Here is a 56779-nt window from a genome sequence, read left to right as displayed (position 1 = left end):
GCCGACCTCCGCGCTCGACGTCTCCGTGCAGGCCCGCGTGCTGGAGCTGCTGGCCCGGCTGCGCGCGGAGCGGGGCCTGACCTACCTGTTCATCTCGCACGACCTGGGCGTGGTGCGGCAGGTCGCCGACCACGTCGGCGTCCTGAGCGCCGGCCGGCTCGTGGAGACCGGACCCGTCGACCGCGTGTTCGACCATCCCGCCCACCCGTACACCGCGGAGCTGATCGCGGCGATCCCCGGTGCCCGCACCGCCGCGCACCCCGACCGGAAGGACCTGACATGACCGAGGTAGTGAGCAGGCCGGCAGCGGCCCCGCCCGAGGCCGACGCCGACGCCGCCGCGCGCGAGCACGCCGCGTGGCGGGCCGCCCGCGAGCGCGAGCTGCGCACGCCCCACGGCTGGCTGAGCCCGGCGGCGCTGCTGTGGCCCACGGCCACGCCGGCGCGCCTGCCGGGGCTGCCCGGCGAGTGGTGGGTCGCCGACCGGACGCTGTTCACGCGCCCGGCGGCGGGCGACACGGCCACGCTCGTGGGAGAGCACGTCGAGGCCGACGGTCCGACGTCGGTCGTCGTCGGCGAGGGCCGCGGCCGGGTCCTGGGCACGTTCCTGCCCCAGGGTCGCCCGGCCGGCGCCGAGCACGAGGTGGCGGTCGAGGTGGTGCTGCGCACCGGCCGGTACGGCGTCCGGCCCCGCGACCCGCAGGCCGCCACCCGCACGGGGTTCGACGGCGTCCCCGCGTTCGACCACGACCCCGCCTGGGTGCTGGACGTGCCCGTGCGCTGGTACGACGAGCCCGACGCGGTGACGGTGGGCGCGGCGCAGCCCCGCCTCGTGCACCACGTCGAGGTGTTCGGCGAGGTGGACGTCGCCCACGCCGGCACGGTCACCACGCTGGCGCTGACCGGCAGCCCCACGGAGCCGACCCTCCTGTTCACCGACGAGTCCGACGACGTCGCGCCGTGGCGGGTCCTGCACCTCCGCGTCCCGGGGACGACGGCGGACGACGCCGACGGCCCGGCTCCCGGCACGCTGCGCCTGGACCTGAACCGGGCGGTGAACCTGCCGTTCGCGTTCACGCGGTTCGGCACGTGCCCCGCGCCGCTGGCAGGCAACCACCTGCCGTTCGCGGTCACCGCGGGCGAGAAGGCACCCCGATGACGGCGCTCTCCGCGCGCCCGCTCCCTGCGTCGCTGGAGGTCCGCGACGTGCGCCTGTCCGACCCGCTCGTCGAGCCGCTGCTGGCGGGCCTGTCGGTCGAGTACCGCGCCCGCTACCACGACCTGCTGACCGAGGAGCAGCACCGGGCCGAGATGGCGCACTACGCCGCCGAGGAGTTCGCCCCGCCCGTGGGCGCCCTGGTGCTGCTCCTGGAGCACGGCGCGCCGGTCGCAGGAGGCGCGTTCCGCCGTCGGCTGGAGCCCGAGCTGGGGGAGACCGCGCGCCTGGCGCGTGCCGACGCCCGGGACGCGGACGGCGTCCCGGCCGTCCCCACGGCCGAGCTCAAGCGCATCTGGACCCACGAGGCCCACCGGCGCCGCGGCCTGGCCCGCCGCGTGCTGGCCGAGCTGGAGACCCGGGCCCGCGCCCTGGGCTACCCGCGGCTCTACCTGACCACGGGACCGCGGCAGCCGGAGGCGGCGGGGCTCTACCGGGCCACGGGTTACAGGCCGCTGTCGGCGGCCGCCGCGGGCGCGCCCGCCGACCCCGCCACCGAGCAGCCGTTCGGCCCGCTCCCCTTCGAGAAATGGCTGACGAGATGAGCGCCGACCTGGCCGAGGGCGAGTCCCGCCTCCTGTACCCGCCGCCCGGCCTGCCACCGGGCGGGGGCGGGCCCGCGCAGGCGGGACCGGCGGACGAGGACCTGCGCGTGGTCGCGGCCCGGCACCCGGGGCGCTGGGCCGCGACCGCCGGGGTCGGCGTGCTGCTGGCGATGGTGATCTCCTCCCTGGTCACCAACGACCGCTGGGAGTGGGACGTCGTGGCCCGCTACCTCACGTGGCCCTCGATCCTGGAGGGGGCGTGGGCCACCGTGCGGCTCACGGCGACGGCGTCGGTGGTGGGCTTCGCGCTCGGCACGGTGCTGGCCCTGATGCGGCTGTCGCGCTCGCCCCTGCTGCAGGCCGTCTCGTGGGCCTACACGTGGGTGTTCCGGTCGGTGCCGCTGCTGCTGCAGCTCCTGCTCTGGTACAACCTCGCCTACCTGTACCCGGTGCTGAGCCTGGGCATCCCCTTCGGGCCGGAGCTCCTGTTCTTCGACACGCTCGACCTGATCGACAAGTTCTGGGCCGCGATCCTGGGCCTCGGGCTGTCGCAGGCCGCGTACAGCGCGGAGATCGTGCGGGCCGGCATCCTCGGCGTCGACCAGGGCCAGCACGAGGCCGCGGCGTCCCTGGGCATCCCGCGCCACCGCCAGGTGCGCCGCATCATCCTGCCGCAGGCGATGCGGTCCATCGTGCCCACCGCGGTGAACGAGGTGATCGGCCTGCTCAAGGGCACCTCGATCGTGTACGTGCTGGCGTACGGCGAGCTGTTCTACATCGTCAGCGTCATCTACGGCCGCAACGGCCGCGTGGTACCGCTGCTCATCGTCGCCGCGATCTGGTACCTCGCGCTGACCACGCTCATCACGGTCGTCCAGTACTACGTGGAGCGGCACTACGCCAAGGGCGCCCTGCGCACCCTGCCGCCCACACCCGTCCAGCGGGTGCGGTGGGAGCTCCAGGTCGGCTGGTCGCGCCTGACCGGCGCCCCCGTGCCCGACGGCGTCCCGCCCGCCTTCGCGGCGCGCGTCCGGGTGGGGCGGTGGGTCGCGCCGCGCACCCCGTCCGCCGGGCAGGGAGGAGGTGCCGCATGACCGGCGGACTGCTGGAGATCCGGGGAGTGCACAAGTCGTTCGGCCTGCTGGAGGCCCTGCGCGGCGTGGACCTGACCGTCCGCCCGGGCGAGGTGGCCGCGATCATCGGCCCGTCCGGGTCGGGCAAGTCGACCCTGCTGCGCGCCATCAACCACCTGGAGAAGGTGGACCGCGGGTTCGTGTCCCTGGACGGCGAGCTCATCGGCTACGCCCGGCACGGCAACACCCTCCGGGAGCTCACCGAGCGCGAGATCCTGCGCCGGCGCACCCGGATCGGGTTCGTGTTCCAGAACTTCAACCTGTTCCCGCACCTCACCGTGCTGGAGAACATCGTCGAGGCGCCGGTCCACGCGCAGGGCCGGCCGCGCGCCGAGGCCGAGGCGGAGGCGCGCGAGCTGCTGGCCCGCGTCGGGCTCGCCGACCGGGCCGACGCCCGGCCCCGGCAGCTCTCCGGCGGGCAGCAGCAGCGGGTCGCCATCGCCCGCGCCCTGGCCCTGCGGCCCGCGGTCGTGCTCTTCGACGAGCCGACGTCGGCCCTGGACCCCGAGCTCGTCGGCGAGGTGCTCTGCGTGATCAAGGAGCTCGCCGGCACCGGCACCACGCTCGTCGTCGTCACCCACGAGGTGGGCTTCGCCCGCGAGATCGCGGACACCGTCGTCTTCATGGACGAGGGCGTCGTGGTCGAGCAGGGACCGCCCGCCGACGTCCTCGACCACCCCACCAGCGACCGCACCAAGGCCTTCCTGGAGAAGGTCCTGTGACGCCGCGCCCGATCCCGATCCCGACCCCGATCCCCGTCCCCACCCAGACCCCCGCCCCGGAAACCGCCCCGGAAACCGCCCCGGGAACCGCCCCGGGAACCGCCCCGAGAGGAACCACCGTGACCGTCTCCCGACGAGCCGTCCGCACCCGTCTGCTCGCCCTGGCCGCCGTGCCGCTGCTCGCCCTCACCGCTGCCTGCTCGGCCGCCAGCACCGAGCGCCCCGAGGCGGACGACGCCGCCGGCCTCGCCGGGAACGCGCCCGAGTCGGCCGGCCTGCAGGTCAGCACCAGTCCCGACCAGGACCGCGTCCGCACCACCGAGTCCGCCGAGGCCGTCGCGCTGCTGCCCGACGAGTGGGCCGACAAGGACGAGATCACCGTCGCCGTCAGCGCGAGCGGCTCCCCGCCCCTGGTCTTCCTCGCCGACGACGACAAGACGCCGATCGGCCACGAGACGGACATCGCGCAGCTCGTCGCCGACGCCCTCGGCAAGGACGTGAACCTGGAGGTGAAGGCCTGGGCCGACTGGCCGCTCGCCCTCCAGTCGGGCGACGTCGACGCCGTCATCTCCAACATCACCGTGACCGAGGAGCGCAAGGAGACCATCGACTTCTCCAGCTACCGCGTCGACGAGCTCGGCTGGCTCACGGCCGCCGACTCCGACCTGACGATCGAGAAGCGCGAGGACATCGCGGGCAAGGTCGTCGGCGTCGGCTCCGGGACCAACCAGGAGAAGATCCTGCTCGAGTGGGACCGCCTCAACCAGGAGGACGGCCTGGAGCCCATCCAGGGCCCCGAGTACTACGAGCAGCTCTCCGACGTGCTGCTCGCCCTCCAGTCGGGCCGCGTCGAGGCCTACGTCGGGCCGAACGCCGTGCTCGCCTACCAGGCCGCGGTGTCCCCGGAGGACTTCAAGGTGGTCGGCACCCTGAACGGCGGCTGGCCCGACACGGCCCAGATCGCCGTCGCCACCAAGAAGGGCGCGGGCGCCGCCGAGGCGGTCACGGCCGCCCTCAACCACACCATCGAGGACGGCTCCTACCAGCAGGTGCTGGAGCGCTGGGGTCTCGAGGCCGAGGCCGTGGACCGCGCCGAGACCAACCCGCCCGGCCTGCCCAAGACGGAGGAGTGAGCCGCATGACCGAACCGATCACCACCCGCACCACCCGCGTGCCCCTGTCCGTGCTCGACCTCGCCCTCGTCGCCGACGGCTCCACCGGCGTCGAGGCGATCCAGCGGGCCGTGGCGCTCGCGACCGACCTCGACGCCCTGGGCTACCACCGCGTCTGGTACGCCGAGCACCACCTCGCGCCGGGCGTCGCCTCGGCGTCCCCGGCGGTCCTCGCGGCCGCCGTCGCGGCCCGCACCTCGCGCATCCGCGTCGGCTCCGGGGCGGTGCTGCTGTCCACGACGTCGCCCCTGATCGCCGCCGAGCAGTTCGGCACCATCGCGGCCCTGCACCCCGGGCGGGTCGACCTGGGGCTGGGCCGCTCGTTCACGGTGCCGCCGTCGGCCCGCCCGGACGGCGACAGCACGCGGCCGGACGGCACGCGGCCGGACGGCGGCGTCGTGCCGCAGGCCCGGCCGCCGGCGCCCGCCGCACCCCGGCTCGTCGACGGGCTGTACGTGCCGCCCGCGCCGCCCAACGGGTTCAACGACCCCGCGCTGCGCGAGCGGATCCTCGCCCAGCAGGAGGTGATCGGCGTGCAGCGCAAGCCCGCCGACTTCCGCGAGGAGGTCGAGCTCGTGCTCGACGTCCGGCGCGGCACCTACCGGGACCGGAACGGCGGCGCCTACACGAGCCCGCCCGTCGAGGGGGCGCAGTTCGACCTGTGGCTCCTCGCGTCCAGCGGGGGCGAGAGCGCCCGGGTGGCGGGCGAACTCGGCCTGCCGCTGGCGGCCAACTTCCACGTCAGCCCGGCCACGGTGCTGGACACCGTGGCCGCCTACCGGGAGGCGTTCCGGCCCGGCGTGCTGGAGGAGCCCTACGTCATCGTGTCGGCCGACGTGCTCGTCGCGCAGACCCTCGAACGCGCCCGCGTGCTCGCCGAACCGTTCGCCGACTGGGTGCTGTCCATCCGGCGCGGCGAGCGCGGTGCCATCGCCTATCCGTCGCCGTCCGCCGCCACCGCCTGGACCGACCGGCCCGACGCCGAGCGCGCGCTGGTGGCCGACCGGGTCGACACGCGGATCGTGGGCGACCCGGAGACCGTCGTCGAACGCCTCGAGACGCTCGTGCGCGTCACCGGCGCCGACGAGCTGCTCGTGACCACCGCCACCCACGACCCCGCCGAGACGCGCCGCTCGTTCGAGCTGCTGGCCCACGCCTGGGGCGCCGCCGACCCGACCACCCCTGTCCCGACCACCGCCGCCCCGGACACCGGACGCGTGGCCAGCGGCGTCTGACGCCGTACCCGACCGAACGAAGGAGAACCCTCATGCCCGTCGAGTTCCTCGGCATCGCCGCGACCAGCGACGCCTCCGAGACCACCGCCCGCACCACCGCGCCCTTCGACCCGGACTACCTGGTCCGGATCGCCCGCGCCCATGCGGACAACGGCTGGACCCGCGTCCTGTTCGCCTACGGCTCCTCCGGCCCGGAGCCGGCGGCGCTCGCCACCCACGTGGCCGCCCACGTGCCCGACCTCGAGCTGCTGCTGGCGCACCGGCCCAACGTCTCCTACCCGACGTACGCCGCGAAGACGTTCGCGACCCTGGACCAGCTCTCGGGCGGGCGGCTGTCCGTGCACTTCATCTCGGGCGGCAACGACCACGAGCAGGGCCGCGAGGGCGACACCCTCACCAAGGACCAGCGGTACGCCCGCACCCGCGAGTACATCCAGATCGTGAAGCGGGCGTGGACCAGCGCGGAGCCGTTCGACCACCACGGCGAGTTCTACGACCTCGACGACTTCGTGCTCGACGTGAAGCCGGTCGAGGGCCACGTGCCCACCATCTCGTTCGGTGGCTCGTCCGAGGCCGCCTACCCGGTGGGCGCCGCGGAGGCCGACATCTACGCCGTCTGGGGCGAGCCGCTGGACCGTACCGCCGAGCAGATCGCCCGGGTGCACGCCGAGGCGGCCGCGGCGGGCCGGGCGACGCCGCCGCGCATCCACGCGGCGTTCCGGCCCATCATCGCGCCCACCGAGGAGCTGGCCTGGGAGAAGGCGCACCGCATCCTGGACCGGATCGAGGCGCGCAAGGCGGCCCAGGGCGGCGTGCTGAGCCGGCGGCACCCGATCGACAAGCCGGAGAACGCGGGGTCCCAGCGCCTGCTGGAGATCGCGGCCCAGGGCGAGCGGTTCGACACCGCGCTGTGGACCGCCACCGCGAGGGCGACCGGCGGCGCCGGGAACTCCAACGCGCTGGTCGGCACGCCGGAGCAGGTCGCGGAGGCGCTGCTGGCGTACTACGACCTGGGCGTGCGGGTCGTCTCGGCCCGCGGCTACGACCTGCTGGACGATGCCGTCGACTTCGGCCGGTACGTCATCCCGCTGGTCCAGGAGGGTGTGGCCGAGCGCGACCGGGCGGCGGCGGCCGCCGAGAGCACGGCGGCCTGATGCGCTTCCAGGTCCTGGACATCGCGTTCAACCCGCCCCACCCCGTCACGGGCATGGAGGTGCCGCCCGCCGACCGGCTGAACCGGATCGTGGACACCGCGGTGCTCGCCGAGGAGCTCGGCTTCGACTCCTTCGCGGTGGGGGAGCGGCACGCCGGCCCGGTGCTGTCCTCGGCCCCGACGGTGCTGCTCGGCGCGATCGCGGCCCGCACGTCCCGCATCCTGCTGTCCACGGGCGTCACGGTCCTGTCGCTGCACGACCCGATCCGGCTCGCCGAGGACCTCGCGACGGTCGACCAGCTCAGCCGAGGCCGGCTGGAGATCGTCATCGGCAAGGGCAACGAGGACCTCCAGTACCCGCTGCTCGGCCTGGACCTCGCCAAGCAGTACGAATACCTGCGGGAGAACTACGAGCTGCTGCGGCTGCTGCTGTCCACCGAGGACGTCACGTGGGAGGGCCGGCACCGGCACCGGCTGGAGCACGCGACCACCCTGCCGCGCCCGTTCGCGGGGCCGTTCCGCATCTGGCACGGCTCGGCGACGTCGCAGTTCGCCGTCGACCTGGCGGCCGAGCACGGCGACCCGATCGTCAGCGCGAACGCGCTCCAGCCGCGCGAGAACTACGCCGTCCTCATCGACCGGTACCGCGAGCGGTACGCGGCCGCGGGGCACGATCCGGCGTACGGGTTCGTCGGTGCCGGCTCGGGCGGCCTGTTCCTGGCCGACACCACCGAGGAGGCCGTCGAGCAGTACCGGCCCATCTACGAGGGCCAGGTGCGCCAGCAGGACGCGCGCCGGCACGCGCCGGGCGCCGTCGGCAAGGTGACCAGCTTCCGCACGCTGGACGACGCCGTCGAGCGTGGGCCGGCGCTGGTGGGCTCGCCCGAGCGCGTGGCCGAGAAGATCCTCGACTACCACGGCTCGTTCGGGCACGTGCTGCAGTCGGTGTCGGTGAACCACCTGCTGGAGCCGGCCCGGCAGGAGGACGTGCTGCGCCGGTTCGCCGCCGAGGTGGCCCCGCTGGTCAGGGCCGAGGTCACGACCGACCTGTGGGGCCCGCGCGACGAGCGGCGCGCGGCCGGCTTCACCGCGCCCGCCGTGCGCGCGGCGTCGGGCGTGCCGGCCGGTGGCGGGCGCGGTGTGCTTCGTTGACACTCCTGGAGGAGCGACGTAATTTCGTGCGCGGCGATCCCCGACCGATCGAATGTCCATTCGGCAGGTCGGTTATCGCGTGCCGCGACTTCACCCGCGGTGCGGGACAACCAGTGCGGCCCCCTGCTCGTCTTGTGCGGTGGGGGCCCTCGCCGGCACACGCCGGCACCCCGACCGGGAGGACATGACATGACCGAGGCCCTGCAGGCCGCCACGTCCGGCACGAACGTCGCCGAGGAGGCCGTTCGTGAGCACGCCGCCTGGCGTGCGGACCGGGAGCGTGAGCTGCGCGAGCCGTACGGCTGGCTGAGCCTGACGGCGCTGCTGTGGCCCACGGCGACGCCGTCGCGCCTGCCCGGGGTACCCGGCGAGTGGTGGGTCGCCGACGGCGTGCTGCGCACGCAGCCCGTCCCGGGGGAGGCCGCGGTGCTGGTGGGCGAGGACGTCGAGCCCGACGGCCCCACGGTGATCGGCGTGGGCGAGGGGCGCGGTCGCGTCGTGGGCACCTTCCTGCCCGAGGGACGCGCCGGCTCCGCCGGGCCGGACGACACGCCCGAGGTCGCCGTCGAGGTGATCGTGCGCACCGGCCGGTACGGCGTGCGGCTGCGCGACCCGCAGGCCGCCACGCGCGCCGCCTTCACGGGCGCCCCCGCGTTCGACCACGACCCCGCCTGGGTGCTCGACGTGCCCGTGCGCTGGTACGACGAGCCCGAGCCGGTCACGGTCGGGGCGGCCCGGCCCGGGCTGGTGCACCACGTCGAGGTGCTCGGCGAGGTCGACGTCGTGCACGGCGGCCGGTCGGCCACGCTCGCGCTGACCGGCACCCTCACGTCGCCCACCGTGCTGTTCAGCGACGAGGCCGACGGCGTCGCCCCGTGGCGGGTGGTCGAGGTCTCGACGCAGGACGGGTCGGCCCCGGCGCCATCGGGCACGCTGCGCCTGGACCTGAACCGGGCGGTGAACCTGCCGCACGCGTTCACGGACTTCGGCACCGGCCCCGCGCCGCTGGCGGGCAACCACCTGCCGTTCGCCGTCACCGCCGGGGAGAAGGCGCCGCGATGAGCGCGATTCTCTGCAAGCGGATCGACCGATGAGGCGACACGCCGGGACAATTCGCCCGAGTTTCCGCGATTCCACCGGGTGACCGCGCACATGACCATGGCAGGATGACGCCATGGCGCTCACGGGACAGGTCAAGGAGGAGCTCGCGCGGGTGCGGGTGGCGAAGACGTCGTGCCGTAAGGCAGAGGTCTCCGCGACGCTGCGGTTCTCGGGCGGGCTCCACATCATCTCCGGGCGGGTCGTGATCGAGGCTGAGCTCGACACCGAGGCGGCCGCGACCCGGCTGCGGCACGCCATCCACGACCTCTACGGGCACACGAGCGAGCTCATCGTGGTGCAGGCCGGCGGCCTGCGGAAGAGCTCGCGGTTCGTGGTGCGCGTGGTGCGCGAGGGCGAGTCGCTCGCCCGCCAGACCGGCCTGCTCGACGCCCGCGGCCGCCCGGTGCGCGGCCTGGCGCCCGAGGTCGTGTCCGCCGGCGTCCCGGAGGCGGAGGCCGTGTGGCGCGGCGCGTTCCTGGCGCACGGCTCGCTCACCGAGCCTGGCCGGTCCATGGCGCTCGAGGTGACCAGTCCCGGCCCGGAGGCCGCGCTCGCGCTCGTCGGCGCGGCACGCCGCCTGGGCGTGGCGGCCAAGTCCCGCGAGGTGCGCGGCATCGACCGCGTCGTGATCCGCGACGGCGACTCCATCGGCCGCATGCTGGAGCGGATCGGCGCGCCCGAGACGCTCAAGGTGTGGGAGGAGCGCCGCGAGCGCCGCGAGGTGCGCGGTACGGCGAACCGCCTGGCGAACTTCGACGACGCGAACCTGCGCCGGTCGGCGCGGGCGGCGGTGGCCGCGGGGGCGCGGGTGCAGCGGGCGTTCGAGATCCTGGGGGACGAGCTGCCGGAGCACCTGCGGCAGGCGGGTGAGCTGCGTCTGGCGCACAAGCAGGCGTCGCTGGAGGAGCTGGGCCGGCTGGCGGAGCCGCAGCTGTCGAAGGACGCGGTGGCGGGCCGGATCCGCCGCCTGTTGTCGACGGCGGACAAGCGCGCCCTGGAGCTGGGTATCCCGGACACCGAGGCGGGGCTGTCGGCGGACCTGCTCGATCTGTGATCTGTTTCCGTGGGATCTGTTTTTGTGGGAAAGGACAGAACCGGGAGTTCCAGGCTGTCCGGCTCGGGTCACGGTTCGGCACGGTTCGGGTATAGGCTCGAAATCGTCAGGTGACGACGCCGTGACCATCGCGTTTCCCCTTCGGGTCGTCGCGGGGTCGCGGCGCCCGGAAACACCCTGGCAACGCACTGACTGTCGGGCATCGACGGCAGTGGCGTCAGATCCAAGGAAACGTGTGCGCCGGGACGGCCGGCGCCCCTGAGGAGGGCATTGTGACCATCCGCGTCGGCATCAACGGCTTCGGCCGTATCGGCAGGAACTTCTACCGGGCTCTCGTGGAGTCGGGTGCGGACATCGAGGTCGTGGGCGTGAACGACCTCACCGACAACAAGACGCTCGCGCACCTGCTCAAGTACGACACGACGCTGGGCCGTTTCGGCAAGTCGGTCGACTTCGACGACGAGAACATCATCGTGGACGGCAAGAAGATCCGCGCGCTCGCCGAGCGCAACCCCGCCGACCTCCCCTGGGGCGAGCTGGGTGCGGACATCGTCATCGAGTCCACGGGCTTCTTCACGGACGCCACCAAGGCGAAGGCGCACATCGACGCCGGCGCCAAGAAGGTCATCATCTCGGCCCCGGCCAAGAACGAGGACGCGACCTTCGTCATGGGTGTCAACCACGAGCAGTACGACGCCGCGGCGCACCACATCATCTCGAACGCGTCGTGCACCACGAACTGCCTCGCCCCGCTGGCGAAGGCCCTGAACGACTCGATCGGCATCGAGCGTGGCCTCATGACCACGATCCACGCCTACACGGGTGACCAGAACCTGCAGGACGGCCCGCACAAGGACCTGCGTCGTGCCCGCGCGGCCGCGCAGAACATCGTGCCGACCACCACGGGTGCCGCCAAGGCCGTCGCCCTGGTGCTGCCGGAGCTCAAGGGCAAGCTGGACGGCTACGCCCTGCGCGTGCCGGTCATCACCGGCTCGGCCACGGACCTCACGTTCGAGGCGCCCCGCGACGTCACCGTCGAGGAGGTCAACGCCGCGGTCAAGGCCGCCGCCGAGGGCCCGCTCAAGGGCGTCCTGGAGTACGTGGACGACGAGATCGTGTCGTCGGACATCGTGACCAACCCGCACCAGAGCATCTACGACGCGAAGCTCACCAAGGTGATCGGCAACCAGGTCAAGGTCGTCTCCTGGTACGACAACGAGTGGGGCTACTCGAACAGCCTCGTCAACCTCACCGTGTTCGTCGGCGAGAAGCTCTGACCGCTTTCTCACCAGCGTGAACTCCGACGTCCGCGTGCGCATCGGCCAGCCGGCGCGCGCGGACGTCGTCATGTACGGAACCCCGACCGGCCTCTCCTGGCGGCCGGTCCCCGACCTGGAGTGCTCATGAAGACCATCGACTCCCTCGGCGACCTGCGCGGCAAGCGCGTCCTGGTCCGCTCCGACTTCAACGTGCCGCTGGACGGCACCAAGATCACGGACGACGGCCGCATCCGCGCCGCCCTCCCGACGCTGACGCGGCTGACCGACGCCGGTGCGCGCGTCGTCGTCCTGGCCCACCTGGGGCGCCCCAAGGGCACGCCGGACCCGCAGTACTCCCTGGCGCCCGTCGCCGCCCGTCTGGGCGAGCTGCTGGGCCAGGATGTCGCCCTCGCGCAGGACCTCGTGGGCGAGTCGGCGAAGGCCACGGTCGAGGCGCTGGCCGACGGCCAGGTCGCGCTCCTGGAGAACGTGCGGTTCGACGCGCGCGAGACCTCGAAGGTCGACGCAGAGCGCGCCGAGCTCGCCGGTGAGCTGGCGCAGCTGGCGGACGCGTTCGTCTCGGACGGCTTCGGTGTGGTGCACCGCAAGCAGGCCTCCGTGTACGACATCGCGCAGGTGCTGCCCGCCGCGGCGGGCGACCTGGTGCTGAACGAGGTCCGGTCGCTGTCGAGGGCGACCGGCGACCCGGAGCGTCCGTACGCCGTGGTGCTCGGCGGCTCGAAGGTGTCGGACAAGCTGGGCGTCATCGCGAACCTGCTGACCAAGGCGGACCGCCTGCTCATCGGCGGCGGCATGGTCTTCACGTTCCTCGCGGCCAAGGGTCAGTCGGTGGGCAACAGCCTGCTCGAGTCCGACCAGATCGAGACGGTCAAGGGCTACCTGGCCACGGCCGAGGAGAACGGCGTCGAGATCGTGCTGCCGGTCGACATCGTCGCGGCGGACTCGTTCGCCGCCGACGCGCCGCACCAGGTGGTCGCGGCCGACGCGATCCCGGACGGCACCATGGGCCTGGACATCGGCCCCGAGTCGGGCAAGCTGTTCGCGAGCAAGCTGGCGGACGCGCGGACCATCGCGTGGAACGGCCCCATGGGCGTGTTCGAGTTCGAGGCGTTCGCGGACGGCACCAAGGCCGTGGCGCAGGGCATCATCGATGCGACGGCCGCCGGCGGGTTCTCCATCGTGGGCGGCGGCGACTCCGCGGCCGCGGTGCGCGTGCTGGGCTTCGACGAGGCCGGGTTCAGCCACATCTCGACCGGTGGCGGCGCGAGCCTGGAGCTGCTGGAGGGCAAGGAGCTCCCCGGCCTCACGGTTCTTGCCGACTGAGTCCCGCCGTCCGACCTGACCTCCCTCTGAACAGAAAGAAGAAGCACGTGGCTACCACCCGCACGCCGCTGATGGCGGGCAACTGGAAGATGAACCTGGACCACCAGCAGGCGATCAGCACCGTCCAGAAGCTCTCCTGGACCCTGAAGGACGCCAAGCACGACTACGCGGCGGTGGAGGTGGCGGTCCTCCCGCCGTTCACCGACCTGCGCTCGGTGCAGACGCTCGTCGACGCCGACAAGCTGGAGATCGTCTACGGCGCCCAGGACCTGTCCCGGCACGAGTCCGGCGCCTACACGGGCGAGATCTCCGGCACGATGCTGAAGAAGCTGGGCTGCACCTACGTGGTGATCGGCCACTCGGAGCGCCGCGAGTACCACGCGGAGACCGACGACGTCGTGAACGCCAAGGTGCGTGCCGCGTTCGCGCACGGCCTGACCCCGATCCTGTGCGTCGGCGAGGGCCTGGAGGTCCGCAAGGCGGGCAACCAGGTCTCGCACACGCTCGCGCAGGTCGAGGCCGCCCTGGCCGACGTGGCGCCCGAGCAGGTCGCCTCCATCGTCATCGCCTACGAGCCCGTCTGGGCCATCGGCACCGGTGAGGTCGCCACGCCTGAGGACGCGCAGGAGGTCTGCGGCGCGATCCGCCGGGTGCTCGGCGAGCTGTGCGACCAGACGGTCGCCGAGGGTGTCCGCGTGCTGTACGGCGGCTCCGTGAAGTCGGGCAACGTCGCGCAGATCATGGCGCAGCCCGACGTCGACGGCGCGCTGGTGGGCGGTGCGAGCCTCGACCCCGAGGAGTTCGCGAAGATCGCCCGCTACCAGTCTCACGTCGTCGCCTGAGACCGGAGCGGAGCGGCGGTCTCGGGCGACAGAGGACAGAGTCTGAGATCTGATCGCTGTGCACATTCTCTGACGTGTCAGACCCACAGGTCACTCCCGTGACCTGTGGGTCTGACACGTAGGGCAGGAAGCACGTTTCCCGCCACCTGCCTGAGGTACCCTCACACGGGCGTGACGTTCCAGGTGCGACTCCCTTTCCGGGGCTTTCCAAGGCCTGATCAGGGGGTTCGCAATGTGAGGTACGTCTCGCTTATTCTTGACCGAATCCGCCGCCGGGGATCGCCCTGGCACATCTACAACCGAGGACGTGAACCGTGGACGCGCTCCGCATCATCCTGGAAGTCCTGCTGGTCCTGACCAGTGGCTTTCTCACCATGCTCATCCTGCTCCACAAGGGCAAGGGTGGCGGTCTGTCCGACATGTTCGGTGGCGGTATCTCGATGGGCGCCGGTTCGTCCGGCGTGGCCGAGCGGAACCTCAATCGCATCACAATCGCCTTCGCCCTCGTGTGGGCCGTGGTGATCGTCCTGCTCGGACTCATCCAGAAGGTCAGCTGACCCGGTCGCCAAGCGCCTAGCAGCTGACGGCCACACACAGAGGGGACGACAGACGTGGCATCAGGCGGTCATGCGATTCGGGGGAGCCGGGTAGGCGCCGGCCCCCTCGGGGAGACGGAGCGGGGCGACACCGCCCCGCGTATCCGAGTTTCTTACTGGTGTGCCAACGGGCACGAGACGGCACCGAGCTTCTCGGTGGGCGAGGACGTCGAGGCGCCCACGCAGTGGGACTGCCCGCGGTGCGGCTTCCCCGCGGGGATGGACCCGGTGAACCCGCCGGCCCCGGTGCGGAACGAGCCGTACAAGACGCACCTCGCCTACGTGAAGGAGCGCAGGTCCGACGAGGACGGCGCGGCCCTCCTGGAGGAGGCCCTGGAGGCACTGCGGGTCCGCCGTGGTGGCCGCGTAGCAGGCTAAGAGTTTTCGCGGCGAAGTAGTCGTGCAGAGAGGTGGCCACCCGGTTCGCGCCGGGTGGCCACCTCTCTTCGTCCGGCTACTCTCGTGTCCGACTACTTCTGCGTGCTGCCCGCGGACTCCAGGTCCAGCAGCCACAGCGTGCGTGCCTGCCCGACGGCGCCCACGGCGGGCACCTCCGTGACGGGGTCGCCGGCGAGGGCCGCCGCCACACGGTCCGCCTTCTCGGCGCCTGCCGCGACGACCCACACCTCGCGGGCGGAGCGGATCGCGTCGAACGTCAGCGAGACCCGCTCCGGCGGCGGCTTGGGCGAGCCGTGCACGCCCGTCGTCGTGCCCGGGGCGGCCAGGCCCTCGTGGCCGGGGAACAGGGACGCGACGTGCCCGTCCGGGCCCATCCCGAGCAGCAGGACGTCGAACGCCGGGACGCCGCCCGCCTCGCCCTGCGCGTGCTCGGCCAGCAGCGCCGCGTAGGCCGCCGCGCCCTCCTCGGGCGTGGCGACCGACGTCGGCCCCGGCATCGGGTGGACGTTGGCCTCGGGGAGCCCGTGCTCGGCGACCAGGTCGTCGAGCAGGGCCTCCCGCGCCTGCGTCTCGTTGCGGTCCGGGTCGCCGTCCGGCAGGAACCGCTCGTCACCCCACCACAGGTGCACGTTCGACCAGTCGATCGCCGGCACGAGCGGGCTCGCGGCCACGGCCGCGAGCGACGCGATGCCGACCGTGCCCCCGGTGAGCACGACGTGCACCGGGGAACGGACCGACTGCACGTCCAGGACGCGCGTCAGCAGGCGCGCGGCGGTCGCCTGCGCGAGCACCTCCTTGTCGGGGTGCACGACGACGAGCCGCACCCCGGACGCCTCGGCCATCAGGCCGCCGTCCGGGTGGTGACGTGCCCGAGACCCCGCGTGAGGACCTCCTCGAAGACCTCGTCCGGGTCGAGCCGGCGCAGCTCCTCGATCAGGGCCTCGTTGAGCGCGCGGATCGGCAGGGCGATCCGGCGTGCGGGCTTGCCCGGCTGGGTGATCGTGACGGTGCGACCGTCGGGGCGGTCGAGCACGATCGGGCCGCTCTTGCGCTCCAGCACCACGCGCGTGATCGCGTCGTCGCTGGCGGTGCGCACCACCTCGGCCGGGACGTTCAGCCGGGCGCCGAGCCAGGCCGCGAGCAGGTCGAGCGACGTGTGCCGCTTCTGCCCCTCGACCGTCACCGACAGCACCGGCTCGAAGGGCGGCTGCTCCACGGCGGCCGCGATGAGCGCCCGCCACAGGGTGACGCGCGCCCACGCGAGGTCGGTGTCCCCGGGAGCGTACGTTCCGGCGAGGTTGCCGAGCATGTCCTCCGGGTGCTTCGCCGTGGTGCTGTCGATGATCCGGCGGGCCGCCATGGCGCCCACCGGGTCCTGCGACGGCACCGCGGGCGCCTCACGCGGCCACCAGGCCACGATCGGCGCGTCGGGCAGCAGGAGCGGCATCACCAGCGTGTCGGTCCGTTCCAGGAGCGGGCCGAAGGCGCGCAGCACCACCACCTCGGAGGCGCCGGCGTCACCACCCACGCGGATCTGCGCGTCGAGCCGGGCGTCCGTGCCGCGCGTCGCCGGGGCGACGACGATGACCCGGCACGGGTGCTCACGGCTCGCGTCGTTGGCGGCCTCGACCGACTCCTCGACGTCGCGCTCGTCGGCCAGCACCACGAGGGTCAGCACGCGGCCCAGGGCCACCGCACCGCCCTCGTCACGCAGGCGCACCAGGCGCTTGTTGACGTCGTTGGTCGTCGTGTCCGGCATGTCGATGATCACGGTCGCCTCCAGGTCCTGCCGTCGCGCTCCATCATGGCGTCGGCCGACGGCGGACCCCAGGTGCCGGACGCGTACGGCTCCGGCTGGCCCTTGCGTGCCCAGTAGGACGTGATCGGGTCGAGGATCTTCCAGGAGAGCTCGACCTCCTCACGCGTCGGGAACAGCGGCGGGTCGCCCAGCAGCACGTCGAGGATGAGCCGCTCGTAGGCCTCGGGGGAGGACTCGGTGAACGAGTGCCCGTACCCGAAGTCCATCGTCACGTCGCGCACCTGCATGGCCGTGCCCGGCACCTTGGCGCCGAACCGCATGGTGACGCCCTCGTCGGGCTGCACGCGGATGACCAGGGCGTTGTTGCCGAGCTCGGACGTCAGCGACGTCTCGAACGGGAGGTGCGGGGCCTTCTTGAAGACCACGGCCACCTCGGTGACGCGGCGGCCCAGGCGCTTGCCGTGCCGCAGGTAGAACGGGACGCCCGCCCAGCGGCGGTTGTCGACGTCCACCCGGATCGCGGCGAAGGTCTCCGTGCTGGAGTCCTTCGCGATGCCGTCCTCCTCCAGGAAGCCCGGCACCTCCTCGCCACCCTGCCAGCCGGCCTCGTACTGCCCGCGGGCGGTGTGCTTGCCGAGGTCACGCGGCAGGCGCACGGACGAGAGCACCTTGATCTTCTCGGCGCGCAGCTCGGCGGCGTCGAAGTTGCGGGGCTCCTCCATGGCCACCAGCGCCAGGAGCTGGATCAGGTGGTTCTGGATGACGTCGCGCGCGGCGCCGATCCCGTCGTAGTAGCCGGCACGCCCGCCGATGCCGATGTCCTCGGCCATCGTGATCTGCACGTGGTCCACGTAGTTCGAGTTCCACAGGGGCTCGAACATCGTGTTCGCGAAGCGCAGCGCCAGCAGGTTCTGGACGGTCTCCTTGCCCAGGTAGTGATCGATGCGGAACACCGACTCCGGGTCGAAGACCTTGGAGACCACCGCGTCGAGCTCCTTGGCGCTGGCCAGGTCGTGCCCGAACGGCTTCTCGATGACCACGCGGCGCCAGGCGTGCACGCCGTCACCGTCCGCGTCGTTGTCGGGACGCGACAGCCCGTGCTTGGAGAGCTGCTCGCACACCACCGGGAACGCCGACGGCGGCACCGACAGGTAGAACGCGTGGTTGCCGCCCGTGCCGCGCTCCTTGTCGAGCGTCTCGACGGTCTCGCGCAGCCGCTCGAACGCTTCGTCGTCGTCGAAGGAACCCTGGACGAACCGGATGCCCTCGGCGAGCTGGCGCCACGTCGCCTCCCGGAAGGGGGTACGCGCGTGCTCCTTGACGGCGTCGTGCACCACCTGCGCGAAGTCCTGGTCCTCCCAGTCGCGCCGGGCGAAGCCCGTCAGGGCGAAGCCCGGCGGCAGGAGGCCGCGGTTGGCGAGGTCGTAGACGGCGGGCATGAGCTTCTTGCGCGACAGGTCACCCGTCACGCCGAAGATCACGAGGCCGCTGGGCCCCGCGATGCGGGGCAGTCGTAGATCGAGAGGGTCGCGCAGGGGGTTGACCCCCTGCGCGATCTTGGCCGGCCTCACCGCTCGCCGGCCCCGGCCTCGTCGAGGCCGGCCTTGGTGGTCGTCAGGAGCTCGTCCCAGCTGACCTCGAACTTCGTCACGCCCTCGTCCTCCAGCTGTGCGGTCACCTCGTCCATCGAGATGCCCTGCGCCTCGACGGCCGCGATGGTCGCGGCCGCCTGCTCGCCCGAGCCGGTCACGGTGTCGGCCAGCACGATGCCGTGGTCGGCGAAGGCGTCGAGCGTCTTCTCCGGCATCGTGTTGACGACGCCCGCGACGACCAGCTCGTCGACGTACATCGTGTCGCGGTAGGCGGGGTCCTTGACGCCGGTCGACGCCCACAGCGGCCGCTGCGGCTGCGCGCCGGCCGCCGCGAGGGCGGCCCAGCGCTCACCGGAGAAGACCTCCTCGTAGGCCGCGAAGGCCAGGCGCGCGTTCGCGATGGCGGCCTGGCCGCGCAGCGCGAGCGCCTCGTCCGTGCCGACGGCGTTCAGCCGCTTGTCGACCTCGGCGTCCACACGGGACACGAAGAACGACGCGACCGAGCCGATCACGGACAGGTCGTGGCCGGCCGCCTTGGCCTGCTCCAGGCCGGTCAGGAACGCGTCCATGACCGCCCGGTACCGCTCGATCGAGAAGATCAGCGTCACGTTGACGCTGATGCCCTTCGCCAGGGTCGACGTGATGGCCGGCAGGCCCTCGACCGTGGCGGGGATCTTGATCATCACGTTCGGCCGCGCGACGGTCTCCCACAGCCGGACGGCCGTGGTCTCCGTCGCGGCCGTGTCGCGGGCCAGCCGCGGGTCCACCTCGATGGACACGCGGCCGTCCACGGCGGCCGTGGCGTCGTAGACGGGGCGCAGCACGTCCGCCGCGTCCCGGACGTCGTCCGTGGTGATGCGTTCCACGGCCGACTCCACGTCGGACCCGGCCAGCTCGGCCAGCGTCTCCGCGTAGGCGTCGCCGTGCGCGAGGGCCGCCGCGAAGATCGTGGGGTTGGTGGTCACGCCCACGACGTTCCGGGTGGTCATGAGCTCGGCGAGGTTGCCGGTCCGCAGGCGCTCACGGGACAGGTCGTCGAGCCAGATGGCGACACCCGCCTCGGACAGCCGCTCGGTGGGGCTGACGTTCTCGCCGCTGTCGCTGGTGCTGTCAGTCATCGTGCCCTTCCCTTCTCGTGTCCAGTCTCGTGTCCAGGTGTTCCGGCGCGGTTCAGGACGCCGCCTCGATCGACTCCTTGGCGGCCTGGGCGACCGCCTCGGAGGTGATGCCGTACTCGGCGTAGAGCGTCTTGTAGTCCGCCGACGCGCCGTAGTGCTCGAGCGAGACGATGCGGCCGGCGTCGCCGACCACCTCGCGCCAGCCCTGCGCCACGCCCGCCTCGACCGAGACCCGGGCCTTCACACCGGACGGGATGACCGACTCGCGGTAGGCCTCGTCCTGCTTGTCGAACCACTCGCGCGACGGCATGGAGACCACGCGGGCCTGGACGCCGTCGGCCGCGAGGATCGCGCGCGCCTCGACGGCGAGCTGCACCTCGGAGCCGGTGCCCACGAGGACGACGTCGGGCGTGCCCTCGGTGTCCAGGAGCACGTAGCCGCCCTTGAGGGTGCCCTCGGCGCCGGCGAAGCCGTCGGTGCCACGCGGGTAGGTGGGCACGTTCTGCCGGGTCAGCACGAGGCCGGCCGGGTTCTTCGTGTTCTCCAGGATGCCGCGCCAGGCCCAGGCGGTCTCGTTCGCGTCGGCCGGGCGGACGACGTCGAGGTTCGGGATGGCCCGCAGTGCCGCGAGGTGCTCCACCGGCTGGTGGGTCGGTCCGTCCTCGCCGAGGCCGATCGAGTCGTGCGTCCACACGAAGGTGGTCGGGATGCTCATCAGCGCGGCCAGGCGCACCGAGGCGCGCATGTAGTCGGCGAACTGCAGGAACGTGCCGCCGTAGGGGCGCGTCAGGCCGTGCAGCACGATGCCGTTCAGGATCGAGCCCATGGCGTGCTCGCGGATGCCGAAGTGGAGGGTGCGGCCGTAGGGGTCGCCCGGGAACTTCTTGGTCGCGTGCTCGGTCGGCACGAACGACGGCACGCCGTCCATGGTCGTGTTGTTCGAGCCGGCGAGGTCGGCCGAGCCGCCCCACAGCTCGGGCAGCACGTCCTTGAGTGAGGTCAGGACCTTGCCCGACGCCGCACGGGTCGCGACGCCCTTCTCGCTCGCCTCGAACTCCGGCAGCGCGTCCGTCCAGCCCTCGGGCAGCTCGTTCGAGCGCAGGCGCTCCAGGAGCGCGGCCTGCTGCGGGTTCGCCTCGGACCAGGCGGCGAAGGCCTTCTCCCAGGCCTGGCGCTCGGTGGCCTGGCGCTCGCCGACGGAGCGCGTGTAGGCCAGCACCTCGTCGTCGATCGTGAACGTGGCCTCGGGGTCCAGGCCGAGCGCGGACTTGAGGCCCTTGACCTCGTCGGCGCCCATGGCCGAGCCGTGGATGCCGCCCGTGTTCTGCTTGGTGGGCGACGGCCAGCCGATGATGGTGCGCAGCGCGATGATCGACGGCTTGCCGGTCTCGGCCTTGGCGGCGTCGATGGCGGCGGCCAGCGCGTCGGTGTCCTCCGCGTAGCCCTCGCCGCCCGAGGTCCAGTCCACGCGCTGGGTGTGCCAGCCGTAGGCCTCGTAGCGCTTCAGCACGTCCTCGGTGAACGCGATGTTGGTGTCGTCCTCGATCGAGATCTTGTTGTCGTCCCAGATCAGGATGAGGTTGCCGAGCTGCTGGTGGCCCGCGAGGGACGAGGCCTCGGAGGTCACGCCCTCCTGCAGGTCGCCGTCGGACGCGATGACGTACACGTGGTGGTCGAACGGCGACTCGCCGGGGGCGGCGGCCGGGTCGAGCAGGCCCCGCTCGCGGCGGGAGGCGAACGCCATGCCGACGGCGGAGGCGAGGCCCTGGCCCAGCGGGCCCGTCGTGATCTCGACGCCCGCGGTGTGGCCGAACTCCGGGTGGCCCGGGGTCTTGGAGCCCCAGGTGCGCAGCGCGGCGAGGTCGTCCATCTCGAGGCCGTAGCCGGCGAGGAAGAGCTGCAGGTAGATCGTCAGCGACGAGTGGCCGGCGCTCAGCACGAACCGGTCGCGGCCCTGCCAGTGCGGGTCGGACGGGTCGTGGCGCATGGCCTTCTGGAAGAGGAGGTACGCGGCCGGCGCGAGCGAGATCGCGGTGCCGGGGTGTCCGTTGCCCACCTTCTCGACGGCGTCCGCGGCCAGCGCCTTGATGGCCTTGACCGCTCGCTCGTCGAGCTCCGACCACTCCAGGGGCTTCAGCACGGGGTCGAAAGCGTTCACGAGTCCTCTTTCTCTCCGCCGTCGACCCTCGTCCTGGTCCGGAGAGCGGACGCGCTGGAGAGCCGCGCAGCGTGCGTGCGGCGGCGGCGGGATGCCGGCCGCCCTTCGTTCGATGGCGTCAACAACCCTATACGCGCGCGTAATCCGTTGCGCAGGGCTGTCCACGGACTGTTCGTCCCAGGATGCGGTGGACAAATCTCACACGCGCGTCCGGGGTCGCGGTGCGCGACCCGGTCACCCCGCGACGTACCATGGGCCTGCACCCGACCGGCACCAGCGCCCACCAGGTGCGTTATCGACTCCAGGACCCTCCCGAACGGAACTGCGACGCGCGTGAGAACGAGCCACCCGACGACCGGCCAGACCGCGCGTCCCCAGACGTCCGCCCCCGAGGCCGCGGCCGGCGTCGAGCAGCGTCCCGGGGGATGGTTCATGCGGCGCGCCGGCGCGTACGTCGCCCTGACCAAGCCGCGCGTCATCGAGCTGCTGCTCGTGACGACCGTGCCCACCATGATCCTGGCGGCCGACGGCCTGCCCAGCTTCTGGCTGATCGTCGCCACCCTGATCGGCGGCGCCGGCGCCGCAGGCAGCGCGAACGCGTTCAACATGTGGTGGGACCGCGACATCGACCAGGTCATGAACCGGACCAAGAAGCGTCCGCTGGCCACGGGGGAGATCACGCCGCGCGCCGGCCTGGTGTTCGCCTCGATCCTGGGCCTGCTGTCGCTCGCGTGGTTCGCGCTGGTGATCAACTGGGCCGCGATGTGGCTCACGCTGGGCGCCATCGCGATCTACGTCGTGGGCTACACGATGATCCTCAAGCGCCGCACCCCGCAGAACATCGTGTGGGGCGGCATCGCCGGCTGCATGCCGGTGTTCATCGGCTGGGCCTCGGTCACCGGCGGCCTGAGCTGGGCGGCGCTCGCGCTGTTCGGCATCATCTTCTTCTGGACGCCGCCGCACTACTGGCCGCTGTCGATCAAGTTCAAGAAGGACTACGCGAACGCGAACGTGCCGATGCTCCCCGTGGTCAGCGACGACAAGCGCGTCGCGGCCGAGATGGTGGGCTACACGATCGCGATGATCGCGTGCTCGCTGGCGCTGACCCCGCTCGCGGGCATGTCGTGGGTGTACACCGTGGTCGCCGCCGTCCTGGGCGGCTGGTTCCTCTGGTCCACGATCGCGATGCTGCGCCGGGCGCAGGGCAAGGCCAGCGGCAAGCTCGGCGCCATGAAGGTGTTCCACGGCTCCATCACCTACCTGTCGCTGCTCTTCGTGGCGGTCGCGGTGGACGTCTTCCTGCCCTTCTGATCGTCCGCCGGGCACCGCACCAGACCTCTGCATAGCGGGGGTCATGATTCGGCCTGCACCGACGTGGCCGCCTAGGCTGAGCGCGTGACCGAGACCCCAGCCGACCGAACCACCGACCCTGCCGAACAGCCGGACGCGCAGTCCGCGGGCTACTCCTCGGGCCTGCCGACGGCGACCGCCGTCGTCCCCGAGAGCGACCTCGCGCCCCGCCGCGCCGCGCGCGAGAAGTCGCGCGTCGCTCCCGACTACGCGCGCGCCTGGCTCCTGCTCTCCGCGATGCGGACCGAGCTCTTCGACAAGGCGCAGCTCTCCCGGGCGGACCAGGTGATCCTCGACTGCGAGGACGCGATCGACGACTCCCTGAAGGACGAGGCGCGCGAGAACGTCATCCGCTGGATCAAGAACGGCGGCTGCGCCTGGGTCCGGATCAACGACCGCACGGCGCCGTCCTGGGCGGACGACGTGGCCTACCTGCGCGGCCTCGAGGGCCTCAACGGCGTGATGCTCGCCAAGACGGAGAGCGCGGACGACGTCATCGACACCGCGCAGCGGCTCGGCGGCGACGTGCCCGTCATCCCGCTCGTCGAGTCGGCCCTCGGCATCGAGGAGGCCGTGCACATCGCCAAGGCCCGGGGCGCGTTCCGGCTCGCGTTCGGCTCGGGCGACTACCGCCGCGACACCGGCGCCGCCAACGAGCCCATGGCCATGGCCTACCCGCGCACGCGCCTCGTGGTCGCCAGCCGCATCGGCGGCCTGCCCGGCCCCGTGGACGGCCCCACGGTCGGCTCGTCGCACGCGCTGCTGCGCGAGCAGTCGACCGACGCCGTCAACCTCGGCATGACCGGCAAGCTCTGCCTGGACTTCGAGCAGTCGAGCGTCATCAACGAGTCCTTCGCGCCCACGTCGTCCGACGTGGCCTGGGCCGTCGACTTCTTCGCCGAGTTCGAGGCCGCCGGCTCCGTGATCCGCGACGGCAGCGACAAGCCCCGGCTGGCCCGCGCCCAGGTGATCCGCTCGCGCGCCGAGCTGTTCGGCATCAACCCGGCGTGACCTGACGTCACCCGCCGACGGCGTGGCCCGCCCGCACGGCGGGCCACGCTCGGCATGATGGGCCGGTGTCCACCGCACTGGCCCGTCCGTCCCGCGAGAACCAGCCTGTCGCCCCGCCCGCCCCGGCCGGCCCGTCCGTCCTGGCCGGCCCGGCCGTCCCGGTCGAGGGGCGGCTCGACCGCGCGCTGCGGGACTACCTCGCGCACCTGAGCGTGGAGCGCGGCCTCTCGGCCAACACCGTCGCGGCCTACCGGCGTGACCTCGTGCGGTACGCCGCGTTCCTCGACGCGGCGGGCCGGGACCTGGCGGGGGTCGCCGAGTCCGACGTCACGAGCTTCGTCGAGGCCGTGCGCGAGGGGGCCGACGGCGGCCGGCCGCTGTCGCCGTCGTCCACGGCCCGCGCCCTGGCCGCCGTGCGCGGCTGGCACAAGTTCGCGCAGGCCGAGGGCCTGGCGGTCGAGGACCCGTCCGCCGACGTGCGCGCGCCCACCCAGCTGCGCCGGCTGCCGCACGCCCTTTCCGTGGACGACGTCGCGGGGCTCCTCGACGCCGCCGGCGCGGGCGACGGGCCGCTGCCCCTGCGCGACCGGGCCCTGCTGGAGCTGCTCTACGCGACCGGGGCGCGGATCTCCGAGATCGTCGGGCTGGACGTCGACGGCGTGGGCGACTCCGCCGCCGTCCGGCTGCTCGGCAAGGGCGCCAAGGAGCGGGTGGTACCCGTGGGGTCGTTCGCGCGCGACGCCCTGGAGGCGTACCTCGTGCGCGCCCGTCCCGAGCTGGCCGCCGCGGGGCGCGGCACGCCCGCCCTCTTCCTCAACACGCGCGGCGCGCGGATGTCCCGGCAGACGGCGTGGGCCGCGCTCCAGGCGGCGGCCGGCCGGGCCGGGCTCACGGAGCACGTCTCGCCGCACACCCTGCGGCACTCGTTCGCGACCCACCTGCTCTCGGGCGGGGCCGACGTGCGCGTGGTCCAGGAGCTGCTCGGGCACGCGTCTGTGACGACCACGCAGATCTACACGATGGTCACGCCCGACGCCCTGCGCGAGGTCTACGCCGCCGCCCACCCGCGGGCCCGCTGACCGCCCGGCACCGAACCACGCCACGCCGGGGCTCCGAGCCGGGTGGTGCCCACACTCTGGTATAGCGTGGCGGGCGTGAGCGAGGCACCCAGCCAGGAGGGAGCGAGCACGATGACCGACATTCTTCTCGGCAAGGCGGTCGTCGGCGCACCCACGGACTCGGAGATCGTGCGCGACGTCGTGGGGCGGGTCATGCCCGACCTGCCCGAGCCGGCACCTCTGGCGAGTCACGGCCCGGCGCGCATCATCGCGATGTGCAACCAGAAGGGCGGGGTCGGCAAGACCACGACCACGATCAACCTCGGCGCGTGCCTGGCCGAGTACGGCCGCAAGGTGCTGCTGGTCGACTTCGACCCGCAGGGCGCCGCGTCGGTCGGCATCGGCGTGAACCCGCACGAGCTCGACCTGACGATCTACAACCTGCTCATGGAGCGGGGCGTGGACGTGCAGGACGTGCTCATCCCGTCGGGCATCGAGAACCTCGACGTGCTCCCGGCGAACATCGACCTGTCGGCCGCGGAGGTGCAGCTCGTGGGCGAGGTCGCCCGGGAGTCGGTGCTGGCCCGCGCGCTGCGCCCGGTGATCGACGACTACGACGTGATCCTCATCGACTGCCAGCCGAGCCTCGGCCTGCTCACCGTCAACGCCCTGACGGCGGCGCACGGCGTGCTGATCCCGCTGGAGTGCGAGTTCTTCGCGCTGCGCGGCGTCGCGCTGCTGGTGGAGACCATCGAGAAGGTGCGGGACCGGCTCAACCCCGCCCTGGAGATCGACGGTATCCTCCCCACCATGTACGACTCGCGCACCCTCCACTCCCGGGAGGTCGTGGCCCGGGTGCACGAGGCCTTCGGCGACACGCTGCTGCACTCGATCATCGGGCGCACGGTGAAGTTCCCCGACGCCACGGTCGCCGCCGAGCCCATCACCGCGTACGCCCCGGGCCACCCGGGCGCCGCCGCGTACCGTCAGCTCGCCCGGGAGCTCGTGGCCCGTGGCGACGCTGCCTGACGTGGTGCCCGAGGTCCTGGAGGCCGCTGCCGGCCCGGCGGCGGAGCCGACCGCGGAACAGGCGCCCGCCGCGCCCGAGGAGCAGCCCGCCGAGCGGTCGTCGTCGCGCACCTTCCAGGTGCGGCTGCACAACTTCGAGGGCCCGTTCGACCTGCTGCTGTCGCTCATCGCGAAGCACCAGATGGACGTCACCGAGGTGGCGCTCGCCGTCGTGACCGACGAGTTCGTCGCCCACATCCGCGAGGCGGAGCGGGCGTCCCGCGAGGCCGCCGAGCGCGGCGAGGTGCACGAGTCGTGGGACCTCGGCGTGGCCAGCGAGTTCCTGGTCATCGCCGCGACGCTGCTGGACCTCAAGGCCGCGCGCCTGCTGCCCGGCGTCGTCGACGAGGACGCCGAGGACCTCGAGCTGCTGGAGGCCCGCGACCTGCTGTTCGCGCGGCTGCTGCAGTACCGCGCGTACAAGGAGGTCTCGAAGGTCCTCGCGGAGCAGATGGCGTCGTCCGGACGCCGCGTGCCCCGTCTGGCGCCGCTGGAGCCGCACCTGGCCGCGATCCTGCCGGAGCTGGTCTGGGACACGACGGGGGAGCGGCTCGCGGAGCTGGCCGCGAAGGTGCTCGCGCCCAAGCCGCCGCCCGTGGTGGGGCTCGCCCACCTGCACGGCTCGGCGGTGAGCGTGCGCGAGGAGGCGGGCGTCATCGTCCGGCGCCTGCGGGAGGAGCACTCGGTCACGTTCCGGTCGCTCACGGCCGGCACGGAGCGCCTCGTGACCGTCGCGCGGTTCCTCGCGCTGCTGGAGCTGTTCCGCGACGCGCTGGTCGGGTTCGAGCAGGTCAGCCCCCTGGGCGAGCTGACGGTGCGGTGGACGGCCGGGCCGGACGACGGCGGGAAGTACCTCGACCCGGCGGCCGGCCCCAGCGAGTTCGACGAGGAGGACCTGACCGCCCCGGCGGCGGAGCAGATGCCTGAGCAGGACCGCGAGCGGGCAGACGTCCCGCAGCCCGGAACGGAGGCGACAGCATGACGGTCGAGGAACAGGCCCCGCCGGCGGACGCCGCCATCCCCGCCGCCCCCGCGGCTCCCGCCCCGGAGGAGCAGCCCGTCGTCGACGTGCACACGCTCCCGGGCGGGGCGCACGCGGCGGTCGAGGCCGTGCTCATGGTGGCCGACGCGCCGATCGGCGCGGACCGGATCGCCGCGGCGCTGAACCTGACGCAGGACGAGACCGACGACATCCTGCACGAGCTGGCCGACGAGTACGCCGGCCACCTCGGCGCCCGTCCGCGCGGTTTCGAGCTGCGCCGCACCGTGGACGGCTGGCGCATCTACTCCTCCACGGCGCACGCGGACCCGGTGGGGCGCTTCGTGCTGGACGGTCAGTCGGCCAAGCTGAGCCAGGCCGCGCTGGAGACCCTCGCCGTGATCGCGTACCGTCAGCCCGTGTCGCGCGGCCAGATGAGCGCGGTGCGCGGCGTGAGCGTGGACGGCGTCGTGCGGACCCTGCTGACCCGCGGGCTGATCGCCGAGATCGGTCAGGACCCGAGCTCGGGTGCGGTTCTGTTCGGAACCACGGGATACTTCTTGGAGCGGATGGACTACTCGTCGCTCGACGAGCTGCCCCCGCTGGCGCCGCACCTGCCGGATCTCGACACGATCGACGGCCTCGACGGGCTGGACTCCTAGTCCTGCCCGAGGCCTGCACGACGGGTTTCGCGCGCGCCCCTTTCCGAGAACTTCCGACGTACCGAGAGACGAATCATGAGCAACGAACGCCGCGGCGGGAGCCGCCGCGAGTCCGGCAAGCAGGGCGGACGGCAGGGCCAGAACTTCCGTGGGGGCAGCTCCGCGAAGAGCCGCGCGCAGGCGAACCAGCCGCGCCGTCGGCCCGCGAAGTCCACGGAGCCGGCCCGGGACGTGCACGTCGAGGACGGCGTGCGCCTGCAGAAGGTGCTCGCACAGGCCGGGCTGGGCTCGCGCCGCGCGTCCGAGGAGCTCATCGCGAACGGGCACGTCGAGGTGGACGGCCAGCTCGTCACCGAGCTGGGCGTGCGGGTCGACCCCACGACCGCCGTCATCCACGTGGACGGGCTGCGCATCCAGCTCGACCAGGCCAAGGTGACGATCGCGCTGAACAAGCCCCTGGGCGTGGTGTCCACGATGGACGACCCCAAGGGCCGCCCGACGGTCGCGGACCTCATCAAGAACCGAGAGGAGCGTCTGTTCCACGTGGGCCGGCTCGACGCCGACAGCGAGGGCCTGCTGCTCCTGACGAACGACGGTGAGCTCGCCAACCGGCTGTCGCACCCGAAGTACCAGATCGCCAAGACGTACCTGGTGACGGTCGAGGGCGAGGTCTACCCGCGCGTCGGCCGCGAGCTCCTGAAGGGCGTGGAGCTGGAGGACGGTGTCGCCAAGATGGACGCCGTGCACGTGCTCCAGCAGATCGACGGCTTCGCGATGCTGGAGGTCGTGCTGCACGAGGGCCGCAACCGGATCGTGCGCCGCATGTTCGAGGCCGTCGGGCACCCCGTCACGCGGCTGGTGCGCACCCGGATCGGCCCGATCCCGCTGGGCGACCTGAAGGCCGGCCGCACCCGCGTCCTGGGCCGCACGGAGCTCGGCACCCTCATGGGTGCGGTAGACCTGTAACCTCTCCCGCTGAGTGCTGGCTATTTGCGGCTGACGAGCACTCCGAAGCACAGATACCCAGCACTCAACGGAAATGAGCGAACCTGTGACCAGCCCTGTAGTGATCGCCATCGACGGGCCGTCGGGCTCCGGCAAGTCGAGCGTGTCGAAGGCGGTCGCCGCGCGGCTCGGCCTGGCCTACCTCGACACGGGGGCCATGTACCGGGCGGCCACGGTGTGGAGCATGGAGACGGCGGACCTGGCGGACGCCGCGGCGGTCACCACGGCGGTCCGGGCGATGCCGCTGGTCATGGGGCTGGACCCGGCCGCCCCGGGCGTCGAGCTGGACGGCCGGGACGTCGCCGTGACGATCCGCTCCACCGAGGTCACGACCAACGTGTCGAAGGTCGCGTCCAACCTCGACGTGCGCGCCGAGCTCAAGCGGCTCCAGCGCGCGATCATCGACCAGGAGTCCGACGCGGCCGCGGCCGTGCAGTCGGGCGGCCGGGGGATCGTGGCCGAGGGCCGCGACATCACGACGGTCGTGGCGCCCGACGCCGACGTCCGCGTGCTGCTCATCGCCTCGGAGGAGGCCCGCCTGCGCCGCCGGTCCCTGGAGGTGCACGGCGCCGCCGACGCCGGCGCCGTCGAGGCGACGAAGGACCAGGTGCTGCGCCGGGACCAGGACGACGCCAAGGTGACGCAGTTCCTCGTCGCCGCGGACGGCGTGGTGACCGTCGACTCCAGCGACCTCGACTTCGAGCAGACGGTCGACGCCGTGCTGGCCGTCGTCGCGCAGGTGACGGGGCGCGAGGTCGCGCCCTCCGCGTGAGCTCCGGCTCGCGGACCCGGGCCGGAGCGACGCAGGTCATATGCCCGCGGGTCGGCCTGAGCGCGCGGGGCCTGCGACAATGGGGGCATGACCCACGACTCCTCTGCATCTGAGGCTGCCCTGGACGCGGCGGCCCGAGACGATGCTGCCCCGGACGCTGCCGCCCCGGACGCCCCCGACCTCGACCTCACCGAGACCGAGGACGACGTCGCGCGCGAGCGCGCCCTGCGCGTCGGCCTCGAGGAGTTCGAGCTCGACGAGGCGGACCAGGCGCTCCTGGACTCCGAGTGGTCCGACGAGGAGTCCGAGGCCGAGCAGATCCTGCCGGTCCTCGCGATCATCGGGCGGCCGAACGTCGGCAAGTCGACCCTGGTCAACCGTATCCTCGGCCGCCGTGAGGCCGTCGTGGAGGACAAGCCGGGCGTGACGCGCGACCGCGTCTCCTACCCCGCCGAGTGGGCGGGCCGCCGGTTCATGCTGGTGGACACGGGCGGCTGGGAGGTCGACGTCGCCGGCATCGAGTCCAAGGTGGCGGAGCAGGCCGAGGTCGCGATCTCCCTGGCCGACGCCGTGGTCTTCGTGGTCGACGCCGCCGTGGGCGCCACCGCGACCGACGAGCGGGTCGTGGAGCTGCTGCGCCGCTCCGGCAAGCCGGTCGTGCTGTGCGCCAACAAGGTGGACGGCGCCTCGGGCGAGGCCGACGCGACCTACCTCTGGGCCCTGGGCCTGGGCGAGCCGTACCCGGTCTCCGCCCTGCACGGCCGCGGCACGGGCGACCTGCTCGACGCCGCCGTCAAGGCCCTGCCCACCACGTCCGCGCACGGCACGCTGCGGCCCTCGGGCCCGCGCCGCGTGGCGCTCGTCGGCCGGCCGAACGTCGGCAAGTCGTCGCTGCTGAACAAGATCGCCGGCTCGGAGCGCGTGGTGGTCGACGAGGTGGCAGGCACCACGCGCGACCCCGTCGACGAGCTGATCGAGCTGCGCGGCATCCCGTACTGGTTCGTGGACACCGCCGGCATCCGCCGCCGCGTGCACCAGACCAAGGGCGCCGACTTCTACGCGTCGCTGCGCACCGCGGCGGCCATCGAGAAGGCCGAGATCGGCGTGGTCCTGGTGGACGCGTCCGCCCCGCTGACCGAGCAGGACATCCGCGTGATCCAGCAGGTCGTGGACTCCGGCCGCGCCCTGGTGATCGCGTACAACAAGTGGGACCTCATGGACGAGGACCGCCGCCCCTACCTCGAGCGTGAGATCGAGAAGGAGCTCGTGCAGATCCAGTGGGCGCCGCGCGTCAACCTGTCGGCCCGCACGGGCTGGCACAGCGAGCGCCTGGTGCCGGCGATCGAGCGGTCGCTCGCGTCCTGGGACCGCCGCATCCCCACGGGCAAGCTCAACTCGTTCCTCGGCGAGCTCGTGGCCGCGCACCCGCACCCGCTGCGTGGTGGCAAGCAGGCGCGCATCCTGTTCGCGACCCAGGCCTCGACGCGTCCGCCGCGGTTCGTCATCTTCGCCACGGGGTTCATCGAGGCCGGGTACCGCCGGTTCATCGAGCGCCGCCTGCGCGAGACGTTCGGCTTCGAGGGCACGCCCATCGAGATCTCGGTGCGGGTGCGGGAGAAGCGCCGGCGCTGAGTCGCCGCTCCGGGGTGCGACCCGGCGTGCCGCACGGGGTGCGGCACGCCGGTCGATGCCCACGTCGGCGCCGGATCGCGGTACCTTCAGGTCGTGCTTCCGGCCAGTATCCCCAGCCCTGACCCGGTGTGGTCCCAGTTCAGCCTGGGCCCCCTCACCATCCACACCTACGCCCTGTGTCTCCTGGCGGGCATCGTCGCCGCCGCGTGGATCACGGACCGGCGGCTCCGCGCGCGCGGGGCCGCCCCCGGGATCGCCGTCGACGTCGCGATGTGGGCGGTGCCGATCGGCATCGTCGGCGCGCGGATCTACCACGTGCTGACCCACCTCGACGACTTCACCGGTCCCGGCGTCGACGCCTGGGCGTGGGTGCGCATCTGGGAGGGCGGCAACGCGCTGTTCGGCTCGCTGCTCGGCGGCGCGGTCGGCGTCCTGATCGGGTGCCGCATCTCCGGGCTGCGCTTCTGGTCGTTCGCCGACGCGCTCGCGCCCGGCCTGCTGGTGGCCCAGGCCATCGGCCGGCTCGGCAACTACGTGAACCAGGAGCTGTTCGGCCTGCCGACCACGCTCCCGTGGGGCCTGGAGATCCGCTCCGACGCGCCGATGTTCCCCACGGGCACGCCCGAGGGCACCCTGTTCCACCCGTTGTTCCTGTACGAGATGATCTGGAACCTCATCGGCGTGGCGGTGCTCCTGTTCATCGAGCGGCGCGTGGTGCGCCGCAACGAGGCCCTCCTGGCCGACGGCGGCACCCCCGGGGCCGGTCTGCGCTGGGGCCGCATGTTCGGCCTCTACCTCATCTGGTACGGCCTGGGCCGGAGCTGGCTCGAGTCCATCCGCATCGACCCCACGAGCGACGCGCCCCTGGGGGTCCCCGCGAACATCTGGACGTCGGGCATCGCGGTGCTGCTCGGCATCGGGATCATCGTGGTGCAGGGCCGCCGTCACCCGGAGCCGGAGCTCTCGGTGTACGTGCCGGGACGCGAGCCCGCGGACGAGGACGCCGCGGACGAGGACGCCGAGGCCGCGGACGCCGAGGCCGCGGACGCCGAGGCCGCGGACGCCGAGGCCGCGGACGCCGGCACAGCGGACGGCGCGAAGGCCGACGGCGAGACCGAGGGCGGCGAGACCGAGGACAGCAGCGTGGACGCCGACTCCAGCCCGGTGGACCCGGCCGGGAGCAAGTAGGCCGGCGCGGGGCAAGGCCCACTCAGCGGGGAGGGTCACGGAGAGCGAGCGCTGCTACCTCTCCGTAACCGTCCCCGCTGCGTCGTCGTTACCCCGCGCAGCGTCAGCCCTGCCGGCTCGGCCGGGCCGGGGGCGCCCGGGACGCCTGTGCGCACCCTCACAGCGGCTCAGGTTGTTCACCCGGGCATCCATTGCGGAGGATGTGGTCATGCCACACTCGCTCCCCGGGGACACGCCTGCGTCCGAACGCCTCCCCGGGGGATCGCGCACCTGGTGGCCCGTCGCCGCCGTGCTGCTGGCGATCGCCTGGGGCGGCAACGAGTTCACGCCGCTGCTGGTGATGTACCGCGAGCAGGGGCACCTCGGCGACGTGACCGTCGACGCGCTGCTGGCCGCCTACGTGTTCGGCATCGTCCCGGCCCTGCTGCTCGGCGGGCCGCTGTCCGACCGGCACGGCCGCCGTCCGCTCCTGATGCCCGCCGCGCCCGTGGGCGCGCTGGGCTCCCTCGTGCTCGCCCTCGACCCGACCAGCCCGGTGCTGCTCGCCGCAGGCCGTGTGCTGTGCGGCGTCGCGCTCGGGCTGGTGATGGCCGTGGGCAGCACCTGGATCACCGAGCTGAGCGCTCGCACGGGTGACCGCGCCGCCGGCCCGCGCCGCGGGTCCCTGTCGCTCACGGTCGGCTTCCTGCTCGGTGCAGGCGTGGCCGCCGCGCTCGCCCAGTTCGGACCGTGGCCCACGCACCTGGCCTACGTGCTGCACGCCGCCGGGGCCCTCGCCGCCGGCGTGTGGCTGCTGCGCGTGCCCGAGACCAACCCCGGCCTGCACCGCGGCGCCCGCGCGCCGTTGCGCGACGACCTGCGGATCACCGCCGTCGGGCACAAGCGGTTTCTGCGGGTCGTGGTGCCGCTCGCGCCCTGGGTGTTCGGCTGCGGCGGCAGCGCCTATGCCGTGCTGCCCGCGCTGCTCTCCGACCACGCCGGGACGATCCCCATCGCGTTCGCCGGCGGGATGACGGTGCTCTCCCTCGGGTGCGGCATCGGCATGCAGGCCGTGGCCCGGCGGATCGACACCCCGGCGTCGGCCCGCGCGTCGGTCGTCGCGCTGGGCATCGTCGCCGTCGGGATGGCGCTCGCGGCGTGGGCGGCGGTCTCGCCCTCGCTGCCGCTCGGCGTGGTCGCGGCCGTCGTGCTGGGCACGGGCTACGGGCTGGGCCTGGTGGCGGGGCTGAGCGAGGTCGCGCGCATCGCCGGGCCGGGCGAGCTCGCCGGGCTCACCGCCGTCTTCTACTCGCTGACGTACCTGGGCTTCTTCGCGCCGATGGTGCTCGCCTGGCTCCAGGCGACCTGGTCGTACGGCCAGATGTTCGGCTTCGGGGCGGCCGCCGCGGCCCTGTCCCTGGTGATCGTCGCGGTCTTCTCCCGCAAGGACCTCCCGCTGGCGGGCGGCGGCCGCGGGGGCCGCTGACGCGGCGCGCCGGCACCGGACCGAAGTCATCAGCGGGCCCGTGCCAAGGAGGCCCTCAGCTGGCCGGCTGGAGGGCCTGGACCTGGAGCAACGGCTCGTCCGAGTCGGCGCACGCGGTGAGCGTGAGCTGGTCGTTCCGGACGAACAGGGAGCGCTTCTCGCCGGGCGGGTAGATCCGCAGGCCGTCGGCGGGCGTCTGGCCGCACTCGTCCCCGTAGTTCTCGGCGTTCGAGACCCGGACGACGGCCTGCGCGGACTCACCCGGCGCCAGCGTCACGGTCTCGTGCGGGCTCGACCGGTCGAACGTGGCGGCCTCGCCGAGCTGGGTGCCGTCGTCGTCGCCCACGAAGGAGACGCCTGGCCAGCCCTGCAACCAGCACTCGTCCGGCGCCTCGTTCTTCAGCACGACCTCGATCTCGTAGTGCCCGGCCCCGGCGCCGCCCTCGACCGGCACGAGGCTGCCCGCGAGCTCGGGCGTCTGGCAGCGGCCCTCGGTGGTGCCGGTCTCGTCCGTCGATCCCGTCCCGTCCGTCGCGCTCTCCGTCGCGGCGGGCTCCGAGGTCTCGCCGGATGCCTCGCCCGACGGCGACCCCGACGGCGACCCCGCGGACCCGGACGGCGTCGAACCGCTCGACGACGCGGACGACGACGGTGCGCCCGACGTGGCGCCGTCGTCCGCGGAGCTCGCCGAGCATCCCGCGGTGACGAGCAGTGCGGCGACCCCCGCGGCGCCGAACATCGTCCTGATGATCCTGTGCTTGGTCATACGAACTTCCCCTCGGGCAGATCCAGCCAACCGGCGGCCGCCTCCACACCATGCGGCCGCATCGATCGTTGCAGAGGTTCGATCATCTCGCCGAGTTGCTCTGAGCAACAATATTCACCCCGGCGCGGCGCGACACCGTGGCCAGGTCGGGACGTCGTGGACACCTCGGCGCGGCCCGGACATCTTTCCTAGCCTGGTGCGCTGTCGGCGGGTCCACCGGGGACCCACGTGTCGAGCGAGAGGGCAGGAACAGACGATGGCGACGAACCCTGTGTACGGCTCCAACTTCCCCGATCCCGCGGTCCTGGAGGTCGACGGGACCTACTGGGCGTACGCGACGAAGAACCGCGTCGAGGCGCTGCCGGTGCTGCGTTCGCGGGACCTCGTGCGGTGGGAGCCGGTGGGCGACGCGATGCCGGAGCTCGCCTCCTGGGTCGAGCCGGGGCTGAACTGGGCGCCCGAGGTCGCGGTCGTGGGGGACCGGTACGTCGCCTACTACACGGCGCACGACAAGGTCACCGACGTGCAGGCGGTCGGGGTGGCCGTGGCCGACGAGCCGTACGGCCCGTTCCGGGACGACGCCGACCGGCCGCTGCTCTGCCAGGACGCCGAGGGCGGCTCGATCGACGCCTCGCCGTTCACCGACGCCGACGGCTCGCGCTGGCTGCTGTGGAAGAACGACGGCAACCACGTGGGCGTCGACACGTGGATCTACGTGCAGCGGCTGTCCGACGACGGGCTGCGCCTGGAGGGCGAGCCGGAGCGGATCCTCAAGCAGGACCAGGAGTGGGAGGGCACGCTCGTCGAGGGGCCTTACGTGTGGCCGCACGCCGGCAGCTACTACCTCTTCTACTCGGGCAATGCGTTCGACTCCGACCGCTACGGCGTGGGCTACGCCGTCGCCGAGAAGGCGACCGGCCCGTACGTGAAGCCGCAGGACGGCCCGATCATGGTGTCGAACGAGGTGGCGGCCGGTCCGGGGCACGGCATGGTGGTCGAGCGCGACGGTCGCACCTGGTACGTGCACCACGCCTGGCCGCCCGGCGCGGTGAACGCGCCCGAGCCGGGCCGCCAGATGTGGCTCACGGAGCTGGTCTTCGAGCCGGCGGCCGACGGCGGCCCGGACGTGCCGAAGCTCCTCGGCCCGCAGACGGACCTCGACCTGGCCTGACCGGGTGGCGGCTCGTCCGGTCGCCCCGGACGAGCCGCCCCGTCACTCCGCCGCCTCGTCCGGCAACCCCACCGTGAGCTGCGTGAACGACTTGCCGCTCGTGTCCTTGAGCACGATGTAGCCCGCGTCGACGTGCGGCTCGATGCCGCTGTGCTTGTCGTTCGGCGCGCCGATGACGAGCTGGAAGCCGAGCCCGCGCCAGGCGTTGATCGCGCGCCCGGTGAAGTGGGCGTCGGCCTTGATGAGCGCCTCGTCGAGAAAGACCGGTGCGTACCGGGGCCGCTCGGCCCCGGCGTCGCCGAGCTGGTAGCGCAGGGCCGCGCCCACGATGAACGCGACCAGCTCCTGCGACTCGCCGCCGGACTTCTCGCCGATGTGGTCGTAGACCGCGACGTGCGCGCCGTCCTTGGTGAGCTTCTCGGCGCTGATCCGCACATGGTTGCGCACGTCGATCAGGTCGTGGAACTCGGGGGCGGTGCGGCGCACGCGGTCGACCACCTTGGCCATGCGGGTGTAGGCCCGCTGCCGGTCGGTGTCGCTGACCGCGTTCGCGATGGCCTCGCGCACCGCGCGCAGGTCGGCGCGGAACCGGGAGCGCACCGGCGAGGCGGTGTCGCGCAGCTCGATGTGCAGCTTGTGGTGCTCGTCGGAGAAGTCCAGGCCGTCGAGGATCCGGTTGACCGGGTCGATGCGGTCGCGGATCTCGCGCACGGCGGTCGAGATGTCGCTGTCGAGCTTGGTCAGGTCCGCGCCGGAGAGCCGGAGCAGGCTGTCGCGCCACTCCGCCTCCAGCTCGTGCAGCCCGTTCTTCTCCAGGTCCGTCAGGAGCCGCTCGTAGTCGTCGTACGACGTGTCCGGGTCGACGCCGAGGTTCGGGTTGGGCCACCGTTCCTTGAACGTCTCGAAGATGTCGTGCAGGGCCGCACGGCCCCGGCCGACGGCGGCCTGCGCCTCGCCCTGGTCGTCCCTGATCCGCGCCGCCGCGCGGTCCAGCGCCGCGTCGAAGTGTTCGACGGCCTGCGCGGGGGAGCCGTCGGCGCCCGGCTCGCCGGCGAACAGCTCCTGGAGGTACTCGCGGTGCGCGGCGGCGACCTGGGTCCCGTCGGCCTCGGCCGTGTCGAGGGTGCGCTGCGCGGTGTCGACGGCGTCGGCCGTGCGCTCCCACGCCGTCTCCAGCTCGGCGGCCCGGCTCTTGGCCACGCCGCTCTCCTCGGTGAGCCGGGTGACCCGGTCCTCCAGGGCGCCGAGCTCCGCACGCAGCCGCCCGATCTCCGGGTTGTCCGACGTGACCTCCTCGACGATCGCGGTCCAGCGGCCCAGCTCGGTCCGCAGGGCGGCGAGGTCGACCTGCTCCCACGTCAGGTCGGCGATCTTCTCGTACGCGCCGCGCTGCTTCTCGAACGCGTCGAGCCCGGCCGTCGCGGCGTCCAGCGCGCCCCTGGCGGTGGCGTGTGCCGCCTCCGCCTCGGCGACGGCGCCCTCCAGCTCCTTGAGCCGGCGGGCGTTGGAGAACCCGAGCACGTTGGTCACGCCCTGGCCGCCGTGGGCGCCCCGCCGGCCGTCGGAGGTCTGACCCGTGATCGTCACGGCCTTGGGGTGCAGCGCGAACTGTGCGGGCGAGTCGATGCAGACGTAGCCGAAGCGGTCGGCGAGCTCCTGCCGGAGCCAGCCGGTGAACGGCGTCGGCCGGTGGTCCAGGCGCGCGGGCAGGGTGCGGTCCACCACGGCGGCCTCGTCGCGCCGCCCGGTCGGCACGCCCCGGAACCGGACCCGGCGCGCGGTGGGCACGGAGTTGATCGCGGCGCGGAACGCCTTGATCTGCGCGACGTCGATCAGCATCTCTGTGGCGAAACCGCCCAGTGCCAGGTTGAACGCCTGGCGCCACGGCTCGAACTCGGTGCGCACCTCGATCAGCTCGCCCACGAACGGCAGCTCGTCCGGGGACAGGCCCGCCGCCTCGGCGAGGGCCGCACGGGCCCGGTGCAGGTCGGAGGGGATGTTGTCCTTGCGGGCGCTGACGGTCCGCAGCTCGGACCGCAGGGTCTCGAGCTCCTGCGCGGCGCCCTGCTCGGCGAGGGTCGCCTCGGTGAAGCGCCGTCGCGCGGCGGCGCGTGCGTCCGCGTCGTTCAGCGCGCGGTGCGCCTGCTCGACGACGGCGTCGAACTCCGCGGCGCTCGACACCTCCGCCCCGATGTCCGTCAGCAGCGCGTCGAACCGGGCCCGGGCCGCCGCGACGGGCTCGATGCGCGCCGTCAGGCGGTCCACCTCGTCCTGCGCCTTCTTCAGGCGGTCGCCGCCGGCGGCACCCAGGAGGTCCCGGGCCGCGTCCCGCTCCAGCCGGGCCGCGGAGACCCGCACGGTGAGCTCGGTCGCCTCGTCCCGTGCGCGGGCGCGCCTGCGCTGGAGGTCCGCCTCCGACGCGCGCAGCAGGTCCAGCCGCCGGCCCGCGAGCCAGAGCGCGGCCGGGGACGCGGGATCGGAGAACTGCCCGACGGCGTCGATCAGGCGCAGCCGCTCGACGGCCTGGTCGATCGCGGCCCGGTACTCCCGGACGGGCCCGAGCGCGCGGACCTGCTGCTGCGCGGTGACCATCCGGTCGCGCGTGGCGGACAGCTCGTCGAACTGCTGCACCGCGCCGTCGGCCGTGGCGAACGTCGAGGGCTCCTCCAGCACCATCGTCTTGTACAGGGCGTCGACCGTGGTGATCTGCTGGCCGGCCTGGATGCGACCGAGCAGGCCCACCGCCTTGTGCCCGTCGCCGCTCGCGCCGATGCCGAGCGCGGTGTGCAGCCGCGCGGTGTAGTCGCGGTCGGTCTCGAAGCAGGTCAGCCCCGTGCGCGTCACGGCCCGGCGGTCGAACCGGTGCCGGGCCGCCTCCTCCAGGCCGCTCAGGTCGAACGGCCCGTCGCAGGTGCCGCGCACCGCCGTGACGTTCTCCAGCGTCCGGGCGGACGACGGCACGTACCAGGCGCGGACGGCGGTGAACGTGGCCCCGGTCTGGTCGACCCACGTCATCGCGATCGCCGACCAGGTGTCCTCCTTCTCGCCGCGCAGCACCCGTACCCGGGTCTCGCCGTCGACCCGCTTCTCGTCGAGCTTGCCGCGTGCGTAGGACAGGATGTTGCGCTGCTCCTTGCCGCGCGGCTTGCCGGTCACGCCGCCGTTGGACGCCCCGTTGAACGGCGTGGTGTGCGGCATGATCAGCGCGATGTAGGAGTCCATGAGCGTGGACTTGCCCGACCCTGACCCGCCGCTGAACAGCGTGGCCCCCGGGGAGAACCGCACGTGGTGGTGGCCGTGGTAGCCGCCCCAGTTGACGAGCTGCAGGGTCTGCGCCACCCACTGCTGGCCGGTCGACCGCGCGGGGACCAGCCCCCACAGCGTCTCGATCATGCTCACGACCTGGCCTCCTTGTTGCCGGCGAGCCAGCGCGTGAGCTCCGCGAGCCGGTTGTTGTCGAGCACGACCTCCACCAGCGGCGTGATGCGGTACCGGCCGGTCGACTCCTCGTCGATCAGGCCCTCGGACGCCAGGCGCCCCACGGCGTCGCGGATCTCGCGCTGCGGGCGCACGAGGTTGTTGTCGTCCAGGTCGAAGAACGTCAGCACGCCCTGCTCGATGTCCTCCAGGTCGATCCGCGCGGACGTCTCGCCCGAGCTCGCCTCGTGCTGGTAGACGGTGCGCAGGTGCACCAGCACCAGCGTCTCGACGCGGTTGTACGGGTCGTCGCGCAGCAGGATCGGCACGTCGACCTCGCCCGAGCGCACCTGCTGCTTGTAGGCGATCCCGCGCTCGTGGTCGACCACGAGGCGCACGAACAGGTCGTGCAGGCGCGACTCGATCACCGACTGGTGCTCCAGGAGCGTCCTCCACTGCGCGCGGTTCTTCTCCGCCGTCAGGAACCGCCGCTGCAGCAGCCGGACCAGCACCCGCCGGACCTCCGGGTCGAGCAGGCCGCGGTCGCCCGCGAACAGCTCGGTCTGGTCGTCCTCCATCGGGGCGGGCTCGATGAAGCCCGCCTCGCCCGTCGGGACCTCGTCGATCCCCGCCTCGTCCGTCACCGTCTCACTCATCCGTCGTCCCGCCCTCGTGCTCGTCCCTCATCGCCACACCGCCGAACGCGAACCGCCGCCGCGTCCCGTCCGGCCGGACCGCCTCGACGGTCACCACCTCGTCCGTCTCGACCATGCCGTGCCGGTGCGCGATCTCCAGCAGGCCCAGCAGGTCGACCGGTCGGCGCAGCCGCTCGGGTGCGGACCCGAACGCCGTCGCGACGTCGACCGTCCCGTCGTCGTCGCGAGGCAGCCCGGCCAGGTGCCGCTCCAGGTCCGCGTAGTGCGGACCGCCCCAGGACCGGGAGTCGTCGTCCGGCACGGCGCCCATCTCCCAGGCCTCCAGCGGCGTCGGGGGAGCAGGCGGCCGCAGCCCGTCCACCTTCTGCCGGAGGTGGCCGACGTCGGCCACCGGCAGGCGCCGCATCGGCCCGACCGCCTGCTTGTGCCGCGAGGTGGGCATCCACCGCTGGAACCCGGACATCACGTCGCGCAGCAGCCCGTCCACCTCGCGGTCCCGGAGCGGGTCGTGGTTGCGGATCTGCGTGGTGATGACGTGCGACGCCTGCTGCTGGGCGTGCAGCACCTCACGCACGCCCTGCTCGATGCGCCGCGCGATCTCGTGCAGCTCGCGCCGCTGGGGCGCGGGGAGCTGTTCGGCGAAGGGGTGCCCCAGGATGACGCGCAGGTTCCCGGCGAGCTGGTCGATGTGCTCGGCCCGGCCGATCAGCGCGAGCGCCCCGGCGAAGGCGCGCCCCTCGCGCGTCGACTCCATGATGTCCTTGCCGCGCGCCAGGTACTCCCGGAGCACCTCGCCGGTGGGGCGCACGTCCTGCCGCAGGTCGGTGACGACGTCGCGCTGGACCTGCTTGATCGACTCGACCACGCGGGCGAAGTCGGCCGGTAGCTCGCGCGCCAGGTGCAGCACGTTCTCCGCCTCCTCCAGGAGCTGGTCGTCGCCCACCGGCTCGACGGCGCCGGTGCGCTCCAGCCGCTCGACCTCGGCGGTGCGCTCCCGGATCTCGGCGTCGAGCCGCGCGATGCGGGACAGCACGTCCGGGTCGGCGTCCTGCGCCAGCTCCTCGACGGCGTCGAGCAGGGTGCGCACCCGGGACTCGGAGACGCGGGTGCGCGCCCCGCCGACCCGGCCCGCGACCTCCAGGGCGCCGACGCCGTGCGCGGAGACCTGGTAGACCTCGACGCCGTCCTGTACGTGCCGCTTGAGCCAGCCCGAGCGGACCCAGCCGCGGCAGAGGTCGCGCGAGCTGCCGACGGGCAGCGGCGCGTTGCCCTCCTCGCCGTACCCGGCGGCGCGCAGGCGGTCCAGGGCGGCGTCGATCTCCGCGTGCGCGTCGGCCACCGGGACCTGGGGCCGCTGCGCGGTGAAGACCAGCGCCAGCATGGTCACGACGAACGGCGCGTACGTCCCGTGGAGCAGGTCCAGCATCGGGTTCTTGAACGCTCGGAGCGCACCTTCGTACGCTCCCTCCACGGTGGCTGTGCTCATCGCCGACCAGGGTACGTGGACTGACCGACACGGACCCGCGCGGAGCGGCCGACGGGCCTGTCACCAGCACGAGGAGCATCATGGGCTGACGGGTGACGTGCCGAGGGGGCGGGAATGAGCGAGGGACACGGGTCCGGCGAGCGGGACCACATCGGGCGCACGCCGTTCTGGGCGCTGCTCGTGCTCGTCGCGGTGGGTCTCGCCGTGATGATCGTCACGCCGCTCACGGGGCGCTGAGCGTGCGCCGGTTCGTGCGGGACAACGGGCTCAGCCTCGCCTTCATCGGGCTGTTCCTGGCCACGCTCGTCGGGCAGTCGTTCGCCGGTCACGCCGCGGAGCTGGAGGAGCTGGCGGCGCACGGCGAGCCGCCCGTCACCTACCTCGACTTCGTCGGCTCCTCGGCCTTCCTCGTGGACGTCGCCGAGAACTGGCAGTCGGAGTTCCTCCAGTTCTTCATGTTCATCCTCGCGACGGTCTGGCTGGTGCAGCGCGGGTCGCCGGAGTCCAAGAAGCCGGGCGACGAGGGCCTCGGCACGGACGAGGAGCAGCTCGTGGGCGAGCACGCCCGCCCCGACTCACCGCGGTGGGCCCGCGTCCGCGGCCTGCGGCTCTGGGCCTACTCGAACTCCCTGCTGCTGGTCATGGGCACGATCTTCCTGCTCTCGTGGCTGGCGCAGTCGCTCGGCGGGCAGGTCGTGGCCAACGAGGAGGCCGCCGAGCACGGCGAGCCCGCCCTGACCTGGCTGCAGTACGTGGCCTCGCCGGACTTCTGGAACCGCACGCTGCAGAACTGGCAGTCCGAGTTCCTGGCGGTCGCGGCCATGGTCACGTTCGCGATCTACCTGCGGCAGCGCGGGTCCAGCGAGTCCAAGCCGGTGGGCACCCCGCACCACACGACGAGCGTCGAGGCCGAGTAGCCACGGCAGCGGGTGAGGAATGAGACGGACATCCGGAGCACCCCGGACGTAAGGTTAGGCTTACCTCCGTGACCACCCCTACCGCCCTCCGTGGTGACGACCTCGTGCTCGGCTACCAGCGCACCACCGTGGTGCACGGTGTCGCCGTGCACCTGCCCCCGGGCGTCGTGACCGCCCTGGTCGGCCCCAACGGGTCCGGCAAGTCGACCGTGCTGCGCTCGCTGGCGCGGCTGCACCCGGTGCGGCAGGGCACCGTCAGCCTGGGGGCCACGGCCGACGACGCCGTCGACGTCGCCCCGCTCTCGGCGCGCGAGTTCGCCCGCCAGGTCACGCTGCTCGCCCAGTCCCGCCCGCACCCGGCCGGGCTGGAGGTCCGCGACGTCGTCGCGTTCGGCCGGCACCCGCACCGCCGCCGGTTCGCGCCGCTGACCGACGCCGACCACGCCGCGATCGATCGCGCGATGGACATCACCGGCGTGGCCGCCATGGCCCGCCGCGGCGTGGACCAGCTCTCCGGCGGCGAGGTGCAGCGTGTCTGGCTGGCCACCTGCCTGGCGCAGGAGACCGGCGTGGTGCTGCTCGACGAGCCCACCAACCACCTCGACCTGCGCTACCAGGTCGAGACGCTCGACCTCGTGCGCGACCTCGCCGAGGAGCACGGCACAGCGGTCGGCATCGTGCTGCACGACCTGGACCACGCCGCGTCGGTCGCCGACGCCGTCGTCCTGCTGCACCAGGGCCGCGTGCTCGCCGCAGGGCCGCCCGCGCAGGTGCTCACGGCTGAGCACCTCTCGCTCGCGTACGGCCTGCCGATCGATGTCACCACCGACCCAGGGACCGGCCGCGTCCGCGTGCACCCGCGCGGCCGCCACCACGGCCGGACCCGCTGAGACAGACCCCAGACCCCGGACCCGCAGGACGCCGTCGGCGCCCGCACCACCCGCCGTCCCCGGCACCGCACCGACACGACGTGTCACGAACCTGAGGAGACCCATGTCCCCGCGCACCCTGTCCCTGCGCACGAAGGCGACCCTGGCGGGCGCCGCCCTGATCCTGCCGCTCGCGCTGTCCGCCTGCGGCACCACCGACCCCGGCGCCGCCGAGGCCGCGCCCACCGAGGCCGCCTCGGGCGACTGCGCCGACGTCACGACGTCGACCGAGCCCGTCACGGTGACCGACTCGTTCGACCGCACGGTCGAGCTCGACAAGCCGGCCGAGCGGGTCGCCGTGCTGGAGTGGCAGCAGGTCGAGGACGTGCTCAGCCTGTGCGTGAACCCGGTCGCCGTGGCCGACGTCAAGGGCTACACCACCTGGAACGACGCGGAGGAGCTGCCCGAGGGCGTGACCGACGTCGGCACGCGCGGCGAGCCCAACCTCGACGCGCTGTACGCCGCCGACCCCGACCTGGTCATCATCGAGGCCTACACGCCCGACGACGAGATCATCGCCAAGCTGGAGGCCTACGACGTGCCGGTGCTCGCCACCAAGGGCGCCGACGCCGCCGACCCGGTCGCGACGATGCTCGACACCTTCGACATCATCGCGCAGGCCACGGGCCGCACCGAGCGTGCCGCCGTCGTGACCGACGAGTTCGAGCAGCACCTGGCCGACGCCACGGCGCAGGTCGCCGAGGCCGCCCCGGAGAGCACCGACTTCGTGTACTTCGACGGCTGGGTCGACGGCGGCAACGTCTCGATCCGCCCGTTCGGCCAGGGCTCGCTGGTCGGCGAGCTGGGCGAGGAGCTCGGCCTCACGAACGCCTGGACGGGCGAGGTCGACCCCGCCTACGGCCTCGGCCAGTCCGACATCGAGGGCATGACCGACGTCGGTGACGCGACCCTGCTCTGGACCGGCACCCAGGAGGGCGGGGACGACTGGACCGCCGAGCTGGCCAAGAACGACGTCTGGGCGAACCTGCCCGCCGTCACCGAGGACCGCGCGCACCCGTTCCCGGAGCACACCTGGACGTTCGGCGGCCCCCGCTCCGCGGAGAAGATCGTCGACGCGTACGTCGACGTCTTCACGAACTGACGCCATGACCGCCACGCAGTCGCCGTCCGCGACGGACACCCTGCCCCAGGCCCCCGCCTCCCGCCCCGTCACCTGGGCCACGGGCGGCGCCGCCCTGGTGGTGCTCGCGCTGGCCGTGCTCGCCGTCGGTGCCTGGCACCTGACGCAGGGCACGTCCGGCGTGGGCACGGGGGACCTGCTGCGCCTGCTCACCGGGCAGGACGCCGACGACGCGTCGGCGGTCCGCGACATCCTCGTCGGGTCACGCCTGCCGCGCCTCGCGGCGGGCGTGGCCGTCGGGTTCGCGCTCGGTGTCGCCGGGGCGCTCTTCCAGTCGATCGCCCGCAACGCGCTCGCCTCGCCGGACACGCTCGCCGTGACGGCCGGCTCCTACCTCGCGGTCGTCGCCGTGGCCGCGTTCGGGCTCGCCGTGCCGCTGTGGGCCTCGGGCGCCGTCGCCTTCGCCGGCGGGCTGGCCGCCGCCGGGCTCGTGCTGGGGCTGGCCGGTGGCGCCGGGTCGTCGTCCACGCGCCTGGTGCTCGCCGGCTCCGCCGTCGCCCTCGCGCTCCAGGCCGCTGCCTCCGCGCTGCTCATCCTCTTCCAGACGGAGACCACCGGCCTGTTCGCCTGGGGCAGCGGCTCCCTGAGCCAGCTCAATCTCACGGCGTTCTGGCGGGCGCTGCCCGTCGTCCTGCTCGCCACCCTCGGCGGCCTTCTCGTCTCCCGGCGCCTCGACGTGCTCGGCCTCGGCGACGACACCGCCGGGGCGCTCGGCGTGCCCGTCCGCTCGACCCGCGCGATCGGCGTCCTACTGGCGGTGCTGCTCACCGCCGCGGCCGTGACCCTCGCGGGCCCCCTCGGGTTCGTCGGCCTCGCCGCGCCCGTCGTCGCCCGGCTCCTGGCCCGCGTGGTCCCCGCCCTGCACCGGCACGCGATCCTGCTGCCCGCCGCCGGCCTGCTCGGCGCCTTCGTCGTCGTGCTCGCCGACGCCGTCGTCCGCGCCCTCCTCGGCGCCGAGGAGGCGCTCGCCGTCCCCACGGGCGTCGCGACCACGATCGCCGGCGCCCTCATCATGGTGGTGCTCGCCCGGCGCCTGCGCGACGCCGGGCCGTCCCGCCGGCCGCCGGCCGCCGGCACGGGGCCGCGCAGCACCCGCCGCTTCGTCATCGTGCTGGTCGTGTGCGTCGCCCTCGCGGCCGGCGTCGCGCTGCTCGGCCTGCTCGCCGGGTCCACCTGGCTGCGCACCGGCGACATCGCCCTCTGGCTGGACGACCAGGGCCCCGCCGTGGTCCGGTTCGCGCTCGACGAGCGCGCACCCCGCGTGCTGGCCGCCGTCGTCGCCGGGGCCGCCCTCGCGCTGTCCGGCACGATGGTGCAGGCCACCGCCCGCAACCCGCTCGCCGAACCCGGCATCCTCGGGATCACCGGGGGAGCGGGCCTCGGCGCCGTCGTCGTGGTCACCGCCGTGGCCGGGACCGCCTGGGGCAACGGCATCGCCGCCGGCAACGGCGCGATGCTCGTCGCCGCCGTCGCGGGCGGACTGCTCGCCTTCGCCGCCGTCTACCTGCTCGCCTGGCGCGGCGGCCTGCACGCCGACCGTCTCGTGCTCATCGGCATCGGCCTCGGCTACCTCACCACCGCCCTGACCACCTTCCTGCTGCTGCGCTCCGACCCCTGGAACACGCCGCGCATCTACACCTGGCTGTCCGGCACGACCTACGGGCGCAGTCTCGAACAGGTGCTGCCCGTCGTCGTCACGCTGGCGCTCGCGGTGCCGCTCGCCGTGCTCGTGCGCCGCGAGCTGGACCTCCTCGCGCTCGACGACGACACGCCGCGCCTGGTCGGCGTCCGCCTGGAGCGCAGCCGGCTGGTCGTGCTCGCCGTGGCCGCCGTGCTGGCGGCCACGAGCGTGACCGCCGTCGGCGTGGTGGGCTTCGTGGGCCTGGTCGCGCCCCACGCCGCGCGCGCCCTGGTGGGCGGCCGGCACGCGCGAGTGCTGCCCGTCGCGATGCTGCTGGGCGCCGTGCTGCTCGGCCTGGCCGACACCCTGGGCCGCACCGTCATCGCCCCGGCCCAGCTCCCCGCGGGGCTGGCGGTCGCGCTGCTCGGCGCGCCGTACTTCGTCTGGCTCCTGGCGCGCTCGCGGGCGTGACGGCGGGGGTCACGTCCGCCGTGCGGTGAGCAGCAGGTACTCCCAGCCCATCGTGCCGTCGAGGCCCTGGAACCGGGCGGCCAGGTCCAGGAGGGTGCCGTCGAGCTCGGCGGTGCGCGCGGCGTCGCCGGCCACGTTGCGGTACACCGCGATGGTGGGGCCGTACGCGGCCTTGAAGAACTCGCGGAACTCGGTGCCCGTGGCGAACCGGGTGACGGGCAGCGACCGCACCTCGGCGCGCACGTCCGTGACGCGGTCGCCCAACAGCGTGCGCACGTGCTCCTCGTCGCCCCACAGCGGGGGCGGCTGCGCCCCCGGCGGCGGGGCGGGGGCGTAGGGCTTCATCGCGGCGAACATCTGGCCGATGAACCCGGCCGGTGTCCACGCGACGAGCCCGATCGTGCCGCCGGGACGTGTCACGCGGACCAGCTCGTCCGCGGCGGTCTGGTGGAACGGGGCGAACATGACGCCGACGCACGACAGCACGGTGTCGAACGCGCCGTCGTCGTACGGGAGCGCGTGGGCGTCGGCCTCGGCCCAGGTGAGCTGGGCGCCCCGGGCCGCGGCGAGGGCCCGGCCGGCGTCGAACAGCTCGGGCGTGAGGTCGGCCGCCACGACCTGCCCGCCCGCGAGCGCGGCGGGGATGGCGGCGTTGCCGGACCCGGCGCCCACGTCGAGCACCCGGTCGCCGGGCCGGACCCCGGCGGCCTCGACCAGCACGGGTCCCAGCGCGGGGATCACCTCGGTGGCGACCGCCGGGTAGTCGCCGAGCGCCCACAGCGCGCGGTGCTTGGCGCCGACGGCGGTGAGGATCTCGGGCGGGACGCGGTCGGTGTCGGTCATGGGACTGCTCCTCGGCTCGTGCCGTCGTGTAGCCCCCGCAGCGTCCAGTCAACGCCGGGTCCGGACGGCGCACCACCACAGGCCCGAACCTCACCCGGTCCGCCTCCTGCGGCATCGCCCGGTGGCAGATCACGACAACCACGTCAGACCATGACAGCCGAGTGCTAGGGTCGGTGACATGGATCTTGGGCTGCACTACTACACGTTCACCCACCCGGAGTGGGAGACCACCCTGGCCGACCGCCTCACCGAGACCGCGCAGATCGCCGACGAGGGCGGCGTGAACCTCTTCACGGTGATGGACCACTGGTTCCAGATGCTCAGCGCCGGCGGGCCGTACGAGCCCATGCTGGAGGGCTACACCACGCTCGGCTACCTGGCCGGCGTCACGAAGAACGTCCGGCTGAGCCTGCTGGTCACGGGCGTCACCTACCGGCGTCCGGGCCTCCTCGCCAAGACCGTCTCCACGCTGGACGTGCTCTCGCGCGGCCGCGCGATGCTGGGCATCGGGGCGGCCTGGTACGACCGGGAGCACGCCGGCCTGGGCGTGCCGTTCCCGTCGACGGCGGAGCGGTTCGAGCGGCTGGAGGAGACGCTCCAGATCTGCCGGCAGATGTGGTCGGAGAACGACGGCGCCTACGAGGGCAAGCACTACCAGCTCGCCGAGACGATCAACCTGCCGCAGCCGCCGCGCGGCACCGTGCCGGTGATGATCGGCGGCGGCGGTGAGCAGAAGACGCTGCGGCTGGTGGCCCAGTACGGGCAGGCGTGCAACCTGTTCGGCGGTGCGGGTGACGAGGCGCTGGCGACGGTCGCGCACAAGCTGGACGTGCTGCGCGGGCACTGCGACCGCCTCGGCACCGACTACGACGCGATCGAGAAGACGATGCTCTACCAGGGCGACCCGACCGGTGACGCCGACACTTTCCTGGCGGACATGGAGCGGTACGCGGCCCTGGGCGTGTCGCTCGTGAGCCTGATGCCGACGCCGTACCAGAACCCGGTCCCGTGGGCGACCGGCCTGGTCGAGAAGGTCGTGCCCCGGCTGAACGAGGTCTGACCGGTCCGGGAGCCCTCGGCGCCTGGGCACCGCTCAGGCGCCGGGCTGCTCCTCGGGCTGTTCCTCGGCCGGCGGCGCGTCGGTGACGACCAGGGCGCGCAGGATGGTCTCGGCCACGTCCCGCTGCGTGACGTTGCGGTTCCTGGAGGCGGACTCGATGATCCGTCTCGCCTCGCTCTCGCTGGTGTCGTTGGAGTGCATGACGGCCCCGACGGCGCGCTCGATCGCGGCGGTGTCGGAGAGCTGGCGGTAGAGACCCGCGGTGGCGTCCTCCAGCTCGGCGAGCTCCAGGTGCAGGGCGATCAACGACGCGGCGAGCTGGGCGTACCCGTCCGCCGCGGTCAGGAGCTCCTTGTCCCAGGGGTCCGGCGCGCGCGAGTAGAGGTTCAGCGCGACGGCGACGTCGTCGTTGACGAAGGCCGGGACGGCGAGCGCGGAGACGAAGCCCTCGCGCAGGGTCTGGGCCCGCCAGGCGTCCCAGCCCGCCGACTCGGCGACGACCGGCACGACCTGGACCGTACCGAGGTGGATGGAGTCGATGCAGGGTCCGGTCTCGGCCCGGGCCTCTGCCTGGTCGCACCGGCCGGCGGCCGCGGTGCTGCTGCCCGCGGCGACCGACACCCCGTGCTCCTGGACGATGATGCTGGCCTCGAGGCCGGAGCCGAGCACGACGGCGGCCCGGCGGGCGAGGTCATGGGGGGACGTCGAGATTCTCATCGGACCTACCTCCGTTGCCAGGCCGGATCGTCAGACTCTCACACTATGCGCCGGGGCTCACGGCGATGTCGGGGGCGGCCAGCGCCAGCAGCACCACGCAGACGACGGCGACGCACAGGCTCAGCGCGAACGGTGCGCGGCTACGGGGCCGGGTCACGGCCACGACCCCGGCACCCGCCGCCAGGAGGACGGCGAGCGCGCCGCCGGCCCACGCGGCGGGCGTCGGGGGCCCGGCCGGCCCGACGACCACGACGGCGACCGCCGCGGTCAGGAGCGCGGGCGCGAGCACGCCGGACGCCCGGCGGCCGAGCCGGTGGGGCAGGCCCCGGACGCCGGTGGCGGCGTCGTCCTCCAGGTCGGGCAGGGTGTTGGCGACGTGCGCGCCCACGCCGAGCAGCGCGGCGGCCAGCACCGCCCAGGCGGCAGGGGCGCCCGGGCCGGGCGCCGCGAGCACGACGAACACCGCCAGCAGCCCGAACGAGAGCGCGTAGGGCAGCCAGGACCAGGCGGTGGACTTGAGCCGGGCGTTGTAGGCCCACGCCCCGGCCACGGCCACCAGGTGCGCGGCCCCGGCCACGAGACCCGCCGCCAGCGACGTGACGACGCAGACGGCGAGCGCAGTGAGCGCGGCGGTGCGCAGGGTGCCGGCGCTGACGAGCCCCTGCACGACGGGTTTGTCGGCGCGGTGCACGGCCAGGTCGCGGGCCGCGTCGATCCAGTCGTTGGACCACCCGACGGAGAGCTGGCCGGTGCCGACGGCCACGGCGACCAGCGTGACGACGCCCGCGGGGGACCCGAGGGCGGCGGCGAGCCCGGCGGCCAGGGCGGTGACCACGGCGGCGGGCGCGGGGTGGCTCGCGAGCATGAGGCCGCGGCCGAGGCGGCGGGCGCCGGTGCCGGTGGTCATGGGCGGCACGGTAGTCCTGGTGGGCGCTCCCCGCGCGGCTGGGCTGCTCCTGGGTCAGGATGCTTAGGTGTCGCGCGTCGTTGCGGTCGAGGCGGTCCTGCCTCGGCACGTCTACGCCCAGGAGGCGATCACCGAGGCCGTGGCGCCTCTGGTGACGCCGGACCCGTCGCGGGCCGCGCTGCTGCGCCGGCTGCACGCGGGCGCCGGGGTGCGCAGCCGGCACCTGGTGCTGCCGCTGGAGGAGTACGCGGGCCTGGGGTCGATGGGCGCGACCAACGCGGTGTTCGTCCGGGAGGGCACGCTGCTGGCGGAGGAGGCCTGTCGCCGGGCGCTGGCCGCGGCGGGGGTCGAGCCGGGGGAGGTCGACCACGTGTTCGCGACGTCGGTGACGGGGGTGGCGGCGCCGTCGCTGGACGTGCTGCTCTCGGAGCGGCTCGGGCTGCGGGGGGACGTGCGGCGCACGCCGTCGTTCGGTCTGGGCTGCGCGGGCGGCGCGGGCGGGCTGGCGCGGGTGCACGACCACCTGCTGGGCCGGCCGCGTGACGTGTCGCTCCTGGTCGCCGTCGAGCTGTGCTCCCTGACGCTGCAGCACCGCGACGACTCGGCGGCCAACCTGGTGGCGTCCGGGCTGTTCGGTGACGGCGCGGCGGCGGCCGTCGTCGTGGGCGCGGAGCACCCGCTGGCGCGCGCGGAGGGCGGACGCCGGACGGCCCGCGTGCTGGACACCCGCTCGCAGCTCTACCCGGGCACCACGGACGCCCTGGGCTGGGAGGTGCGGGACACCGGGTTCGCGATCGTCCTCTCGGCCGACCTGCCCGACCTGCTGGGCGCGCACCTGCTCGCCGACGTGAAGGGGCTGCTGGCCGACCACGGCCTCACGCCCGCCCAGGTGCCGGCCTGGGTGGTGCACGCGGGCGGGCCTCGCGTGATCGACGCGGTGCGGGACGCGCTCGGCCTGTCCGAGGACGCCGTCCGGGAGAGCCGCGCGAGCCTGGCGAGCGCGGGCAACCTCTCCTCGGTCTCCGTGCTGGACGTCCTGGCCCGGACCCTGGAGGCCGCCGAGGCGCCGCCCGGGACGCCCGCCGTGCTCATGGCGTTCGGGCCCGGGGTGTCGTGCGAGCTGGTGCTGCTGCGGCTGGAGGGACGCTGAGATGCTCGGGTTCTACGTGGCGCTCGTGGCGGCGACGGGTGTGGAGCGCCTCGCCGAGCTCGTCGTCTCGGCCCGCAACGCGCGGTGGTCGTTCGAGCGCGGCGGTGTCGAGTCGGGCCGGGGGCACTTCCCGGCGATGGTGGCGCTGCACACCGGGCTGCTGGTGGCGTGCGTGGTGGAGGCCGTGCTGGCCGACCGCCCGTTCCTGCCGTGGCTGGGCTGGCCCATGCTCGTGCTGGTGCTCGCGAGCCAGGCGCTGCGCTGGTGGTGCGTCACCACGCTGGGCCACCGCTGGAACACCCGCATCATCGTGGTGCCGAACCTGCCGCTCGTGACCGGCGGGCCGTACCGGTGGCTGCGCCACCCCAACTACGTGGCGGTTGTGGTCGAGGGGATCGCGCTGCCGCTGGTGCACACCTGCTGGGTCACGGCCCTCACGTTCACCGTGCTGAACGCCGTGCTGCTGGCCCGGTTCCGCATCCCGGCCGAGGACCGTGCGCTCCGGCAGGCCGTGCCCGGGGCGGGGTGAGCACCGTGGGCCGGGCCGCCGCCGACGCGGACGTCCTGGTGGTGGGCGCCGGGCCCGTCGGCCTGGCCGCCGCGGTGCACGCGCGCGCCGCCGGGCTCGACGTGCTGCTCGTGGACCACCGGGCCGGCACCCTCGACAAGGCCTGCGGCGAGGGCCTGCTGCCCGGTGCGCTGCGGGCCGTGCAGGCGCTGGGCGCCGACCCGCCGGGCCACGTGCTGACCGGGATCAGCTACCGGGCGCCCGGCCGGCACGCCGACCACGAGTTCACCGCCGGACCCGGGCGGGGCGTGCGGCGCACCGCCCTGCACGACGCCCTGCGGGCCCGCGCGGCCGACGTCGGCGCCCGCCGCACCTCCGGGCGGGTCACCGCCCTGCGGCAGGACGGCGCGGGCGTCGAGATCCAGGTGACGCGCGGCCGCGGGGGCGTGGGCAGGGACGCGACGTCCGACGGCGTGGGCAGGGACGGGCTGGACGACGACGTGGGCGTACCGGGCGAGCCGGTCACGCTGCGTGCCCGCTGGCTGCTCGGGTGCGACGGCCTGCACTCGGCGGTGCGCCGCCTGGCCGGGCTCGACGTCCGCCCCGACCGGTCCGCGGGTCGGGGCGGGCAGGGGGCCGCGCACGGGACCGGGCGGGGAACCGGCCGACCGGCCCACCACCGCTACGGCCTGCGCCGCCACTTCGCGGTGCCGCCGTGGACCGACCTCGTCGAGGTGCACTGGTCGCCGCACGCCGAGGCGTACGTGACGCCGGTCGCCGCCGGCGTGGTGGGTGTCGCGCTGCTCGCGCCCCGCACGGTGACCGGCGCGGGGTTCGACACGCTGCTGCGCTCGCAGTTCCCGGAGCTCGCCGCCCGCCTCGCCGGCGCCGAGCCGACCGGGACGGTGCTCGGCGCGGGCCCGCTGCGCCGCCGGTCGCGCCGACGCGCCGTCGGGCGGGTACGGCTCGTCGGCGACGCGTCGGGGTACGTCGACGCCCTGACGGGCGAGGGGGTCCGGGTGGGCCTCGCGCAGGCCGACGCCGCCGTCCGGCACCTGGAGGACGCCGCCGCGTACGAGCGCGCCTGGCGGACCGTCACGCGCGACTACCGCGTGCTCACCTCGGGGCTGCTCGCCTGGGCCGAGAGCCCCGCCCGCGCTGCCATCGTGCCCACCGCGACGCGCGCGCCGTGGCTGTACGGCGCCGTCGTGGACCGCCTGGCCCGCTGACCCCGCCCCTGCCGCGATGCGCCGATGGTGCGCTTCTACCCCGTCATTGGGCCCGAAACAGGCGGGATTCCGGGCCGAATGACGGGGCAGAAGCGCACCATCGAACCCGCCGGGCGACACCGTGGTGTCATCCGTGACGTCAAAGGGGTTGTCATGACACCACGACGGTGTCATGATGGTGCCATGGACCTGAACCGATACGCCGACGAGCTCCAGCGTCAGCTCGCCACGGCAGCCGCCGCCGGCGGTGACGACGCCCGCGAGCTCGCTGCCCGCCTGACCGCACCGCTGGACGCTGCCGCGCGGCTCGTCCTGCTCAGCGCCCTCTCCGACGCCGCCGGGGAGATCTCCGCCGAGCTCGCCCCGGGCTCGGTCGACGTGCGGCTGCGCGGCGGCTCCCCGGAGTTCGTCGTCACCTCGCCGTCGGCCCCGGCCGGCCCGGCCGCACCGGCACCCGTCGCCCCCGCAGCCCCCGCTGCCCCGGCGTCGGCCCAGGTCGAGGGCGAGGCGGGCGCCACCACCCGCACCACCCTGCGCCTGCCCGACCACCTCAAGGCACAGGCGGAGCTCGCCGCCGCCCGCGACGGCGTCTCCGTGAACACCTGGCTCGTGCGGGCGGTCGCCGCCGCCGTCGAACGGCCGCCCGGCCGGGCGGCGGAGGCGGCCGGCCCCGAGCAACGCGCCAACAGCCGGGTCACCGGGTGGGTGCGCTGACCGCACGCGCGACCACGCGCCGCGGCACCACCCGCCCGACCGTGTGACACCACACCGACACCACAGACATCACCACCACCTTTCCCACCCCCTTGGAGCCTTGCCATGCCTACTTTCCCCGCCCCCCGCCCGGTCCCCGTCGTCGTGGACGTGCCGTTCGCCAACCTGCACGTCGTCGCGGCCGAACGGGACGACGTCGTCGTCACCGTGCTGCCCACCGACAAGAAGTCCGGCAGCGTGCGCGCCGCCGAGGAGGTCCGCGTCGAGCGCGACGGCGACGCCGTGACCATCACCTACCCGAACTCGTGGAAGCAGTACGTGCTGCCGTTCGCGGCCGGCACCGCCGACATCACCGTCGAGCTGCCCACGGGCTCCGAGCTGCGCGGCAAGACCGGCTCGCTCTACGCCGAGGGCGCCCTCGCCGCCGTCGACATGACGCTCGCGTCCGGCAACGCCACCCTGGACGACGTCGACCGCGTCACCCTCAAGGTGTCCGCCGGGTCGGTGAGCGCCCGCCGCGTCGCCGGGACCGCCGACATCAAGGTGAGCGCCGGCTCGGTGCGCGTCGACGAGGTCGCGGGCGATGCCACGATCCGCGCGAGCAACGGCACCACGACCGTCGGCTCCGTGACCGGCACCCTCCAGGTGCAGGGCGCGCACGCCGACATCATGGTCAGCCAGGTGCGCGGCACCCTCACCGTGAAGTCCGCCCACGCGGGCATCCGGGTCAACAACCTGGAGTCCGGCAGCGCCACGCTCACCACCTCCAACGGCACCATCGAGGTCGGCGTGCCCGCGGGCGTGGCCGCCTACCTCGACGTCGTCTCCGAGCACGGCAGCGTCCGCAACCACCTGACCCCCACCGAGGGGCCGGTCGAGAACGAGTCGACCGCCGAGATCCACGCCAGCACCGGCTACGGCGACATCGTCGTCCGCCGCCCGTGACCCCCGAGATTCCCCCAGTGCTTGACCCCAGCGAAGGAGAACTGGACATGACCACCGACCAGGCCACGGCACCCGCCATCCGGGTGCACGGCATCGAGAAGTCCTTCAAGGACCTGCACGTGCTGCGCGGCGTCGACTTCGACGTCGCGGCCGGCAGCATCTTCGCCCTGCTCGGCTCCAACGGCGCGGGCAAGACCACGCTCGTGCGGATCCTGTCGACGCTGCTGAAGGCCGACGCGGGCACCGCCACCGTGCACGGCTTCGACGTCGCCACCCAGGCCGGCGACGTGCGCGAGTCGATCAGCCTGACCGGGCAGTTCGCCGCGGTCGACGAGATCCTCACCGGCCGGGAGAACCTGGTGCTCGTGGCGAAGCTGCGCCACCTGCCCGACCCGGGCGCCGTCGCCGACGGCCTGCTGGACCGCTTCTCGCTGACCGACGCCGGCGGCCGCCGGGCCGGCACCTACTCGGGCGGCATGCGCCGCCGCCTCGACATCGCGATGAGCCTGATCGGCAACCCGCCGATCATCTTCCTCGACGAGCCCACCACCGGGCTGGACCCGCAGGCCCGGATCGAGGTGTGGCAGACGGTCAAGGAGCTCGCGAACAACGGCACCACCGTGCTGCTGACCACGCAGTACCTCGACGAGGCCGAGCAGCTCGCCGACCGGATCGCGATCCTGCACCAGGGCACCATCATCCAGAACGGCACCCTGGCCGAGCTCAAGGCGCTCCTGCCGCCGGCCAAGGTCGAGTACGTGGAGAAGCAGCCCTCGCTCGAGGACGTGTTCCTCACCCTCGTCGGCGAGACCGGCGTCCCCGAGAACGGCACCACCACCGACGACACGACCAGCGGCACCGCCGCGGCAGGAAAGGAAACCCGATGACCTCCCACGTCCTGGGCGACACCGGTGTGCTCACCGGTCGCTCCCTGCGCCACATCCTGCGCAGCCCCGACACGATCATCACCACGGCCGTCACGCCGATCGCGCTGATGCTCCTGTTCGTCTACGTGCTGGGCGGCGCCATCAACACCGGCACCGGCGAGTCGTACGTCAACTACATGCTCCCCGGCATCCTGCTCATCACCATCGCCTCCGGCATCGCGTACACCGCCTACCGGCTGTTCCTCGACATGCAGGGCGGCATCTTCGAACGCTTCCAGTCGATGCCGATCGCGCGCTCCAGCGTGCTGTGGGCGCACGTGCTCACGTCCGTGGTCTCCAACCTGATCTCGGTGGCGATCGTCATCGGCGTCGCGCTGCTCATGGGGTTCCGCACCGGCGCCTCGCTGCTCGACTGGCTCGCCGTGGCCGGCATCCTGGTGCTGTTCACCCTGGCCCTGACCTGGCTCGCGGTGATCGCCGGGCTCTCGGCCAAGACCGTGGACGGCGCGAGCGCGTTCAGCTACCCGCTGATCTTCCTGCCGTTCATCAGCTCGGCGTTCGTGCCCACCGAGACCATGCCGGGCCCGGTCGCCTGGTTCGCGGAGAACCAGCCCGTGACCTCGGTCGTGAACACCATCCGCGCCCTGTTCGCCCAGCAGCCCGTCGGCAACGACATCTGGATCGCGCTCGCGTGGCTCGTCGGCGTCCTCGTGGTCGCCTACGCCTTCGCGATCGCCGGGTACAAGCGCAAGATCAGCTGACGCCGTCGGCCCAGGAAAGAGCGCCGCGCCGTCCGCCCCACCCCAGGGAGCGGACGGCGCGGCGCCGTCGTGCGCCGGGCGCGGCTCAGTGCCGCGGCTCCCAGCGGAACATCCGCAGGGCGAGCATGACCGCCACGACCACCCAGGCGAGCGTGGGCGCGAGCAGCAGCAGCGAGTCGGCGAGCGGCACCCCGCCGTTCCAGGCGTTGACGATCAGCTCGGTGGCCGCGCCGCCGGGCAGCAGCCGCTTGAGCAGCGTGAGGTCCTCCGTGCCGGTGATCCCCACCCAGCTCGTCACGGCCACGACCCCCAGGCTCAGCGGCAGCGAGGTGACCTGGGCGTGCTCGGGGGAGTTGGTGATCCCTGCGGTGGCCAGCCCCAGGGCGAGCATCATGACGAACGTCGCCACGACGGCCAGGACCAGGAGCGGCACGTCGGCAGGCCCGTCGCTCAGCCCGGCGAACACCGCGAGGATCAGCCCCACCTGCACCGCGGACAGCACGCTGATCGGCAGCACCAGGCCGGTCAGGATGGAGGCGTCGCTCGCGGCGGTGGAGCGCAGGCGCTTGAGGAAGAGGTCCTGGCGGCGGGCGGCCAGGGTGGTCACCGTGGTGGCGTAGAGGCTGAACGCGGCGATGGTGAAGACGATCACGGCGCCGATGTAGCCGAGGCTGCCGATCTGCTCGAACGTCTCCCGGAACCGGATGAAGAACACGCTGGCCGCCACCGGCATGATCAGGCTCG

At 73.4% G+C, this 56779-nt stretch carries 54 protein-coding genes (2 of these 54 running past the window's edge); 41 read left to right on the top strand and 13 right to left on the bottom strand.

Going from position 1 to position 56779, the window contains the following annotated elements; genetic code table 11:
• The 16 genes from ACH45N_RS18000 to ACH45N_RS17925 form a co-directional block, all read left to right on the top strand.
• On the top strand, positions 1-283 hold the 3' end of the coding sequence (locus ACH45N_RS18000; RefSeq protein WP_397396294.1) for a dipeptide ABC transporter ATP-binding protein. The gene continues 1427 nt to the left of window position 1, outside the view; 283 of the gene's 1710 nt are visible here — the last part of the coding sequence; its start codon lies off the left edge, out of view; it ends in the stop codon at positions 281-283.
• A complete protein-coding gene (locus tag ACH45N_RS17995; RefSeq protein ID WP_397396292.1) occupies positions 280-1158 on the top strand; it encodes a DUF1684 domain-containing protein in 879 nt (292 codons plus the stop codon). The genes ACH45N_RS18000 and ACH45N_RS17995 overlap by 4 nt, the downstream gene beginning before the upstream one ends.
• Entirely contained in the window at positions 1155-1760 is a 606-nt protein-coding gene (locus ACH45N_RS17990; RefSeq protein WP_397396290.1) for a GNAT family N-acetyltransferase, read from the top strand. The genes ACH45N_RS17995 and ACH45N_RS17990 overlap by 4 nt, the downstream gene beginning before the upstream one ends.
• A complete protein-coding gene (locus ACH45N_RS17985) occupies positions 1757-2854 on the top strand; it encodes an amino acid ABC transporter permease (protein WP_397397505.1) in 1098 nt (365 codons plus the stop codon). The genes ACH45N_RS17990 and ACH45N_RS17985 overlap by 4 nt, the downstream gene beginning before the upstream one ends.
• Positions 2851-3615: an amino acid ABC transporter ATP-binding protein gene (locus ACH45N_RS17980; RefSeq protein WP_397396288.1), complete on the top strand. Its 765-nt coding sequence runs from the start codon at positions 2851-2853 to the stop codon at positions 3613-3615. The genes ACH45N_RS17985 and ACH45N_RS17980 overlap by 4 nt, the downstream gene beginning before the upstream one ends.
• Before the next feature lie 119 nt (positions 3616-3734).
• Positions 3735-4748, top strand: coding sequence for an ABC transporter substrate-binding protein (locus tag ACH45N_RS17975; protein WP_397396286.1), 1014 nt, complete (start codon positions 3735-3737; stop codon positions 4746-4748).
• A gap of 5 nt (positions 4749-4753) precedes the next feature.
• Positions 4754-6022 (top strand): LLM class flavin-dependent oxidoreductase, encoded by a 1269-nt coding sequence (locus ACH45N_RS17970; RefSeq protein WP_397396284.1) that lies wholly within the window; start codon positions 4754-4756, stop codon positions 6020-6022.
• Positions 6023-6054: 32 nt separating this feature from the next.
• Positions 6055-7176: an LLM class flavin-dependent oxidoreductase gene (locus ACH45N_RS17965; RefSeq protein WP_397396282.1), complete on the top strand. Its 1122-nt coding sequence runs from the start codon at positions 6055-6057 to the stop codon at positions 7174-7176.
• Entirely contained in the window at positions 7176-8327 is a 1152-nt protein-coding gene (locus ACH45N_RS17960; protein ID WP_397396280.1) for an LLM class flavin-dependent oxidoreductase, read from the top strand. The genes ACH45N_RS17965 and ACH45N_RS17960 overlap by 1 nt, the downstream gene beginning before the upstream one ends.
• A gap of 189 nt (positions 8328-8516) precedes the next feature.
• On the top strand, positions 8517-9389 hold the full coding sequence (locus ACH45N_RS17955) for a DUF1684 domain-containing protein (RefSeq protein WP_397396278.1): 873 nt from the start codon (positions 8517-8519) through the stop codon (positions 9387-9389).
• Between the two features lie 112 nt (positions 9390-9501).
• Positions 9502-10482, top strand: coding sequence for a DNA-binding protein WhiA (gene whiA / locus ACH45N_RS17950; protein ID WP_377228504.1), 981 nt, complete (start codon positions 9502-9504; stop codon positions 10480-10482).
• Between the two features lie 272 nt (positions 10483-10754).
• Entirely contained in the window at positions 10755-11759 is a 1005-nt protein-coding gene (gene gap / locus ACH45N_RS17945; RefSeq protein ID WP_397396276.1) for a type I glyceraldehyde-3-phosphate dehydrogenase, read from the top strand.
• A 126-nt stretch (positions 11760-11885) separates the two neighbouring features.
• The gene (locus ACH45N_RS17940; protein ID WP_397396274.1) at positions 11886-13085 is read left to right on the top strand and encodes a phosphoglycerate kinase; all 1200 of its coding nucleotides are present in this window, start codon (positions 11886-11888) and stop codon (positions 13083-13085) included.
• Positions 13086-13156: 71 nt separating this feature from the next.
• Positions 13157-13927, top strand: a complete 771-nt coding sequence (tpiA, locus tag ACH45N_RS17935; protein ID WP_397397503.1) for a triose-phosphate isomerase — start codon at positions 13157-13159, stop codon at positions 13925-13927.
• Positions 13928-14241: 314 nt separating this feature from the next.
• Positions 14242-14484, top strand: coding sequence for a preprotein translocase subunit SecG (secG, locus tag ACH45N_RS17930; protein WP_020014806.1), 243 nt, complete (start codon positions 14242-14244; stop codon positions 14482-14484).
• Positions 14485-14538: 54 nt separating this feature from the next.
• Positions 14539-14901 carry an RNA polymerase-binding protein RbpA gene (locus ACH45N_RS17925; RefSeq protein WP_397396271.1) on the top strand — a complete coding sequence of 121 codons (363 nt, stop codon included), beginning with the start codon at positions 14539-14541 and terminating at the stop codon, positions 14899-14901.
• Between the two features lie 92 nt (positions 14902-14993).
• Here the strand turns inward: ACH45N_RS17925 and pgl are convergent, their stop codons facing one another.
• Genes pgl through tkt form a run of 5 tightly spaced genes read right to left on the bottom strand, consistent with a single transcriptional unit; the run spans position 14994 to position 21549 of the window.
• On the bottom strand, positions 14994-15764 hold the full coding sequence (gene pgl / locus ACH45N_RS17920) for a 6-phosphogluconolactonase (RefSeq protein WP_397396269.1): 771 nt from the start codon (positions 15762-15764) through the stop codon (positions 14994-14996).
• Complete coding sequence (gene opcA / locus ACH45N_RS17915) at positions 15764-16693, bottom strand: glucose-6-phosphate dehydrogenase assembly protein OpcA (protein ID WP_397396267.1); 930 nt, start codon at positions 16691-16693, stop codon at positions 15764-15766. Before opcA ends, pgl begins: the two co-directional genes overlap by 1 nt.
• Positions 16690-18252, bottom strand: coding sequence for a glucose-6-phosphate dehydrogenase (gene zwf, locus ACH45N_RS17910; RefSeq protein ID WP_397396265.1), 1563 nt, complete (start codon positions 18250-18252; stop codon positions 16690-16692). The genes opcA and zwf overlap by 4 nt, the downstream gene beginning before the upstream one ends.
• Entirely contained in the window at positions 18249-19391 is a 1143-nt protein-coding gene (tal, locus tag ACH45N_RS17905) for a transaldolase (RefSeq protein WP_397396263.1), read from the bottom strand. The genes zwf and tal overlap by 4 nt, the downstream gene beginning before the upstream one ends.
• 52 nt (positions 19392-19443) lie before the next feature.
• On the bottom strand, positions 19444-21549 hold the full coding sequence (gene tkt, locus ACH45N_RS17900; protein ID WP_397396261.1) for a transketolase: 2106 nt from the start codon (positions 21547-21549) through the stop codon (positions 19444-19446).
• Between the two features lie 333 nt (positions 21550-21882).
• On the opposite strand from tkt, the gene ACH45N_RS17895 reads away from it, so the two are divergent.
• The 11 genes from ACH45N_RS17895 (at position 21883) to ACH45N_RS17845 (ending at position 33739) form a co-directional block, all read left to right on the top strand.
• The gene (locus ACH45N_RS17895; RefSeq protein WP_397396259.1) at positions 21883-22860 is read left to right on the top strand and encodes a heme o synthase; all 978 of its coding nucleotides are present in this window, start codon (positions 21883-21885) and stop codon (positions 22858-22860) included.
• 264 nt (positions 22861-23124) lie between these two features.
• Positions 23125-23910 (top strand): HpcH/HpaI aldolase/citrate lyase family protein, encoded by a 786-nt coding sequence (locus ACH45N_RS17890; protein WP_397397501.1) that lies wholly within the window; start codon positions 23125-23127, stop codon positions 23908-23910.
• Positions 23911-24050: 140 nt separating this feature from the next.
• Positions 24051-24989, top strand: a complete 939-nt coding sequence (gene xerD / locus ACH45N_RS17885) for a site-specific tyrosine recombinase XerD (RefSeq protein ID WP_397397499.1) — start codon at positions 24051-24053, stop codon at positions 24987-24989.
• A 111-nt stretch (positions 24990-25100) separates the two neighbouring features.
• Positions 25101-25997 (top strand): ParA family protein, encoded by an 897-nt coding sequence (locus ACH45N_RS17880; RefSeq protein ID WP_397396257.1) that lies wholly within the window; start codon positions 25101-25103, stop codon positions 25995-25997.
• Positions 25981-27018, top strand: a complete 1038-nt coding sequence (locus tag ACH45N_RS17875; RefSeq protein WP_397396255.1) for a segregation and condensation protein A — start codon at positions 25981-25983, stop codon at positions 27016-27018. The genes ACH45N_RS17880 and ACH45N_RS17875 overlap by 17 nt, the downstream gene beginning before the upstream one ends.
• Entirely contained in the window at positions 27015-27677 is a 663-nt protein-coding gene (locus ACH45N_RS17870) for an SMC-Scp complex subunit ScpB (protein ID WP_397396253.1), read from the top strand. Before ACH45N_RS17875 ends, ACH45N_RS17870 begins: the two co-directional genes overlap by 4 nt.
• Positions 27678-27752: 75 nt before the next feature.
• Positions 27753-28643: a pseudouridine synthase gene (locus ACH45N_RS17865; protein WP_397396251.1), complete on the top strand. Its 891-nt coding sequence runs from the start codon at positions 27753-27755 to the stop codon at positions 28641-28643.
• A gap of 73 nt (positions 28644-28716) precedes the next feature.
• Positions 28717-29454: a (d)CMP kinase gene (cmk, locus tag ACH45N_RS17860; RefSeq protein ID WP_397396249.1), complete on the top strand. Its 738-nt coding sequence runs from the start codon at positions 28717-28719 to the stop codon at positions 29452-29454.
• Between the two features lie 87 nt (positions 29455-29541).
• Positions 29542-31086: a ribosome biogenesis GTPase Der gene (gene der / locus ACH45N_RS17855; RefSeq protein ID WP_397396247.1), complete on the top strand. Its 1545-nt coding sequence runs from the start codon at positions 29542-29544 to the stop codon at positions 31084-31086.
• 93 nt (positions 31087-31179) lie between these two features.
• Complete coding sequence (gene lgt, locus ACH45N_RS17850) at positions 31180-32274, top strand: prolipoprotein diacylglyceryl transferase (RefSeq protein WP_397396245.1); 1095 nt, start codon at positions 31180-31182, stop codon at positions 32272-32274.
• Positions 32275-32482: 208 nt separating this feature from the next.
• Positions 32483-33739 (top strand): MFS transporter, encoded by a 1257-nt coding sequence (locus ACH45N_RS17845; protein WP_397396243.1) that lies wholly within the window; start codon positions 32483-32485, stop codon positions 33737-33739.
• Positions 33740-33794: 55 nt separating this feature from the next.
• Here the strand turns inward: ACH45N_RS17845 and ACH45N_RS17840 are convergent, their stop codons facing one another.
• Positions 33795-34505, bottom strand: coding sequence for a DUF4232 domain-containing protein (locus ACH45N_RS17840; RefSeq protein ID WP_397396241.1), 711 nt, complete (start codon positions 34503-34505; stop codon positions 33795-33797).
• A gap of 256 nt (positions 34506-34761) precedes the next feature.
• On the opposite strand from ACH45N_RS17840, the gene ACH45N_RS17835 reads away from it, so the two are divergent.
• The gene (locus ACH45N_RS17835; RefSeq protein ID WP_397396239.1) at positions 34762-35676 is read left to right on the top strand and encodes a glycoside hydrolase family 43 protein; all 915 of its coding nucleotides are present in this window, start codon (positions 34762-34764) and stop codon (positions 35674-35676) included.
• Positions 35677-35718: 42 nt separating this feature from the next.
• On the opposite strand, the gene ACH45N_RS17830 is transcribed toward ACH45N_RS17835, so the two are convergent.
• From ACH45N_RS17830 to ACH45N_RS17820, 3 genes are read right to left on the bottom strand one after another with little or no spacing between them, the layout of a single operon-like run.
• Positions 35719-39075: an ATP-binding protein gene (locus tag ACH45N_RS17830; protein ID WP_397396237.1), complete on the bottom strand. Its 3357-nt coding sequence runs from the start codon at positions 39073-39075 to the stop codon at positions 35719-35721.
• Positions 39072-39749: a DUF4194 domain-containing protein gene (locus ACH45N_RS17825; RefSeq protein ID WP_397396235.1), complete on the bottom strand. Its 678-nt coding sequence runs from the start codon at positions 39747-39749 to the stop codon at positions 39072-39074. Before ACH45N_RS17825 ends, ACH45N_RS17830 begins: the two co-directional genes overlap by 4 nt.
• Positions 39742-41235, bottom strand: a complete 1494-nt coding sequence (locus tag ACH45N_RS17820) for a DUF3375 domain-containing protein (protein ID WP_397396233.1) — start codon at positions 41233-41235, stop codon at positions 39742-39744. Before ACH45N_RS17820 ends, ACH45N_RS17825 begins: the two co-directional genes overlap by 8 nt.
• A 114-nt stretch (positions 41236-41349) precedes the next feature.
• Here ACH45N_RS17820 and ACH45N_RS17815 point away from each other — a divergent pair, with 114 nt between their 5' ends.
• From ACH45N_RS17815 to ACH45N_RS17795, 5 genes are all read left to right on the top strand, one after another.
• Positions 41350-41472, top strand: a complete 123-nt coding sequence (locus ACH45N_RS17815) for a hypothetical protein (protein ID WP_397396231.1) — start codon at positions 41350-41352, stop codon at positions 41470-41472.
• Positions 41473-41474: 2 nt separating this feature from the next.
• Complete coding sequence (locus ACH45N_RS17810) at positions 41475-42152, top strand: DUF6766 family protein (protein WP_397396229.1); 678 nt, start codon at positions 41475-41477, stop codon at positions 42150-42152.
• A gap of 68 nt (positions 42153-42220) precedes the next feature.
• Positions 42221-43042 (top strand): ABC transporter ATP-binding protein, encoded by an 822-nt coding sequence (locus ACH45N_RS17805; protein ID WP_397396227.1) that lies wholly within the window; start codon positions 42221-42223, stop codon positions 43040-43042.
• A 103-nt stretch (positions 43043-43145) separates the two neighbouring features.
• Entirely contained in the window at positions 43146-44183 is a 1038-nt protein-coding gene (locus ACH45N_RS17800; protein WP_397396225.1) for an ABC transporter substrate-binding protein, read from the top strand.
• A gap of 4 nt (positions 44184-44187) precedes the next feature.
• On the top strand, positions 44188-46314 hold the full coding sequence (locus ACH45N_RS17795) for an iron ABC transporter permease (RefSeq protein ID WP_397396223.1): 2127 nt from the start codon (positions 44188-44190) through the stop codon (positions 46312-46314).
• 9 nt (positions 46315-46323) lie between these two features.
• Here the strand turns inward: ACH45N_RS17795 and ACH45N_RS17790 are convergent, their stop codons facing one another.
• Positions 46324-47157 (bottom strand): class I SAM-dependent methyltransferase, encoded by an 834-nt coding sequence (locus ACH45N_RS17790; protein ID WP_397396221.1) that lies wholly within the window; start codon positions 47155-47157, stop codon positions 46324-46326.
• 178 nt (positions 47158-47335) lie between these two features.
• Between ACH45N_RS17790 and ACH45N_RS17785 the strand changes: the two genes are divergently transcribed.
• Entirely contained in the window at positions 47336-48217 is an 882-nt protein-coding gene (locus ACH45N_RS17785; protein ID WP_397396219.1) for an LLM class F420-dependent oxidoreductase, read from the top strand.
• A 33-nt stretch (positions 48218-48250) separates the two neighbouring features.
• On the opposite strand, the gene ACH45N_RS17780 is transcribed toward ACH45N_RS17785, so the two are convergent.
• Both ACH45N_RS17780 and ACH45N_RS17775 read right to left on the bottom strand, forming a co-directional pair.
• Positions 48251-48934, bottom strand: coding sequence for an ANTAR domain-containing protein (locus tag ACH45N_RS17780; protein WP_397396217.1), 684 nt, complete (start codon positions 48932-48934; stop codon positions 48251-48253).
• Between the two features lie 43 nt (positions 48935-48977).
• Positions 48978-49841, bottom strand: coding sequence for a UbiA family prenyltransferase (locus ACH45N_RS17775; RefSeq protein ID WP_397396215.1), 864 nt, complete (start codon positions 49839-49841; stop codon positions 48978-48980).
• 67 nt (positions 49842-49908) lie between these two features.
• Here ACH45N_RS17775 and ACH45N_RS17770 point away from each other — a divergent pair, with 67 nt between their 5' ends.
• From ACH45N_RS17770 to ACH45N_RS17740, 7 genes are all read left to right on the top strand, one after another.
• Complete coding sequence (locus ACH45N_RS17770; RefSeq protein ID WP_397396213.1) at positions 49909-50991, top strand: type III polyketide synthase; 1083 nt, start codon at positions 49909-49911, stop codon at positions 50989-50991.
• A gap of 1 nt (position 50992) precedes the next feature.
• Positions 50993-51520, top strand: coding sequence for an isoprenylcysteine carboxyl methyltransferase family protein (locus tag ACH45N_RS17765; protein ID WP_397396211.1), 528 nt, complete (start codon positions 50993-50995; stop codon positions 51518-51520).
• Complete coding sequence (locus ACH45N_RS17760) at positions 51517-52728, top strand: NAD(P)/FAD-dependent oxidoreductase (RefSeq protein WP_397396209.1); 1212 nt, start codon at positions 51517-51519, stop codon at positions 52726-52728. Before ACH45N_RS17765 ends, ACH45N_RS17760 begins: the two co-directional genes overlap by 4 nt.
• Positions 52729-52911: 183 nt before the next feature.
• Complete coding sequence (locus ACH45N_RS17755; protein ID WP_397396207.1) at positions 52912-53442, top strand: toxin-antitoxin system HicB family antitoxin; 531 nt, start codon at positions 52912-52914, stop codon at positions 53440-53442.
• Positions 53443-53547: 105 nt separating this feature from the next.
• A complete protein-coding gene (locus tag ACH45N_RS17750) occupies positions 53548-54387 on the top strand; it encodes a DUF4097 family beta strand repeat-containing protein (RefSeq protein WP_397396205.1) in 840 nt (279 codons plus the stop codon).
• Positions 54388-54434: 47 nt separating this feature from the next.
• Positions 54435-55274 (top strand): ABC transporter ATP-binding protein, encoded by an 840-nt coding sequence (locus tag ACH45N_RS17745; RefSeq protein WP_397396203.1) that lies wholly within the window; start codon positions 54435-54437, stop codon positions 55272-55274.
• A complete protein-coding gene (locus ACH45N_RS17740) occupies positions 55271-56035 on the top strand; it encodes an ABC transporter permease (RefSeq protein ID WP_397396201.1) in 765 nt (254 codons plus the stop codon). Before ACH45N_RS17745 ends, ACH45N_RS17740 begins: the two co-directional genes overlap by 4 nt.
• A gap of 85 nt (positions 56036-56120) precedes the next feature.
• On the opposite strand, the gene ACH45N_RS17735 is transcribed toward ACH45N_RS17740, so the two are convergent.
• Positions 56121-56779, bottom strand: partial view of an ABC transporter permease gene (locus ACH45N_RS17735; protein ID WP_397396199.1) — the 3' portion only. It continues 61 nt past the right edge of the window; only the last 659 of its 720 coding nucleotides appear in the window; its start codon lies off the right edge, out of view — the gene reads right to left on this strand; it ends in the stop codon at positions 56121-56123.

Source organism: Promicromonospora sp. NPDC019610 (genome assembly GCF_044389365.1).
GTDB lineage: Bacteria > Actinomycetota > Actinomycetes > Actinomycetales > Cellulomonadaceae > Promicromonospora.
This window is presented reverse-complemented; position numbering and strand designations above follow the sequence as displayed.

Excerpts from the sequence above, each read along its gene's own strand:
- ACH45N_RS17995 (WP_397396292.1), top strand. The coding sequence starts at position 280 with ATGACCGAGGTAGTGAGCAGGCCGGCAGCGGCCCCGCCCGAGGCCGAC.
- ACH45N_RS17990 (WP_397396290.1), top strand. The coding sequence starts at position 1,155 with ATGACGGCGCTCTCCGCGCGCCCGCTCCCTGCGTCGCTGGAGGTCCGC.
- ACH45N_RS17985 (WP_397397505.1), top strand. The coding sequence starts at position 1,757 with ATGAGCGCCGACCTGGCCGAGGGCGAGTCCCGCCTCCTGTACCCGCCG.
- ACH45N_RS17980 (WP_397396288.1), top strand. The coding sequence starts at position 2,851 with ATGACCGGCGGACTGCTGGAGATCCGGGGAGTGCACAAGTCGTTCGGC.
- ACH45N_RS17970 (WP_397396284.1), top strand. The coding sequence starts at position 4,754 with ATGACCGAACCGATCACCACCCGCACCACCCGCGTGCCCCTGTCCGTG.
- ACH45N_RS17965 (WP_397396282.1), top strand. The coding sequence starts at position 6,055 with ATGCCCGTCGAGTTCCTCGGCATCGCCGCGACCAGCGACGCCTCCGAG.
- ACH45N_RS17960 (WP_397396280.1), top strand. The coding sequence starts at position 7,176 with ATGCGCTTCCAGGTCCTGGACATCGCGTTCAACCCGCCCCACCCCGTC.
- ACH45N_RS17955 (WP_397396278.1), top strand. The coding sequence starts at position 8,517 with ATGACCGAGGCCCTGCAGGCCGCCACGTCCGGCACGAACGTCGCCGAG.
- whiA (WP_377228504.1), top strand. The coding sequence starts at position 9,502 with ATGGCGCTCACGGGACAGGTCAAGGAGGAGCTCGCGCGGGTGCGGGTG.
- ACH45N_RS17940 (WP_397396274.1), top strand. The coding sequence starts at position 11,886 with ATGAAGACCATCGACTCCCTCGGCGACCTGCGCGGCAAGCGCGTCCTG.
- tpiA (WP_397397503.1), top strand. The coding sequence starts at position 13,157 with ATGGCGGGCAACTGGAAGATGAACCTGGACCACCAGCAGGCGATCAGC.
- pgl (WP_397396269.1), bottom strand. The coding sequence starts at position 15,764 with ATGGCCGAGGCGTCCGGGGTGCGGCTCGTCGTCGTGCACCCCGACAAG.
- tal (WP_397396263.1), bottom strand. The coding sequence starts at position 19,391 with ATGACTGACAGCACCAGCGACAGCGGCGAGAACGTCAGCCCCACCGAG.
- ACH45N_RS17880 (WP_397396257.1), top strand. The coding sequence starts at position 25,101 with ATGACCGACATTCTTCTCGGCAAGGCGGTCGTCGGCGCACCCACGGAC.
- ACH45N_RS17870 (WP_397396253.1), top strand. The coding sequence starts at position 27,015 with ATGACGGTCGAGGAACAGGCCCCGCCGGCGGACGCCGCCATCCCCGCC.
- ACH45N_RS17865 (WP_397396251.1), top strand. The coding sequence starts at position 27,753 with ATGAGCAACGAACGCCGCGGCGGGAGCCGCCGCGAGTCCGGCAAGCAG.
- cmk (WP_397396249.1), top strand. The coding sequence starts at position 28,717 with ATGAGCGAACCTGTGACCAGCCCTGTAGTGATCGCCATCGACGGGCCG.
- der (WP_397396247.1), top strand. The coding sequence starts at position 29,542 with ATGACCCACGACTCCTCTGCATCTGAGGCTGCCCTGGACGCGGCGGCC.
- ACH45N_RS17845 (WP_397396243.1), top strand. The coding sequence starts at position 32,483 with ATGCCACACTCGCTCCCCGGGGACACGCCTGCGTCCGAACGCCTCCCC.
- ACH45N_RS17840 (WP_397396241.1), bottom strand. The coding sequence starts at position 34,505 with ATGACCAAGCACAGGATCATCAGGACGATGTTCGGCGCCGCGGGGGTC.
- ACH45N_RS17835 (WP_397396239.1), top strand. The coding sequence starts at position 34,762 with ATGGCGACGAACCCTGTGTACGGCTCCAACTTCCCCGATCCCGCGGTC.
- ACH45N_RS17825 (WP_397396235.1), bottom strand. The coding sequence starts at position 39,749 with ATGAGTGAGACGGTGACGGACGAGGCGGGGATCGACGAGGTCCCGACG.
- ACH45N_RS17820 (WP_397396233.1), bottom strand. The coding sequence starts at position 41,235 with ATGAGCACAGCCACCGTGGAGGGAGCGTACGAAGGTGCGCTCCGAGCG.
- ACH45N_RS17815 (WP_397396231.1), top strand. The coding sequence starts at position 41,350 with ATGAGCGAGGGACACGGGTCCGGCGAGCGGGACCACATCGGGCGCACG.
- ACH45N_RS17800 (WP_397396225.1), top strand. The coding sequence starts at position 43,146 with ATGTCCCCGCGCACCCTGTCCCTGCGCACGAAGGCGACCCTGGCGGGC.
- ACH45N_RS17795 (WP_397396223.1), top strand. The coding sequence starts at position 44,188 with ATGACCGCCACGCAGTCGCCGTCCGCGACGGACACCCTGCCCCAGGCC.
- ACH45N_RS17790 (WP_397396221.1), bottom strand. The coding sequence starts at position 47,157 with ATGACCGACACCGACCGCGTCCCGCCCGAGATCCTCACCGCCGTCGGC.
- ACH45N_RS17785 (WP_397396219.1), top strand. The coding sequence starts at position 47,336 with ATGGATCTTGGGCTGCACTACTACACGTTCACCCACCCGGAGTGGGAG.
- ACH45N_RS17780 (WP_397396217.1), bottom strand. The coding sequence starts at position 48,934 with ATGAGAATCTCGACGTCCCCCCATGACCTCGCCCGCCGGGCCGCCGTC.
- ACH45N_RS17775 (WP_397396215.1), bottom strand. The coding sequence starts at position 49,841 with ATGACCACCGGCACCGGCGCCCGCCGCCTCGGCCGCGGCCTCATGCTC.
- ACH45N_RS17765 (WP_397396211.1), top strand. The coding sequence starts at position 50,993 with ATGCTCGGGTTCTACGTGGCGCTCGTGGCGGCGACGGGTGTGGAGCGC.
- ACH45N_RS17755 (WP_397396207.1), top strand. The coding sequence starts at position 52,912 with ATGGACCTGAACCGATACGCCGACGAGCTCCAGCGTCAGCTCGCCACG.
- ACH45N_RS17750 (WP_397396205.1), top strand. The coding sequence starts at position 53,548 with ATGCCTACTTTCCCCGCCCCCCGCCCGGTCCCCGTCGTCGTGGACGTG.
- ACH45N_RS17745 (WP_397396203.1), top strand. The coding sequence starts at position 54,435 with ATGACCACCGACCAGGCCACGGCACCCGCCATCCGGGTGCACGGCATC.
- ACH45N_RS17740 (WP_397396201.1), top strand. The coding sequence starts at position 55,271 with ATGACCTCCCACGTCCTGGGCGACACCGGTGTGCTCACCGGTCGCTCC.